At 75.6% G+C, this 57,017-nt stretch carries 49 protein-coding genes (2 of these 49 cut by a window edge); 27 read left to right on the top strand and 22 right to left on the bottom strand.

Annotated features, from left to right (window positions below):
- Positions 1-584, top strand: partial view of a geranylgeranyl reductase family protein gene (locus AB0P35_RS20110; RefSeq protein ID WP_363512323.1) — the 3' portion only. Its footprint begins 571 nt before the window's first position; the window shows 584 of its 1,155 coding nt (coding positions 572-1,155); its start codon lies off the left edge, out of view; the stop codon is at positions 582-584.
- A gap of 47 nt (positions 585-631) precedes the next feature.
- Here the strand turns inward: AB0P35_RS20110 and AB0P35_RS20105 are convergent, their stop codons facing one another.
- Together AB0P35_RS20105 and AB0P35_RS20100 are read right to left on the bottom strand one after the other, a co-directional pair.
- The gene (locus AB0P35_RS20105) at positions 632-2,917 is read right to left on the bottom strand and encodes a glycosyl hydrolase family 18 protein (RefSeq protein WP_363512297.1); all 2,286 of its coding nucleotides are present in this window, start codon (positions 2,915-2,917) and stop codon (positions 632-634) included.
- Positions 2,918-3,034: 117 nt separating this feature from the next.
- A complete protein-coding gene (locus AB0P35_RS20100; protein WP_218835801.1) occupies positions 3,035-4,018 on the bottom strand; it encodes a DUF5937 family protein in 984 nt (327 codons plus the stop codon).
- Between the two features lie 71 nt (positions 4,019-4,089).
- Here AB0P35_RS20100 and AB0P35_RS20095 point away from each other — a divergent pair, with 71 nt between their 5' ends.
- Positions 4,090-5,346 (top strand): MFS transporter, encoded by a 1,257-nt coding sequence (locus AB0P35_RS20095; protein ID WP_179419648.1) that lies wholly within the window; start codon positions 4,090-4,092, stop codon positions 5,344-5,346.
- Positions 5,347-5,400: 54 nt separating this feature from the next.
- Here AB0P35_RS20095 and AB0P35_RS20090 read toward each other — a convergent pair whose 3' ends face one another.
- Both AB0P35_RS20090 and AB0P35_RS20085 read right to left on the bottom strand, forming a co-directional pair.
- Complete coding sequence (locus AB0P35_RS20090; RefSeq protein WP_363512295.1) at positions 5,401-6,390, bottom strand: alpha/beta hydrolase; 990 nt, start codon at positions 6,388-6,390, stop codon at positions 5,401-5,403.
- 171 nt (positions 6,391-6,561) lie between these two features.
- A complete protein-coding gene (locus tag AB0P35_RS20085; RefSeq protein WP_363512293.1) occupies positions 6,562-7,335 on the bottom strand; it encodes an ATP-grasp domain-containing protein in 774 nt (257 codons plus the stop codon).
- 138 nt (positions 7,336-7,473) lie between these two features.
- On the opposite strand from AB0P35_RS20085, the gene AB0P35_RS20080 reads away from it, so the two are divergent.
- Complete coding sequence (locus AB0P35_RS20080; protein WP_363512291.1) at positions 7,474-8,238, top strand: enoyl-CoA hydratase family protein; 765 nt, start codon at positions 7,474-7,476, stop codon at positions 8,236-8,238.
- Positions 8,239-8,258: 20 nt separating this feature from the next.
- Here AB0P35_RS20080 and AB0P35_RS20075 read toward each other — a convergent pair whose 3' ends face one another.
- Complete coding sequence (locus tag AB0P35_RS20075; RefSeq protein WP_363512289.1) at positions 8,259-9,014, bottom strand: maleylpyruvate isomerase family mycothiol-dependent enzyme; 756 nt, start codon at positions 9,012-9,014, stop codon at positions 8,259-8,261.
- 79 nt (positions 9,015-9,093) lie between these two features.
- Between AB0P35_RS20075 and AB0P35_RS20070 the strand changes: the two genes are divergently transcribed.
- Positions 9,094-9,882, top strand: a complete 789-nt coding sequence (locus tag AB0P35_RS20070) for a DapH/DapD/GlmU-related protein (RefSeq protein WP_363512287.1) — start codon at positions 9,094-9,096, stop codon at positions 9,880-9,882.
- 54 nt (positions 9,883-9,936) lie between these two features.
- Here AB0P35_RS20070 and AB0P35_RS20065 read toward each other — a convergent pair whose 3' ends face one another.
- Positions 9,937-11,037 carry an ionic transporter y4hA gene (locus tag AB0P35_RS20065; protein WP_363512285.1) on the bottom strand — a complete coding sequence of 367 codons (1,101 nt, stop codon included), beginning with the start codon at positions 11,035-11,037 and terminating at the stop codon, positions 9,937-9,939.
- An 80-nt stretch (positions 11,038-11,117) separates the two neighbouring features.
- Complete coding sequence (locus AB0P35_RS20060) at positions 11,118-12,050, bottom strand: NAD-dependent epimerase/dehydratase family protein (protein WP_363512283.1); 933 nt, start codon at positions 12,048-12,050, stop codon at positions 11,118-11,120.
- A 109-nt stretch (positions 12,051-12,159) separates the two neighbouring features.
- On the opposite strand from AB0P35_RS20060, the gene AB0P35_RS20055 reads away from it, so the two are divergent.
- Positions 12,160-15,351, top strand: a complete 3,192-nt coding sequence (locus AB0P35_RS20055; protein WP_363512281.1) for a hypothetical protein — start codon at positions 12,160-12,162, stop codon at positions 15,349-15,351.
- A gap of 112 nt (positions 15,352-15,463) precedes the next feature.
- Here the strand turns inward: AB0P35_RS20055 and AB0P35_RS20050 are convergent, their stop codons facing one another.
- Positions 15,464-16,711 (bottom strand): MFS transporter, encoded by a 1,248-nt coding sequence (locus AB0P35_RS20050; RefSeq protein ID WP_363512279.1) that lies wholly within the window; start codon positions 16,709-16,711, stop codon positions 15,464-15,466.
- Positions 16,712-16,809: 98 nt separating this feature from the next.
- Here AB0P35_RS20050 and AB0P35_RS20045 point away from each other — a divergent pair, with 98 nt between their 5' ends.
- Positions 16,810-18,045 carry an ROK family protein gene (locus tag AB0P35_RS20045; RefSeq protein ID WP_363512321.1) on the top strand — a complete coding sequence of 412 codons (1,236 nt, stop codon included), beginning with the start codon at positions 16,810-16,812 and terminating at the stop codon, positions 18,043-18,045.
- 153 nt (positions 18,046-18,198) lie between these two features.
- Positions 18,199-18,618, top strand: coding sequence for a VOC family protein (locus AB0P35_RS20040; protein ID WP_363512277.1), 420 nt, complete (start codon positions 18,199-18,201; stop codon positions 18,616-18,618).
- Here the strand turns inward: AB0P35_RS20040 and AB0P35_RS20035 are convergent.
- Entirely contained in the window at positions 18,609-19,541 is a 933-nt protein-coding gene (locus AB0P35_RS20035; protein WP_363512275.1) for a LysR family transcriptional regulator, read from the bottom strand. The genes AB0P35_RS20040 and AB0P35_RS20035 overlap by 10 nt on opposite strands.
- A gap of 73 nt (positions 19,542-19,614) precedes the next feature.
- On the opposite strand from AB0P35_RS20035, the gene AB0P35_RS20030 reads away from it, so the two are divergent.
- Positions 19,615-20,007, top strand: a complete 393-nt coding sequence (locus AB0P35_RS20030; RefSeq protein ID WP_363512273.1) for a RidA family protein — start codon at positions 19,615-19,617, stop codon at positions 20,005-20,007.
- 70 nt (positions 20,008-20,077) lie between these two features.
- Here the strand turns inward: AB0P35_RS20030 and AB0P35_RS20025 are convergent, their stop codons facing one another.
- Positions 20,078-20,290 carry a hypothetical protein gene (locus tag AB0P35_RS20025; RefSeq protein ID WP_363512271.1) on the bottom strand — a complete coding sequence of 71 codons (213 nt, stop codon included), beginning with the start codon at positions 20,288-20,290 and terminating at the stop codon, positions 20,078-20,080.
- A 239-nt stretch (positions 20,291-20,529) separates the two neighbouring features.
- Between AB0P35_RS20025 and AB0P35_RS20020 the strand changes: the two genes are divergently transcribed.
- The 10 genes from AB0P35_RS20020 (at position 20,530) to AB0P35_RS19975 (ending at position 32,587) form a co-directional block, all read left to right on the top strand.
- Positions 20,530-21,393 (top strand): PhzF family phenazine biosynthesis isomerase, encoded by an 864-nt coding sequence (locus tag AB0P35_RS20020; RefSeq protein WP_363512269.1) that lies wholly within the window; start codon positions 20,530-20,532, stop codon positions 21,391-21,393.
- 160 nt (positions 21,394-21,553) lie between these two features.
- Positions 21,554-22,768, top strand: a complete 1,215-nt coding sequence (locus tag AB0P35_RS20015; RefSeq protein ID WP_363512267.1) for a sensor histidine kinase — start codon at positions 21,554-21,556, stop codon at positions 22,766-22,768.
- On the top strand, positions 22,765-23,436 hold the full coding sequence (locus AB0P35_RS20010; protein ID WP_363512265.1) for a response regulator transcription factor: 672 nt from the start codon (positions 22,765-22,767) through the stop codon (positions 23,434-23,436). Before AB0P35_RS20015 ends, AB0P35_RS20010 begins: the two co-directional genes overlap by 4 nt.
- A gap of 390 nt (positions 23,437-23,826) precedes the next feature.
- Complete coding sequence (locus AB0P35_RS20005) at positions 23,827-24,099, top strand: SHOCT domain-containing protein (RefSeq protein WP_363512319.1); 273 nt, start codon at positions 23,827-23,829, stop codon at positions 24,097-24,099.
- A complete protein-coding gene (locus AB0P35_RS20000) occupies positions 24,096-24,875 on the top strand; it encodes an ABC transporter ATP-binding protein (RefSeq protein WP_363512263.1) in 780 nt (259 codons plus the stop codon). Before AB0P35_RS20005 ends, AB0P35_RS20000 begins: the two co-directional genes overlap by 4 nt.
- Positions 24,872-27,436 (top strand): FtsX-like permease family protein, encoded by a 2,565-nt coding sequence (locus AB0P35_RS19995; RefSeq protein ID WP_363512261.1) that lies wholly within the window; start codon positions 24,872-24,874, stop codon positions 27,434-27,436. The genes AB0P35_RS20000 and AB0P35_RS19995 overlap by 4 nt, the downstream gene beginning before the upstream one ends.
- 207 nt (positions 27,437-27,643) lie before the next feature.
- Positions 27,644-28,750: a PLP-dependent cysteine synthase family protein gene (locus tag AB0P35_RS19990; RefSeq protein WP_363512259.1), complete on the top strand. Its 1,107-nt coding sequence runs from the start codon at positions 27,644-27,646 to the stop codon at positions 28,748-28,750.
- 559 nt (positions 28,751-29,309) lie between these two features.
- On the top strand, positions 29,310-30,296 hold the full coding sequence (locus tag AB0P35_RS19985) for an endo-1,4-beta-xylanase (RefSeq protein WP_363512317.1): 987 nt from the start codon (positions 29,310-29,312) through the stop codon (positions 30,294-30,296).
- 96 nt (positions 30,297-30,392) lie between these two features.
- Positions 30,393-31,316, top strand: a complete 924-nt coding sequence (locus tag AB0P35_RS19980) for a 5-dehydro-4-deoxyglucarate dehydratase (RefSeq protein ID WP_095876427.1) — start codon at positions 30,393-30,395, stop codon at positions 31,314-31,316.
- The gene (locus AB0P35_RS19975) at positions 31,313-32,587 is read left to right on the top strand and encodes a glucarate dehydratase family protein (RefSeq protein WP_363512257.1); all 1,275 of its coding nucleotides are present in this window, start codon (positions 31,313-31,315) and stop codon (positions 32,585-32,587) included. The genes AB0P35_RS19980 and AB0P35_RS19975 overlap by 4 nt, the downstream gene beginning before the upstream one ends.
- Positions 32,588-32,648: 61 nt before the next feature.
- On the opposite strand, the gene AB0P35_RS19970 is transcribed toward AB0P35_RS19975, so the two are convergent.
- From AB0P35_RS19970 to AB0P35_RS19920, 11 genes are all read right to left on the bottom strand, one after another.
- Positions 32,649-33,443, bottom strand: coding sequence for a DeoR/GlpR family DNA-binding transcription regulator (locus AB0P35_RS19970; RefSeq protein ID WP_363512315.1), 795 nt, complete (start codon positions 33,441-33,443; stop codon positions 32,649-32,651).
- An 85-nt stretch (positions 33,444-33,528) separates the two neighbouring features.
- The gene (locus AB0P35_RS19965; protein WP_363512255.1) at positions 33,529-35,976 is read right to left on the bottom strand and encodes a right-handed parallel beta-helix repeat-containing protein; all 2,448 of its coding nucleotides are present in this window, start codon (positions 35,974-35,976) and stop codon (positions 33,529-33,531) included.
- A gap of 121 nt (positions 35,977-36,097) precedes the next feature.
- Positions 36,098-36,991, bottom strand: a complete 894-nt coding sequence (locus tag AB0P35_RS19960; protein ID WP_363512253.1) for an MOSC N-terminal beta barrel domain-containing protein — start codon at positions 36,989-36,991, stop codon at positions 36,098-36,100.
- Between the two features lie 164 nt (positions 36,992-37,155).
- Complete coding sequence (locus AB0P35_RS19955; protein ID WP_363512251.1) at positions 37,156-37,788, bottom strand: DUF6643 family protein; 633 nt, start codon at positions 37,786-37,788, stop codon at positions 37,156-37,158.
- A 295-nt stretch (positions 37,789-38,083) separates the two neighbouring features.
- Positions 38,084-38,527, bottom strand: a complete 444-nt coding sequence (mscL, locus tag AB0P35_RS19950) for a large conductance mechanosensitive channel protein MscL (RefSeq protein WP_363512249.1) — start codon at positions 38,525-38,527, stop codon at positions 38,084-38,086.
- A 174-nt stretch (positions 38,528-38,701) separates the two neighbouring features.
- Positions 38,702-39,901: an aminotransferase class I/II-fold pyridoxal phosphate-dependent enzyme gene (locus AB0P35_RS19945; protein ID WP_363512247.1), complete on the bottom strand. Its 1,200-nt coding sequence runs from the start codon at positions 39,899-39,901 to the stop codon at positions 38,702-38,704.
- A complete protein-coding gene (locus tag AB0P35_RS19940; RefSeq protein WP_363512245.1) occupies positions 39,898-41,544 on the bottom strand; it encodes a hypothetical protein in 1,647 nt (548 codons plus the stop codon). The genes AB0P35_RS19945 and AB0P35_RS19940 overlap by 4 nt, the downstream gene beginning before the upstream one ends.
- Positions 41,544-42,587 (bottom strand): GNAT family N-acetyltransferase, encoded by a 1,044-nt coding sequence (locus AB0P35_RS19935; RefSeq protein WP_363512243.1) that lies wholly within the window; start codon positions 42,585-42,587, stop codon positions 41,544-41,546. Before AB0P35_RS19935 ends, AB0P35_RS19940 begins: the two co-directional genes overlap by 1 nt.
- 55 nt (positions 42,588-42,642) lie before the next feature.
- Positions 42,643-43,737, bottom strand: a complete 1,095-nt coding sequence (locus AB0P35_RS19930) for a glycosyltransferase (protein ID WP_363512241.1) — start codon at positions 43,735-43,737, stop codon at positions 42,643-42,645.
- Positions 43,734-45,527: an AAA family ATPase gene (locus tag AB0P35_RS19925; RefSeq protein WP_363512239.1), complete on the bottom strand. Its 1,794-nt coding sequence runs from the start codon at positions 45,525-45,527 to the stop codon at positions 43,734-43,736. The genes AB0P35_RS19930 and AB0P35_RS19925 overlap by 4 nt, the downstream gene beginning before the upstream one ends.
- A 470-nt stretch (positions 45,528-45,997) precedes the next feature.
- A complete protein-coding gene (locus AB0P35_RS19920; protein WP_363512237.1) occupies positions 45,998-47,134 on the bottom strand; it encodes a glycosyltransferase family 4 protein in 1,137 nt (378 codons plus the stop codon).
- A 224-nt stretch (positions 47,135-47,358) separates the two neighbouring features.
- On the opposite strand from AB0P35_RS19920, the gene AB0P35_RS19915 reads away from it, so the two are divergent.
- The 7 genes from AB0P35_RS19915 (at position 47,359) to AB0P35_RS19885 (ending at position 54,465) form a co-directional block, all read left to right on the top strand.
- Positions 47,359-48,456, top strand: a complete 1,098-nt coding sequence (locus AB0P35_RS19915) for a glycosyltransferase family 4 protein (RefSeq protein WP_363512235.1) — start codon at positions 47,359-47,361, stop codon at positions 48,454-48,456.
- A gap of 133 nt (positions 48,457-48,589) precedes the next feature.
- On the top strand, positions 48,590-49,501 hold the full coding sequence (locus AB0P35_RS19910; RefSeq protein ID WP_363512233.1) for a slipin family protein: 912 nt from the start codon (positions 48,590-48,592) through the stop codon (positions 49,499-49,501).
- A 118-nt stretch (positions 49,502-49,619) separates the two neighbouring features.
- Complete coding sequence (locus AB0P35_RS19905) at positions 49,620-50,261, top strand: thiol:disulfide interchange protein DsbA/DsbL (RefSeq protein ID WP_363512231.1); 642 nt, start codon at positions 49,620-49,622, stop codon at positions 50,259-50,261.
- Between the two features lie 159 nt (positions 50,262-50,420).
- A complete protein-coding gene (locus AB0P35_RS19900) occupies positions 50,421-51,317 on the top strand; it encodes an ABC transporter permease (RefSeq protein WP_363512229.1) in 897 nt (298 codons plus the stop codon).
- Positions 51,307-52,500, top strand: coding sequence for an ABC transporter ATP-binding protein (locus AB0P35_RS19895; RefSeq protein ID WP_095876413.1), 1,194 nt, complete (start codon positions 51,307-51,309; stop codon positions 52,498-52,500). Before AB0P35_RS19900 ends, AB0P35_RS19895 begins: the two co-directional genes overlap by 11 nt.
- 5 nt (positions 52,501-52,505) lie before the next feature.
- A complete protein-coding gene (locus AB0P35_RS19890; protein WP_363512227.1) occupies positions 52,506-53,705 on the top strand; it encodes a glycosyltransferase family 4 protein in 1,200 nt (399 codons plus the stop codon).
- Positions 53,706-53,889: 184 nt separating this feature from the next.
- Positions 53,890-54,465, top strand: a complete 576-nt coding sequence (locus AB0P35_RS19885) for a flavodoxin family protein (RefSeq protein WP_095876411.1) — start codon at positions 53,890-53,892, stop codon at positions 54,463-54,465.
- 89 nt (positions 54,466-54,554) lie between these two features.
- On the opposite strand, the gene AB0P35_RS19880 is transcribed toward AB0P35_RS19885, so the two are convergent.
- Positions 54,555-55,694, bottom strand: a complete 1,140-nt coding sequence (locus tag AB0P35_RS19880; RefSeq protein ID WP_363512225.1) for a glycosyltransferase — start codon at positions 55,692-55,694, stop codon at positions 54,555-54,557.
- Between the two features lie 72 nt (positions 55,695-55,766).
- Between AB0P35_RS19880 and AB0P35_RS19875 the strand changes: the two genes are divergently transcribed.
- Both AB0P35_RS19875 and AB0P35_RS19870 read left to right on the top strand, forming a co-directional pair.
- Positions 55,767-56,546 (top strand): aspartate/glutamate racemase family protein, encoded by a 780-nt coding sequence (locus AB0P35_RS19875; RefSeq protein WP_363512223.1) that lies wholly within the window; start codon positions 55,767-55,769, stop codon positions 56,544-56,546.
- Positions 56,547-56,602: 56 nt separating this feature from the next.
- Positions 56,603-57,017, top strand: the 5' portion of a protein-coding gene (locus AB0P35_RS19870; RefSeq protein ID WP_363512221.1) for a tyrosine-protein phosphatase. Its footprint extends 314 nt past the window's final position; 415 of the gene's 729 nt are visible here — the first part of the coding sequence; the start codon lies at positions 56,603-56,605; its stop codon lies off the right edge, out of view.

Below are 57,017 nucleotides of genomic sequence, written 5' to 3'. Positions count from 1 at the left end.
TGCCCGGCTCGTACGGCTGGGTCTTCCCCAAGACCGACTCGGGCACCCTGACGGTCGGCGTCATCTCCGCGCGCGGCGACGGCGAGCGCACCAAGCAGTACCTGGCCGACTACATCCGGCAGTTGGGCCTCTCCGGCTTCAAGCCGAGCATCGAGTCCGGCCATCTGACGCGCTGCCGCGCCGAGGACTCGCCGCTCTCCCGCGGGCGGGTGCTGGTGGCCGGCGACGCGGCCGGCCTGCTGGAGCCGTGGACCCGCGAGGGCATCTCGTACGCCCTGCGGTCGGGCCGGCTGGCCGGCGAGTGGGCGGTGAAGGTCGCCGAGGCCGACGGCTCGGCGGACGTGCGGCGGCAGGCGCTCAACTACGCCTTCGCGATCAAGGCCGGGCTGGGCGTGGAGATGCGGGCCGGCAAGGTCATGCTCGGGGCCTTCGAGCGCCGTCCGCACCTGTTCCACGCCGCGGTCTGCCTGGTCACCCCCGCGTGGCGGGCCTTCGCCCGGACCACGCAGGGGCACACGACCTTCGCACAGGTCATGCGGGAGCACCGGGCCGCGCGGAAGCTGGCGTCGGTCGCGGGGCGGTAGTCCCCGGCGGGAGACGCGCCCCTATCGGATTCCCACGAATCGAAGGCTCACTGCTTGAGGCCGGTGTCGAGGGCGGTGATCAGGGTGCCGGACGGGGTGTCGCCGGACATTTCCCAGATCATCGCTCCGAGCAGGCCCTTGGACTTCAGCCAGGCGGTCTTCTTCCCGATCGACCAGGGGTCGTCGAAGGTCCACCACTGGCCGCCGGGGCCGGTGTAGCCGTAGGTGGAGACCGACTGTTCGTCGTGCCGGACGGTCAGGTTGGGCACACCGGTGAGCAGGTTGTCGTACCCGCGGGTGCCGGCCTCCTCGGCGAACTGGCCGGGGGCCGCACCGCCCGCGGCCTGCCATTCGCCGTTGACCCCGCCGTCGGTGACGTTCTGCCAGCCGCGGCCGTAGAACGGCAGGCCGATGGTCAGCTTGCGCGGGTTGACGCCGGCGTCCAGGTAGGTCTGCACGGCCGACTCCACCGAGAAGTGGAAGCCGTACGGGTCCTGGGCGTCGGTGGAGAGGTTTGCCTGGTGGCCGGTGCGGGCGGGCTCCCAGGAGTTGTCGCTGCCGGCGCCGTGGAAGTCGTAGCCCTGCACGTTGGCGATGTCGAGGTACCGGAAGATCTTCGACAGGTCCCAGCCCTGGGCGATCTTGGCGGGGTCGGCCGGGGTGAAGGCGGTGAGCAGCCGGTGCGGGCCGCCGAGGGCGTCCAGCTGGGTGCGGAACTCGGCGAGCAGCGCTGTCAGGTTCGCCCTGTCGTTCGCCGACCAGTGGTTGCCGGGGTGGCCGTCGGGGGAGCCGGGCCACTCCCAGTCGAGGTCGATGCCGTCGAAGATGCCGGCCGCGGTGCCGGGGCCGCCGGCGCCGTTGTAGAGCGGCAGGTTGCCCTTGATCCAGACGTCGATGCAGGAGGAGACGAGCTTCTTGCGGGAGGCGTCGGTGGCGGCCGCGTCGGAGAAGTACTTGGAGTAGGTCCAGCCGCCGAGCGAGACCACGATCTTCAGGTCGGGGTACTTGGCCTTGAGCTTCTTCAGCTGGTTGAGGTTGCCGCGCAGCGGGGCCCAGCCGTCGTCGGCGACCCCGTCGACGGACTGCGCGGCGCTGAACGGCCGGGAGTAGTCGGCGTCGGCGTCGCCCGCGCCGGTGCCCTGGTCGGGGTCCTGCGGGTTCGCGGTGGTGCCCTTGGTGACCCCGGCCAGGCAGGTCAGGTTGACCGGGTCGATGTTCTCGAAGGCGTAGTTGATCACGTCGAGCTTGGCGGCGCTGCCCGAGGTGTCGAGGTTCCTCACGAAGTACTGCCGGCCGTAGATGCCCCACTGGGTGAAGTAGCCGACCCGGGCGTACTTTCCGGGGCCGACCAGGTCGGCGGTGGTGACGGTGAGCGCGGGGGTGGCCGGTGAGGCGTTGTCGGCGGCGTCCCGGGCGCGGACGGTGAAGGCGTAGGCGGTGGCGGGGGAGAGGCCGGCGACGGTGGCGGTGGTGCCGGTGACGGTCTGCGCGAGGGCGCCGTCGCGGTAGACGTCGTAGGCGGCGACCCGCTGGTTGTCGGTGGCGGCCGTCCAGGCGAGCGTGACGCTTGCGGCGGTGACGGCGGTGCTGTGCAGGGCGGTCGGGGCGGCGGGCGGCACGGTGTCGCTCGCCGGGTCGACCGTCCGGGCGGTCACCGCGGGGCTGAGCGGGCCGGTGTTGCCGCGGCTGTCCTTGGCGCGCACCGTCAGGGTGTACGCGGTCGCCGGGGTGAGCCCGGTCAGGGTGGCCGCGGTGGTGGTCGCGGTGCCGAGGACGGTCGAGCCGTTCAGCACTTCGTAGGAGGCGACCGGGAAGTCACCCGCGGCGGCCGCGGGCCAGCTCAGCGCGACGGTGTGCGCGGTGGTGTCGGTGACCTGCGGGGTGCCGGGTGCGCCGGGCGGCACGTCGGCGGTGCCGTCGCACTTGTCGCCGTTGATCCGGCAGCCGGTCGGGGTGTCGATCGGGCCGTTGGCGACGAACCAGAAGCTGTACGGCTCGGTGCTGGCGTGCGGCTGCACGGTGGCGTTGTAGTAGGCGTTGACGGCGGTGACGTGCCGGCCGGTGACGGTGGCCTGGCCGTTGTAGCTGCTGGCGATCGTCACCCCGGCGGGCAGGTCGAACTCGAGGGTCCAGCCGGTGACGGCGGTGGCGTTGTCGTTGCGGACGACGAAGGTGCCCTTCCACCAGGAGCCGTTGTCGGCGCTGGTGAAGGCGGCGGTGAGGCGGCCGGCGGCGTGCGCCGGCGCGGCGGCGAGCAGGGCGAGCGGCAGTGCGAGCACGGCGAGCAGGGCGGTGATCCTGGCCCTGGCGCGCCGTGGCGGCCGGACGTGCATGGTGGTCTCCCTGTCTGGTGTGGGGGTGCCGTACAGGGGTGCCGGGAAGCCGTCGACGACTGTAGGTGGTATGGACCAATCGGGTCAACAGGGCGGTGCCGCATCGGAGTTGACGATCTATCGGAGCAGCTCGTCGGCGAGCGGGCTGCGCGCGTACAGCACCACCCGGCCGTGCCGTGCCCGGCTCACCAGGCGGGTCTCGGCGAGCACCGCCAGGTGCTGGCTCACCGCGCCCGGGGTGACGCCCAGGCGCCGGGCCAGTTCGGTGGTGCTGGTCGGCTCGTCCAGCATCGTCAGCAGCCGTGCCTTGGGCGCCCCGACCAGCTGCTCCAGTGCCCGCCGGGTGGGCGGCGGCGTGGCCGGGCCGGCCATGGTGCCCTGGCCGCGCGCCGGGTAGTTGATCACCGGCGGGTGCTCGTCACTGATGTTCGTGATGGCGCCGCGGGCGAAGAAGGTCGGGGTGAAGACCAGGCCGCGGCCGCCCACCGTGATGTCGGCGTCGCCGTCGCCCCAGTCCCGGCGGATCGTCAGGACGCCGTCCCGCCACAGGACCCGCGGGTCCAGATCCTCGAAGAGCGCCGCCGCGCCGCGCTCCGCGAGCACCCGCGAGCGGTGCACGATGTCGGCGTGCAGCACCGACCGGGCGCGCGGCCACCACTCCGGGGCCAGGCAGCGCGTCCAGTACGCCTCCAGGGCGTCGGTGATCTCCGCGAGCAGCCCGGCCGGGTCGGCCAGCCCGTCGGCCAGCAGCGGCGGCAGCCGCCGGTCGTGCGGCAGGAAGGTGCGCTCCAGCTCTCCGCGCAGCCGGTGCGGCGCGACCGCGCGGACGACGGCGAGTTCGGCCGACAGTTCGGGGAAGGGCGTGCTCGGACGCGGGGTCAGGAAGTCCGGCACGTAGCGGTTGGTGGCGACCAGTGAGCGGAGCAGCGGTGCGCAGGGCAGCCGCTCGAACTCCGGCCGGATCCGCTCGAAGACCGGCGTCTGGTGGACGTACTTCCCGGGGTGGGTCCACATCCGCAGGCTCAGGACCGTCTCCTGCAGCGGTGAACAGGCGAAGGACGCCGCGGCGAGGTCCTCCAGGCCGAGCCGGAAACGGTGCACGTGATCCCCCATTCGTCAGCCCCGGCCTAAATCAGTTCCGGGGACTGATCCGCATGCGGTGCGATGATGCCATGACCACCACCTCCACGGGGGCGCCGACGGCGGCCCGTCCTTCGTCACGCCTGCTGCACCCCGATCAGACGGTCCGCAGACTCGCCGCCATCACCCTGGTGAACACCCTCGGCAACGGCCTCTTCATGACCCTCGGCGCGCTGTACTTCACCCGCGTCCTCGGCCTCGCCGCCGCCCAGGTCGGCATCGGCCTCACCGCCGCCGGACTGTGCGGCGTGCTCATCGGCGTCCCGGCCGGGCGCGCCGCCGACCGCTGGGGCACGAAGCCCGTCCTGCTCGCCCTGGTCGGCGCGGAGGCCGTCGGCACCGCCTGCTACCCGCTGGTCTCCGGCTTCCTGCCCTTCGTCCTGCTGGCCTGCGCCGTCACCGCCGCGGACCGTGGCACCGCGACCGTCCGCAACGCCCTCTACGCGGAGGTGCTGCCCGCCGACCGCCGGGTCGCGGGCCGCGCCTACCTGCGGGTCGTCACCAACGTCGGCATCGGTGTCGGCACCGGCATCGCCTCGCTCGTCCTCGTCGCGGACACCCGTGGCGCCTACACCGCGGCCATCCTCGCCGATGTCGCCACCTTCGCCGTCGTCCTCGCCATGTACGCCCTGCTGCCGACCCCGCAGACCGCGCCGAACGGCCCCGCGGCGGAGTCCGGACCGCGGACCGGCTCGGCCCTGCGCAACGTCCCCTACCTGGTGGTCGCCGGGCTCAGCGGCGTACTCGGCCTGCAGTTCGCCATGATCGAGGTCGGCGTGCCGCTGTGGATCGTCAACCACACCGAGGCCCCCCGGGTGCTGGTCGCCTGCACCCTCGTCGTCAACACGATCCTGGTCGTCGCCCTGCAGGTGCGGGCCACCCGCGGTACCGAGGAACCGACCGCCGCCGCCCGGATCTTCCGCCGCGGCGGACTGTTCGTCGCCCTCTCCTGCGCCGCCTTCGCCCTCGCCGGCGGGCTGCCCGCCTGGGCGGCCGTCCTCGTCCTGCTCGCCGGCGCCGCCCTTCAGGCCCTCGGCGAGGTGCTCGGCCAGGCCGCCGGCTGGGCGCTCGGCTACGACCTCGCCGAGGAGGGCGCCCACGGCGAGTACCAGGGCGTCTTCAACACCGGTTTCTCCGCGGCGATGATGCTCGGACCGGTGCTCATCACCACCGCCGTGATCGGCCACGGCACCCTCGGCTGGGCCGCGCTCGCCGTGCTGTTCGCGGTGGCCGCCGCCGCGATGGTCCCGGCCGTGCGCTGGGCCCTCGGCCGCCGGGCGACCGGCTGAGGCCGGCCGCCGGGAACGCGGCACCGAACGCGGCCGGTACGCCGGCCGGGTGCGTCAACGGGGCGCTGCGGCCGGCGGGTTCGGGACGGGCCCGTCGGCGGGCCGCCCGAGGATCCGCCGGAGCCAGCGGGTGCGGGCCTCGCGCGCGTCCTGGCTGAGGGCCGCCCGCGGGGCGAGGGTGTCGAAGCCGTGGAAGGCGCCGGACCACACGTGCAGCTCGGCCTCGCCGCCCGCCCGCCAGATCGCGTCGGCGTAGGCCACGGCCTCGTCCCGGAAGGTTTCGGCCGACCCGACCTCGACGTAGGCCGGCGGCAGCCCGGACAGGTCGGCGGCGCGGGCCGGGGCCGCGTAGGGCGGCAGGTCGGCGGCGCCGTACCGGTCACCCAGCAGGGCCTGCCACGCGGTCGCGTTGGACGTCCGGTCCCAGGTGTCCCGGCCGGCCATCTGGTGGCCGGAGAAGGTGTCGTTGCGGTCGTCGAGCATCGGGCTCAGCAGCAGCTGACCGATCGGCGCAGGCCCGCCCCGGTCCCGGGTCAGCAGGGCGAGCGCCGCGGCCAGCCCGCCGCCGGCGCTCTTCCCGCCGACGACGATCCGCTCCGGGTCGGCGCCCAGCGCGGCCGCCCGCTCGGCCGCCCCGACGAGCCCGGCCCAGCAGTCCTCGACGGGCCCGGGGTAGCGCGCGTGCGGCGCCAGCCGGTACTCCACCGCGACGACGGCGAGCCCCAGCGGCAGGGCCCACTCACGCAGCAGCCGCGGCAGGACGGACCAGGCGCTGCCCATCACCATTCCCCCGCCGTGCAGGTAGTACAGCAGCGGCAGCGGGCCGGCGACGTCGGCGGGCCGGGCGCCGACCAGCGTGACCTCCCCGCCGTCCCGGCCCGCCGGAACCCGCAGCTCCTCGACCTCGAACCGGCCGTCCGCCCGGAGTTCCCGGAGCGTCGGCCCGGTCCTGGTCGCGGCGTCCCGCGCCTGCCGGTCCGCGAGGTTCTCCGGGGTGAGCGGCTCCCGCCACCCGTCGCCCGCGGCCGCCAAGGCGGCTGCCAACTCCCGGTCGAACGGTGGAGCATGACGATCCGTCGACACCGGACCGCGCTCCGGCGGCGTGCCACCGACACCCACCACGGGACCTCCCCCCGACCGCGGCGCCCGGCGGCACCCGACCGGGGACAGCCTGCCACCCCACCCTGCCGAGCCGGACCGGGGAGCCCCGGCCCGCTAGCGGACGACCTCGGGGACGGCGCGGCTGAAGCGGCGGTCGGTGGGGGAGAGGGCGTCGGCCGGGCCGGCGGCGCGGAGGACGACGTCGAGGACGTGGTCGGGGTCGCAGGCGTAACCGCCGCTGGCCCAGGCCGGGTTGGCCTCGACCACCGCCCAGGTGCCGTCGGTGAGGCGGCCGACGTCGACCACGGCGGCGCTCGGCAGGCCGCCGACGGCGAGGACGTCGGCGGCGAAGGCGAGCACCTCGGGGCCGGCCTCCGGGGAGACCGCGAGGTCGCCGTCCACCGCGTACCGGCTCGCCGTCCGCACCACGCCGTCCAGGACGAAGAGCCGGTACTCGGAGGCGAACGCCACCACGTCGCTGACCTGCACCACGGTGTCGTCGTCGAGGGCGTCCGGGCCGGGCAGCCCGCTGCCGTCCGGGTAGACCCGGGCCGGGAAGAGCTTGTCGGTCGGCGGTTTCAGGAACGCCGGGCGGCGCAGCCGGCGGGCCTGCGCCAGCGTGGTGCACTCCACCCGGCGGCCCAGCAGCTCCGCGGGCAGTGTGGCGAGCCAGTCGGCGGGCGGCTCCAGGGCGGCGACGCCCAGCGCCCCGGCGGCCGCGTCGGCGAACAGCGGCCCGCCGTACAGGTGGGCCGGACGCAGGCCGGCGAGCTCCGCCGGGACCTCCCAGCGGGTGGCGGTGTGCGCCCGCAGCCCGCGCCGCCGGGCGCAGGTGAGCAGTTGCAGACCGGTCTCGTTGATCCGGGGTGCGAGCAGGAGGAGCGTCATGGGGCCTCATGCTGACCCAGCCGCACCCGCCCCGGCCAGCGGATTTCCCGGGTCGTACTGGCCGACCGGACGGTCGGCGTGCCAGAGTCCTCCCGAGCGCGTCCGACCCACCCTCAGCCGGAAAGCAGGCCATCCGCGATGACCAGCGAGAGCCCTCTCGTCCGCATCACCACCGCCGATGCGGTCACGACCCTCGAACTCGACTCCCCGCACAACCGCAACGCCCTGTCCACCCGCCTGATGGCGGAGCTGGCCAAGGGCCTGACCGAGGCCGCGGCCGACCCGGCGGTGCGGGCGGTGGTGCTCGGCCACACCGGCAAGGTGTTCTGCGCGGGTGCGGACCTCTCGGAGGCCACCGGCAGCGACCCGACGGTCGGGCCGCGCGGACTGGTGGACATCCAGCGTGCGATCGTCGACTGCCCGAAGCCGGTGATCGCCGCGATCGACGGCCACGCCCGGGCGGGCGGTCTCGGTCTGCTCGGTGCCGCCGACATCGCGATCGCCGGGCCGGCGTCGACCTTCGCCTTCACCGAGGTCCGCCTGGGTCTCGCGCCGGCGGTGATCTCGCTGCCGCTGCGTCCCAAGCTGGAGCCGCGGGCGGCGTCCCGCTACTACCTGACGGGCGAGACCTTCGGCCCGGCGGAGGCCGCCCGGATCGGCCTGATCACCGAGGCCGCCGAGGACGTCGCGACCGCGCTGAAGGTCCTGCTGGACGCCGTCCGGCAGGGCTCGCCGCAGGGCCTCGCCGAGTCCAAGCGGCTGGCGACCGCCGGGGTGGTGGACTCCTTCGAGCGGGACGCCGACGAGCGGGTCGCCCAGTCGGCCCGGCTGTTCGGCTCGGAGGAGGCGCAGCAGGGCATGCGGGCCTTCCTGGAGCGCCGCCCGGCCCCCTGGGCGGAGTAGCGCAGGGGGCCGGGTGCCCGTCAGCTCCAGGTGATGCCGGCGGTCGTCCGCCAGAGCTCCAGCAGGGAGCGGTCGCCGTCGACGGCGACCGCGTCCGCGCCGAGGCGGTTCCACAGCAGCAGGTAGAGGTCGTGCGCGGGGCCGCTGACGGTGCAGTCGGCCGGTCCGGCGCCCGGGCGCACCTGCGGCTGTTCCCGGCCCACCGTCACCAGCCAGCTCTCCGCGCGGTCGGTGGGCCGGACGGCGAGGGTGCGCGGGGTGTCGCTGCGCAGCCTGGTCCTCGGTCGGGGCACGAAACCGGTCAGCAGTTCCGCGAGGCCGTCGGCGGCGACGGCCGGGGCGACCGGGGTCGGTGCGGTGCCGGCCGCGGCCTCGGCGTCCACCCGGTGCACGGTGGTCTCGTGGAGCTGGCGGCGGGCCCAGAAGGCGAGCGGGGACGGCGCCGGCAGGAAGCTCCAGCAGGCCAGGTCGGCCGGTGCGGCCGCCAGCACGGCGACCAGGTCGGCGTGACCGGTGCGGAACCACTCCACCAGGTCGGCGTCGGCGGGCGCCGGGCCCCAGGCGGCCTCCTGGCCGGCCTCGTCCAGCGGCCGGGCCAGGCCGCCCTTGACGTGGGCCGCGGCCCAGCGGTGCACCTGCCCGGTGTGCAGCAGCAGGTCGCGCAGCCGCCAGTCCGGGCAGGTCGGCACGGGGGCGTCCAGCGGCGTCCCGGCGGCGGTGTCGGCCAGCAGCGCGCCCTCGTGGCGCAGAACGTCGACGAGCTCGGGAATCTCCATGCGGCGAGTCTGCCAGCCGTCGGTGTGATGTTGATCGCCCGGTACCTCGCCGACGGCGCCCGGCCGATACGGTGAGCGCATGCCGACCGCCCGTTCGATCCTCGCCGCCGCCCGCCTCCGGGGCCGGCGCGCCGCCGGCCACGTCGTGCACCGGGCGTGGAAGTGGGTGCAGGAGTCCGGGGCGGTCACCAACCGCACCCCCGGTCCGTACCGGTTCGGCGAGCTCGGCGACGGCACCAAGCTGGCCTTCCCGCTCGGCGCGGTCTTCAACGAGCAGTGGATCACCATCGGCCCGTTCTCGATCATCGGCGAGCGGGTCACCATCTCGGCCGGCTTCCTGCCGGGCCTGGACCTCGGCCCGGAGCCGATCGTGCGGATCGGCGGCGGCTGCGTCATCGGCCGCGGCAGCCACATCGTCGGCCACCAGTCGATCGTCCTCGGCGACGACGTGTGGACCGGCCCCAACGTCTACATCACCGACCAGGCCCACGAGTACCGCGACACCGACCTGCCGATCGGCAAGCAGTGGCCGCGCAACGAGCCCGTCGAGATCGGCGCCGGCTCGTGGATCGGCACCGGCGCGGTGATCCTCCCGGGCGCCCGGATCGGCCGCAACGTGGTGGTCGCCGCCGGCGCGGTGGTCCGCGGCGACATCCCCGACCACAGCGTGGTCGCCGGCGCGCCCGCCAAGGTCGTCCGCAGCTGGAACGCGGACGAGGGCTGGCAGCCGCCGCTGCGCCACGACGCCCCGCAGCCGATCCCGGACGGCGTCACCGCCGAGCAGCTGCGCGCCCTGGTCGGCTGGGACCTCCGGATACCGGGCCAGGCCGGCCGGGCCGACAGCGACACCGCCGACCTGACGGACTGACGGACCGGCGGACCCGCGCGCACCGGGTGACCGGCAGCCACGGCCGGCAGGTGGTCACGGGCTGACGGCGAGGACGAGGTACGCCGCCAGCACCGCCAGGTGCACCGCCCCCTGCAGCGGCGTCGCCCGGCGCGGGATCACGGTGAGCGTGCCGATCGCGACGGTCAGCGCCAGCAGCACCATGTGCGAGGCGCCGAGACCCAGCACCAGCGGCCCGCTGAGCCAGATCGAGGCGATCGCCACCGCGGGCACCGTCAGCCCGATGCTGGCCAGCGAGGAGCCCAGCGCCAGGTTGAGGCTGGTCTGCACCCGGTTGCCCGCCGCGGCGCGCAGTGCGGCGATCGTCTCCGGCAGCAGCACCAGCAGCGCGATCACCACACCCACCACCGAGGCCGGCAGTCCCGCATCGGCGACCGCCGACTCGATGGTGGGGGAGACGCCCTTGGCCAGCCCGACCACCGCGATCAGTGCCACGGCGAGCAGCGCCAGGCTGGTGAGGGCGGCGCGGGTGCTGGGCAGCTCGTCGTGCTCGTCCTCGTCCAGCGGCTCGCCCTCCGGGCCGACCGGAAGGAAGTACTCGCGGTGGCGCAGCGTCTGGGTGGTGACGAACAGCCCGTACAGGCCCAGCGAGGCGATCCCGGCGAAGGTCAGCTGCGCGGTGTTGAACTGCGGGCCGGGCGTGCTGGTGGTGAAGGTCGGCAGCACCAGGCTCAGGGTGGCGAGCGTCGCGATGGTGGCGAAGGCGGCGCCGGTGCCCTCCGCGTTGAACACCGCGACCCGGTGCTTCAGCGCCGTCATCAGGATCGACAGGCCGAGCACCCCGTTGCAGGTGATCATCACGGCGGCGAACACGGTGTCCCGCGCAAGGGTGGTGTTCTTGACCGGGGCGTCGACCATCAGCGTCACGATCAGCGCCACCTCGATGACGGTCACCGCGACCGCCAGCACCAGCGACCCGAACGGCTCGCCGACCCGGTGCGCGATCACCTCCGCGTGGTGGACGGCGGCCAGCACCGCCCCGGCCAGGAACAGCGCGACCACGCCGACCACCGGTCCGGGCAGCGACCGCCCCCAGGTCAGGATCAGCGCCACCAGCGCCAGCACCGGCACCATGACGGTCCATCGGGTGAGGACCCTGCGGATGCGGTCGATCATCCGTCGAGCTTCCCATCCCGGCCGCGCCCCGCCCGGGCAGCGCCGCCGGGGTGTCGGGAGTTCGCGTCGACGGCGCAGACTCAGCCCCGCGGCCCGGCCGCCGCCCAGGCGTCCAGCACCAGCCGGTCCAGCGCGGAGCGCTCCGGCCGCCAGCCGAGCTCCAGCCGGATCCGGGTGCAGTCCGCCACCAGCCGCGGCGCCTCCGGCAGCGCCGGCCGCCGCACCACCGGCACCGGACGGCCCGTCAGCCGCTCCACCGCCGCGACGATCTCCCGCATGCTCGCCGGCGTCGCCCCCACGTTGTAGACCCGGAACCCGCCGTGCGCCGCGAGGACCTCCTCCGCGCCGAGCGCCCGCAGGTACGCCTCGGCGACGTCGTCCACGTGCACGAAGTCCCGCACCACACCGCCGTCCCCGTTCAGCTCCAGGGACGGGTGCCGGCCGGCGGCCACCGCCAGCGCCCGCGGCAGGATCCGCGCCTCGTCCACGTCGCCCGCGCCGGCCGCGTTGAAGCAGCGCAGCACCACCGCCGAGATCTCGCCCGCCGCCGCCCGCTCGGCCAGCTCCCGCTCCGCCGCCAGCTTCGACTCGCCGTACGGATTGCCCGGCGCCGGCACGGCCGACTCGTCGATCGGCTGCCGCTCCGGCGCGCCGTACACCGCCGCCGTCGACCCGAACACCACCAGCGGACGGCCGCCCTCGGGCCGTGCGCGCAGCGCGTCCAGCAGCGCCGCCGTGCCGCCCAGGTTCACCTCGCGGTGGGCCTGCGGGCGCACCACCGACTCCCGGCCGCGGGTGAGCGCCGCCAGGTGGCAGACCGCGTCCACCCCGGCGACCGCGGGCGCCAGCGCCGCCGCGTCCCGCACGTCCGCCCGGAACACCCCGGCCACCGGCAGCCCGCCGGCCCCGGTACGGCTGCTGCTCAGCGCCCGCACCTCGTGCCCGGCCGCCGCGAGCCGCCGCACCACCGCCTGCCCGACGAAGCCGAACGCCCCCGTCACCAGGACTCGCACACACGCCTCCCGGAGCGGACGAAAACCGATTGCACCCTCGCCGCCATGCTGTCACGCTCACCGCCATGATCATTCGAAAGGCCGGCATCGCGCAGTCCCGGTGACCGCGATGACCGAACTCCTCCCCCCGCAGCTCGACCGCCTGCCCAGCCCCGCACGCGAAGCCGCACTGGCACGCCACGGCCGGGCCCTGACCGCCGACCGCTACCTGCGGCTGCACACCGAACTGGACGCCGGCGACACCCACGACCGGCACGACGCGCTCTTCCTCGCCGTCGTCCGCCGCGACCTCGACCGGGTCACCGCGGCCCTGACCGACCCGGAGCTCGCCCGCCGCGCCCTCGCCGCCGCCGGACGCCTGCCCGTCCCCGACGAGGCCCTCGCCGAACTCGCCCGCACCGCACCCCGCGACCTCCGGTACGACCTGTACCGGCTGCTGCGCCGCACCCGCCGGCACGCCCTCGCCGAGCGGCTGCTCCCGGAGGTCCGCGACCGCTACGACGCCCGCGAGGCCGCCCGGCTGCTGCCCGCCTGCACCCCCTCCGGCGCCGACCACTGGCTGCCACGACTCCCGGCGTCCGACGCCGTGCTGCAGTCCCTCGCCCGCACCGCACCGCGGGCGGTCGCCCGGCTGCTCGGCGCCATGGCCGGCCAACCCGACGCCCGGCTCCCGCACCGGCTGCGCGCACGCCTCGCCGGGGTCGCCGCCCGCGACCGGGCCGCCGCCGAACACCTGCTCACCACCACGCCCGACACGCTGCCGCCCGAGGCCGCCGTCCGGCTGCTCCACCGGCCCGCGACGGTGCTCGCCGCCGTCCGCTCCGGAGCCGTCACCCGGCTCCGGGTGCCCGCCGGCCCGCTCCCCGCGGCCGCCGAACGGGCCGCCCGCGCCCTGCCGCCCGAGGACCTGCGCACCCTCGCCGAGGTCTGCCGCCCCCGGCCCGCCCGGATGCTGTTCCACCGGGACGCCTGGGGCCCCGAGCCCTACCTGCGGCTGCTCGACCCCGACACCCGCTCCCGCCTCGTCCGCGAACGCCTCGCCGCCCGGCCGAACACCCGCCGCCCCGACGTCACCGGCCTGCTCAGCCTCGACCCGCCCGAGCGGGCCGGGCTGCTCGCGCCCTACCTGGCCCGCACCGCCGACGAGCCGTACCTGCAGTCCAGCCTGCTCGCGCTGCTGCCGCTCGGCGAAGCCGAGGACGGGCTCACCGCCCTGGCCGGCCACCACAGGCACACCACCCGGATGATGGGCCGCGTCGGCCTGCTGCGCGCCGCCGCGGGCGAGGACGCGCAGACCTGGGCCCACGTCCTGCTCGCCGCCGAACGCGCCTGGCACGACCACCCCGAGGCCCGCCAACAGGTGCTCGCCGAGGCCGCCCGCACCCCGGACCACCTGCTCTCCGCAACCCCGGAACAGGTGCTGCGGGACGCCGTCCTCACCACCGCCCAGGCCCGCGACACCACCGCCGGCTGCCTGAGCGCCGCCGACACCTGGCTGCGGCGCACCGTGCGCCGGGCCGACGCCGACGGCGACACCGACCGGGTCACCGCACTCACCGCACTCGCCGTCCACCTGCGCGAACACCCCCGCTGGACGGCACCCGCCCGGCCGCTCGGCCTCTCCCGGCCACAGGCCGGCGCCGTCTGGGCCCGGCTGCGCCGCACCCCCGGCTTCGAACGGCCCGAACGCCGGCTCGCCGTCGCCGAACTCCTCCCGCCGCTGCCCGTCGTCGACGCCTGGCTGGAACACTTCCTGACCGGCGGTCACCCGCCCGACCTGCTCGCCCGCGCCGCCCGCCGCTGGCTGCAGGACCCAGGCGCCCGTGAGCAGCGGTGCGCCACCCTGGTGGCGGCCGACCCCGGCCTGGCCCGGGTGCCCGAGGTCTTCGCCGTCCTCGCCCGGCGCCGCACCGACCTGCTGCCCGCCCTCCTCGCCGCCGGCACCGCATCCGCGGGCACCCCCTGGCTGCCCGCCCTGCCCGCCGGCGCCGACCGGCGGACCACGGCCGCACACACCGCCCTGGTCGGACCGGTCGCCGCCGACGAGGGCGAACCGCTCGCCGTCCGGGCCGCCGCGGCCGCCGTCCTCACCGACCCCGCCCGGCTCGCCGACCTCGCCGCCGAGGCCCCGCCGCCGGTCGCGGCCGCCGCGCTGCTGCGCCTCGCCGCCTGCGGCGAGCCCCCGGCCGTGCTGCCCGTCCTGCTCGGTCACCTCGGCGCCGGCAGCCGCGGCCGGGCGGCCGTCCAAGGCGTGCGGCGCCTCCTCGGCAGGCTCCCCGAGGCCGAGGCCGCCCGGCTGCTCGCCGACCGGCTCACCCGGCCCGGGCTCGCCGTCGGCGTCGGCAAGGAACTCGCCCGCGCCGCCGCCGAACTCCCCGACCGGCACGCCGCCGGCCTCGCCCTGCACGTCTGGGACGACCCGGCCCTGCACCGCGACGTCCGGGCCGTCCTGGCCGCCGGCCTGACCCGCCACCTGGACCGTCCCGGCGTCGCGCCGCGGCTCGCCGCCCACCTCGACGAGGACGCGGTACGCGAAGCCGTCCTCGGGGTGCGCCACCTGCGGCTGCCGCCGGCCTGCCAGGCGCCGTTCGACTCACTGCTGCTCACCCTGATGCGGGACGGCGGCCCGGCCGCGGCCGCGCACGCCTTCACCCTCCGCGGGACCCGCGGGCCGCTGGACGAGGACACCGCCCGGGCCGTCGTCGAGCGACTGTCCTGCCCGGACGAGCCGGAATCCGTCCGCCGCTGCGCGCTCGCCCTGTTCGTGGAACGGCCGGCCGACCCGGCCGTCGCCACCTGGTGGCCCCACCTGGTCCGACGGCTCGCCGCCGACGCCCGCACCGACCCCTGGGTGCGCCACCGGCTGGCCGACCTGGTCGGCCACCGCTCCGGCATCGGAGTACCCCCGGACCTGCTCGACCCGCTGGTGCCCGCCCTGCTGGCCGCCGGCCTGCCCGCCCGGGCCGCGGCCGCCGCCCTAGGAGCCGCCCTCGGCGCCCTCGTCGCCGGCGACCCCGCACCGCACCGCTGGGACACCGTCCTCGACCTCACCCGCGACCGCCCCACCCGGCTGCCGACACCGGCCTTCCCCGGCTCCCGCCGACCGGACGCGGCACTGCTGCACGGCGTCACCGAACGGCTGCGGGCCGACGGCGGCACCGCGGCCGGACTGCTCGGCGTGCGACTGCTGACCGCCTACCACCACTGGACGAACGCCGGCGGCCTGCAGGCCGACCTCGCCCCCTGGCACGACCACCCCGATCCGGACGTCGCCGAGGAGGCCCTGCTCGCCGCCGACTGACGCCGGGCGTGGGCCGGCTCGCGGTACGGCCCCCGCCGGGTGTGCGGTGGTGCGCGAAGGGCCGGCCGTCCCGGGTGGGAGGGCCGGCCCTGCGGGGTGCCGTGCGGGTGGGTCAGGCGGTGCGGGCGGGGCGGCCGACGACGAGGGCGAGGGCGCCGGCCAGGGCGGCCGCGGCGGCGACGCTGGTCAGGGCCAGCGGCAGGCCGACCGCGTCCGCGAGGAAGCCGATGACCGGCGGGCCGATCAGCATGCCCGCGTAGCCGAGGGCGGAGGCGGTGGCCACGCCCTGCGGGCCGCCGGTGGCGCCGGCCCGGCCGATCGCCAGCGGGAAGATGTTCGCCAGGCCGAGGCCGACCAGGACGAAGCCGCCGAGCGCGGCCGGCACGGAGGGGGCGAGCGCCGCGAGCAGCATGCCCGTGGCCGCGGTGAGGCCGCCGAACACCATCACCCGGGTGGGGCCGAGCCGGATGGACAGCCAGGTGCCGCTGACCCGCCCGGCGGTCATCGCGAAGGCGAAGGCGGCGTAACCGGCGGCGGCCAGCCCGGCGCTCGCGTGCACGTCGTCGGTGAGGTGCAGGGTGGCCCAGTCCGCGAGCGCGCCCTCGCCGTAGGCGGTGAACAGGGCGGTCAGGCCGAGCAGGACGACCAGCAGGCGCGCGTGCCGGGGCGCCGCGGCGGCCGTCCGGGTGGCGGTACCCGCCGGGGACGCGGCGGGAGCGGGCCCGTCGCCGTCCGGGTCGCGCAGCAGGACCGCACCGGCCGCCGCGGTGACCAGCAGGCCGAGCACCCCGCCGAGGGCGAGCGCCCAGGCGGCGCTGAGCGTGCCCGCGAGCAGGCCGCCGACCGCCGCGCCGAGCAGGCCGCCGAGGCTGTACCCGGCGTGGAAGCTCGGCATGACGGGGCGTCGCAGCCGGGCGACCAGGTCGACGGCGGCGCTGTTCATGCTGACGTTGGCCGCGCCGTAGCCGGCGCCGAAGAGCAGCAGGACGGCGCCGAGCGCGGCCACCGAGTGGGTGTGGGCCGGCAGCGGCACGGCCAGGCTGAGCAGGGCGAGCGAGCCGACCGTCACCCGGCGGCTGCCGTACCGCAGGCAGAGCCGGCCGACGAGGGCCATGGTGGCGACCGCGCCCGCGGAGATGCAGAGCAGGGCGAGGCCGAGCGCGCTGTGCGAGGCGTGCACCTGGGCGCGCACGTCGGGGATGCGCACCACCCAGGCGGCGAACAGGAAGCCGTCGATCGCGAAGAAGGCGGTGAGGGCGAGACGGGCGGCGGACCAGGCGCGCGGGGCGCGGACCGCGGCGGCAGAGTCGGCGGAGTCGGTGGCGGAGGATCGGGCTTCTGTTTTGTTCAGTAGCGGCACAAAGTCAGAATAGAGGAGTGCCGACCTCATCTACAAGTGCCCAGCCGCCGGCGGAGCCGCAGCGGCGCCCCGCCGCGGACGCCGTCGGCGGAGCCCGCATCCCGGCCGCCGCCGAGCACCGCCGCCCGGCGCCGGACCGCGGCCGCAGCCTGCTGGGCCCGGCCCTCGAACTCGTCCACACCGGCCGGGCGCCGACCCGCTCCGCGCTGACCACCGCCCTCGACGTCACCCGGGCCACCGCCGGCGCCGTCACCGGCGAACTGGAGGCGCTCGGGCTGATCACCGTCGACTCCCGGCCCGCCGGCGGCGGCCGCGGCCGCCCCTCGCACCGGCTCGCCGTCAACCCGGCCGGCCCGGTCGTCGTCGCCGCGCAGATCCACGCGGACAGCCTGAGCGTCGCCCTCGCCGGCCTCGGCGGCCGGCTGGAGGAGGCCCGCTACCTGCCGCTGCCCGGGGCGACCGACCCGGTGCGGATGCTGCGGGCCATCACGGAGGCCGGCGCCGACCTCGCCCGCGCCACCACCCGCCGCTGCCTGGGCGTCGGCCTCGCCCTGCCGAACCCGGTCACCGAACCGGACGGCACCGCCCTCGCCGCCCTGCACTTCGCCTGGCCCAGCGGCACCCCGGTGGCCGACCTGTTCGCCCAGGAGGTGCGGCGCGCCGACTTCGGCCCGCGCGCCCGCACCCCGCTGCCGAGCGCCGTCGCCAACGACGCCAACCTGGCCGCGCTCGCCGAGCACCGCCACGGTGCCGGCCGGGACGCCCGCCACCTGCTGCTGGTCACCTCCGGCCACCGCGGCGTCGGCGGCGCCCTGGTGATCGACGGACGGCTGCACACCGGCAGCGCCGGACTCGCCCTGGAGGTCGGCCACCTGACGGTCGACCCGCAGGGGCGCCGCTGCGTCTGCGGCAACCGTGGCTGCCTCAACGCCGAGACCGACCCCGAGGCGCTGTTCGTCGCCGCCGACCGCACACCCGACCCCGGCACGCCACTGCTCGACCAGGCCCGCCGGCTGGCCCGCTCCGCGGCCGACGACCCCGGCGCCGCCGCGGCCGTCGCCCACGTGGTCGACCGGCTGGGCCTCGGCCTCGCGGGCCTGGTCAACATCCTCAACCCGGACCGGATCGTGCTCAGCGGCCTCCACCTCGACCTGCTCGCCGCCGCCCCCGAACGGCTCGCCGCCGTGGTCGCCGACCGCTGCCTCTGGGGCCGCAGCGGACGCGTCCCGATCGTGCCCGCCCAGGTCGACCACGCCGGCCTCGCCGGCGCCGCCGAACTCGCCTGGCAGCCCTACCTCCAGGACCCGCAGGCGGTCTACGCGGGCCGCGGCTGACGGGCCGCCGGCCCCGGGCGCGGCACGGCGGACGAGAGCGGGAGCCCGTCACCCGCCGCGGCCGAACGGCGGCCGAACGGCCGCCGGACCGCGGCGGGCGGTGCCACCATGGGGGCGAACCGGACGGGCCGGGGAGCGAAGGGGTGACGGCCGATGCCGTACGAACTGGACCATGTGGTGCTGTGGGTGGCCGATCCGGTGCGCTCGGCCGCGTTCTACCGCGACGTGGTGGGGCTGGAGCCGGTCCGGCTGGCCGAGTTCGAGGCGGGCGAGGCGCCGTTCGTCAGCATGCGGGTCACCGAGCGGACGCTGATCGACCTGGTGCCGCTGACCGTCGCTCCGCAGCTCAACGCCGCGCCCGGCGCCGAGGGCAGCGCGGGCAACCGGCTCAACCACGTCTGCCTGACCACCTCGGCGGAGGAGTTCGCGGCACTGCGGGCCCGGCTGGAAGCGGGCGGTCACCCGGTGACCCCGTACGCGCAGAACTCCTTCGGCGCGCGCGGCACCGCCCCGCGGACGTACTACTTCGCCGACCCGGACGGGAACGTCCTGGAGGCGCGGTACTACGCCTGACCCGCACCCCCCGGCGGCCCGCCGGCCCGTGCGGCGAGGGCGCGGGCCTCGGCGGCGAAGCGGGCGACCAGCGGGCTGCGGTCCTCCCGCCGCCGCACGAGGCCCACGCCGGTGCGCGCGGTGTCGGGCGTGATCGTCCGGTAGGCCACCCCGCGCATCCGCAGCCGGCGCACGCCCGCCGGAGCGAGGGACACCCCCAGCCCCGCCCCGACCAGCGCCGCGACCGTCTGCCACTCCACCGCCCGCTGCGCCACCCGCGGCTCGAACCCGGCCTCCCGGCACACCCCGACGATCCGGTCGTGCACCGTCGGCCCGCACGCGCGCGGCAGCAGCACGAACGACTCGCCCGCCAGCTCCGCCACCGGGACGGCCCGCCGCCCCGCCAGCCGGTGCCCGACCGGCAGCACCGCGACGAAGCCCTCCGACCAGAGCGCCTCCACCACCAACTCCGGGTCCTGCGGCGGCTCGCGCATCAGCCCCACGTCGATCGCGTGCTCGCGCAGCGCCGCCACCTGCGGCGCGGTGGTCAGCTCGCGGAGCTCCAGCTCCACCCCCGGACGGCCCGCGCGGAATGACCGCAGCAGCTCCGGCAGCACCGTCGGCGCCAACGAGGCGGCGAAGCCGATCCGCAGCCGGCCCGCCTCGCCCGCCGCGACCCGGCGGGCCGCCGCCAACCCCGCCGCGACCTCGTCCAGCGCCCGACGGGCCGCCGGCAGCAGCTCCTCGCCCGCCGCCGTCAGCGCCACCCGCCCCGGCCCGCGGACGAACAGCCGGTGGCCGACCCGCTCCTCCAACCGGCGGATCTGCTGGCTCAACGGCGGCTGCGCCACACCCAGCCGCTCCGCGGCCCGGCCGAAGTGCAGCTCCTCGGCGAGCACGGCGAAGGCGTGCAACTGGTTCAGGGCCAGCTCGGGGCGATCCATATCCCCTGGGATATCACAGCGGCAGGTCAGGAGTATTGGACGTATCGGCGCACCGCCGCCTACCGTCCTGGTCATGGGACAGCGCCGCACGATCCTCAGCGGATCGCTCTTCGAGGAACAGATCGGCTACGCCCGGGCGGTGGTGGACGGCGACCGGGTGCACGTCTCCGGCACCACCGGCTTCGACTACACCGCCATGACCATCGCCGAGGACGTCGTCGCCCAGGCCGAGCAGTGCCTGCGGAACATCACCGCCGTGCTCGCCGAGGCCGGCTGCACCCTCGCCGACGTGGTCCGGGTGCGCTACCTGCTGCCCGACCGGGAGGACTTCGAACCCTGCTGGCCGGTGCTGCGCCGCGCGTTCGGCGAGGTCCGGCCGGCCGCCACCATGATGGTCTGCGGCCTCGCCGACCCGCGGATGCGGATCGAGATCGAGGTGGACGCACGGCGGCCCGCCACCGGATGACCGGTGACGGGCCGCCGGGAGATCCTGCGGCGTCCGCGCGGGGCGCCCCGCCGCCGAACGGGCCGCCCGCTCACACCGAGTAGCCGAGGCGGCCGGCGGTGCGGCGGCGCAGCAGCCGCAGCAGCGGGGCCGGCCGATCGGCGGGCGGTTCACCGCCGCCCCGGGCCATGCTGGCGAGCCGGTCGGCCTCGTGGCCGCGCAGCGCGACGGGCGCGCCGATCCCGCGGTCGCGCTCGCCGGAGAGCTCGACGAGTGCTGCAACGAGTACGGAGTAGTCGCTCATTCTGAGTTCCTTTCGGCTGATTACCTCTGACCTCAAGGATGACGTCCCGTCATGACGGCAGGTTTGCAGGATGGTCTCGCTCTGATGGCGGATCGGGGAGCGGAGGTTACGTCGCGGTGACCGTCAACCGGGGGGTGTGACGGCGGGCCGAACGCCCTTGGCCGGTCCGGTGCGCGGCCGCCGCGGGCGGGTGCCCGCGCGGCGGGAATCACCGGAGCCCCCGGCATGTTCTGCCCGGCATGACGCTTCCATTCGGTACCGAGGTCCTGCGCTACGCCGCCTTCACCGCCGACCCGGCCGGGGGCAACCCCGCCGGTGTCGTGCTCGACGCCGCGGGGCTCGACGACGACACCCAGCTCGCCGTCGCCGCCGCCCTCGGATACTCGGAGACGGCCTTCCTCACCGCCCGCGGCGCACGCACCTTCGCCGTCCGGTACTTCAGCCCGCTCGCCGAGGTCCCGTTCTGCGGCCACGCCACCGTCGCCGCGGCGGCCGCCCTCGCCGAGCGCATCGGCCCCGGACAGCTGCTGTTCGAGACCAAGGCCGGACCGGTTCCGGTCGAGGCGGCCCTCGACGCCGAGGGGAGGCCGGTCGCCACCCTGACCAGCGTCGAGCCCGCCGTCGAGCCGGTCTCCGAGGCGGACGTGGCCGAGGCACTGGCCGCCCTCGACTGGAGCGCCGACGACCTGGACGAGACCCTGCCGCCGCGGATCGCCTACGCCGGCGCCCGCCACCTGGTGCTGGCCGCCGCCACCCGCAAGCGGCTCTCCGAACTCGCCTACGACTTCGACCGGCTCGCCCGGCTGATGACCCGGCTCGACCTGACCACCCTGCAGCTGGTCCACCGGGTCTCCGACACCGTCTTCCACGTCCGGGACCCCTTCCCGGTCGGCGGCGTCGTCGAGGACCCGGCCACCGGCGCCGCCGCGGCCGCCTTCGGCGCCTACCTGAGCGAGCTGGAGGGCCTCGGCCAGGCCGTCCTCACCCTGCACCAGGGCGAGGACATGGGCCGTCCGGGCGTGCTCCGGGTGGAACTGCGGGAGGGCGACCGGCGGGTGCGGGTGAGCGGCGCCGCCGTCCGCATCCCCGACCCGGCGGTGTGACCCGGCCAGGGTGTGCCGTCGTCCGCATCCCCGACCCGGCGGTGTGACCGGCCCGGGTGTGCGGTGGCCCGGAGCAGGGCGGCGTACTCCCGGGGGAGTAGGCGCGGCCACGCCGGTGGGCTGACGACCCGGCGCCCGGCCGGCGGCTAGCCTTCCCGGCATGACCGACGAACCGCCGCCCTGGCAGCCGCCGTGGGTCCGCGCCGCGAAGGCCGGCTGGCCGGTCGCGTCCTCGGTGCTGGTCGCGGTCGCACAGCTGGCCGGGACGGGCGCGGCCGCCCGGCACCAGGGCGGCCGCCTGCCGCTGGACGCCCTCGGCTACCTGCTGCTCCTGCTCGGCCCCGCGATCCTGCTGTTCCGGCGGCGCAGGCCGGTCGCCGCGGTGGTCGGCACGACCGCCGTCACGGTGGCGTACCTGGTGGCCGGGTACCCGTACGGGCCGGTCTTCCTCAGCCTGGTGGTGGCCTTCTGCACCGCGGTGCAGCTGGGCCACCGCCGGGCCGCCTGGGCGTGCGCGGGCGCCTTCTACGCCGCCCACCTGCTGATCTCCTTCGCGGTGCCGCAGGACTGGCTGCGCGGCCCGGCCGCGCAACCCAACGGCTGGCAGGAACTCGGCATCGCCGCCTGGCTGCTGCTGGTGATGGCCGTCGCCGAGATCCTGCGCTTCCGCAGCGAGCGGATGGAGGCCGTCCGGGCCGCCGCCCGGCAGGCCCAACAGCGCAGGGTCGACGAGGAGCGACTGCGGATGGCCCGCGAACTGCACGACATCCTCGCCCACAGCATCTCGCTGATCCACGTACAGGCAGGTGTCGCCCTGGAACTCCTCGACACCCGGCCCGAACAGGCCAGGACGGCCCTGACCACCATCAAGGCCGCCAGCAAGGAGGCGCTCGGCGAGGTCCGGCAGGTCCTCGGCACGCTGCGCGGACCGGACGCCGCCGCCCCGCGCAGCCCCGCCCCCGGCCTCGACCGGCTGGACGAACTCGCCGAGCAGGCCCGCCAGGCCGGCCTCGACGTCGCCGTGCGGCACCGCGGCCCGGCCCCGGCCCTGCCGCCCGGGCTGGACCTCACCGCCTTCCGGATCGTCCAGGAGGCGCTGACCAACGTCATCCGCCACTCGGCGGCGCGCAGCGCCGAGGTCCTGCTCGACCGGTCCGCGGACGGACTGGCGGTGCAGATCGACGACCCGGGGCCGGCCGGGGCGGGCGAGCCGGCCGGCTCCGGCAGCGGCCTGCTCGGGATGCGGGAGCGGGTCGCCGCGGCCGGCGGCACCCTGGAGGCCGGGCCGCGGGCCGACGGCGGATTCCGGGTCCGGGCCTGGCTGCCGACCGGCGGCAGCGGGCCGCAGGACCCGACGGGAGGCGGTCCGAGGTGATCAGGGTGCTGCTCGCGGACGACCAGGTGCTCGTCCGCGCGGGCTTCCGCGCACTGCTCGACGCCCAGGCCGACATCGAGGTGGTCGGCGAGGCCGACGACGGCGAGCAGGCCGTCGCCCTCGCCGCCGAACTCCGGCCCGACGTGGTGCTGATGGACATCCGGATGCCCCGGCTGGACGGCCTCGCCGCCACCCGCAGGATCGGCGAGGACGCGACGCTCGACGGCGTCCGCGTGGTCGTCCTGACCACCTTCGAACTCGACGAGTACGTCTTCGAGGCGCTGCGGGCCGGTGCCGCGGGCTTCCTGGTCAAGGACACCGAACCGGCCGAACTGCTGCGCGCCGTCCGGGTCGCGGCCGCGGGCGACGCCCTGCTCTCGCCCGGGGTGACCCGCCGGCTGATCGGCGAGTTCGCCGCCCGGTCCAAGGCCCCTGCGACGGGCGGCTCCGCGGTCCTCGCGGCACTCACCGACCGCGAGCGGGAGGTGCTCGCCCTGGTCGGCCTGGGCCTCTCCAACGAGGACATCGCCCGCCGGCTGGTCGTCAGCCCGCTCACCGCCAAGACCCACGTCAGCCGGGCGATGGTCAAGCTCGGCGCCCGCGACCGCGCCCAACTGGTCGTCCTCGCCTACGAGTCGGGCCTCGTCCGGCCCGGCTGGCTGGGGTAGCCGCGGCGCGGGAGCCCGCCCCGGCCCCGCCCCGCCCACTGCTTCGGGTGGTGCTGGGTCCACCACCGGTGCTGGTGCACGGTCGAGTTCGAAGAGTGGTGCCTGCGGGATGGTGGCCGGGTCGACGGCCGACAAGACTTCACCGCATGCGAACCCTCCCGCCCGAAGCCCTCGCCGTGACCGCCCTCGCTTTCGCTGCCGCCGGCCTGCCGCTCCGCTCCCTGGCCCGCTCCCAGGCCCGTCCTGCGGGTCCTGCGGGCTCCCCGCCCGGCCGCGCTACTACGCAGGGAGTACCGCAGCTGCCGCTCGCCGGACGACGCGCGGCAGGGTGCCCGGGGGAGAGGCTCGGTGCAGTCCCGGCAACAGCCCTGCACCGAGGAGATGGACACCATGGACACCCTGCTCGCCCACGCGGACGGCCACTGGCCCGGCCCGTGGATCCTGCTGATCCCCTTCTTCTGGGCAGCCGTGATCCTCCTCGTCGTGTGGATCCTGCGGCGCACCGCCTGGCGGCACGGCCACGGCCCCGGTGGCCGGCACCACGGCGGCCCGCTGGCCACGCTCGGCGACCGCTACGCCCGCGGCGAGATCGACGAGGACGAGTACCGCGCCAAGCGCGCCGTGCTCACCGAGCGGACCGACCGGCCCGGCGGTGCGAAATGACCGTCGTCCAGCTGCACCCCGCCGCCGCGGTCACGGACGCGGTCAAGGTGTACGGCGTCGGCGCGACCCGGGTCCGGGCGCTCGACCACGTCACGGTCGAGTTCCCGGCCGGGCGGTTCACCGCGATCATGGGCCCGTCCGGCTCGGGCAAGTCGACGCTGATGCACTGCGCCGCCGGCCTGGACACCCTCACCGCCGGCAGCGCCCACATCGGCGGCACCGAGCTCGGCACGCTGAACGACCGCCGGCTCACCGAACTCCGCCGCGAACGCATCGGATTCGTCTTCCAGTCCTTCAACCTGGTGCCCACCCTCACCGTCCGGGAGAACATCACCCTCCCGCTCGACCTCGCCGGGCAGGCACCCGACCGTGGCTGGGTGGACGCCCTCGTCGACGTGGTCGGCCTCGGTGACCGGCTGCACCACCGGCCCGCCGAGCTGTCCGGCGGCCAGCAGCAGCGGGTGGCCGTGGCCCGCGCCCTCGCCGGCCGTCCGCAGGTCGTCTTCGCCGACGAGCCCACCGGCAACCTGGACTCCCGCTCCGGCGCCGAGGTCCTCGGCCTGCTCCGGCAGGCGGTCGACACCATGGGCCAGGCGGTGGTGATGGTCACCCACGACCCCACCGCCGCCGGCTACGCCGACCGGGCCCTGTTCCTGGCCGACGGCCGGCTGGTGGACAGCATGGACGCGCCCACCGCCGACCTCGTCCTCGACCGGATGAAGGCCTTCGACGCCCCGGCCGCGGCCACCGGCGCACGGGAGGGTGACCGACGATGAACGCCGCCCTGCGGATCGGCCTCCGATCCGCCCGCGCGCACCGCCGCCGACTGGCCGGCACCGTCCTCGCGGTCCTGCTCGGCGTGGCGTTCCTGACCGGCACGATGGTGCTCGGCGACACCCTGCGGGCCAACTTCGACACCCTGTTCGCCGACGCGAACGCGGGCACCGGCGCCGTCGTCCGCAGCGCCGACGTCCTGCCCGCCCAGAACGTCCCGGGCGGGGTCCGGGCACCGGTCGACGCCGCGCTCGCCGACCGGCTGCGCACCGTTCCCGGGGTCAGCGCGGCCGAGCCGTCGGTCCAGGGCGCCGGCCAGCTGGTCGGCCGGAACGGCGAGCCGGTCGGCGGCAAGGGCCCGCCCACCCTCGCCGGCAACTGGCTCACCGACAGCACCCTCAACCCCTACCGGCTGGCCGAGGGCCGGGCACCCGCCGCCCCCGGCGAGGCGGTCGTCAACCGCGGCGCCGCCAAGGCCGGCGACCTGCACATCGGCGACACCACCGTGCTGCGAACCCCGGACCCGGTGCGGATCACCGTCGTCGGCATCGCCACCTTCGGCGCCGACGCCGACGGCATGGGTCCCTCCACCTTCACCGGCCTGACCCTCGGCGACGCCGAGCGCCACCTCACCCCCAAGGGCGAGGGCCAGGCGAGCGCGATCCGGCTGCGCTCCGACACCCTGACGCAGCAGCAGCTCGTGGACCGGGTCGAGCCGCTGCTGCCGTCCGGTGTGGAGGCACTCACCGGGCAGGCCGCGACAGCCGAGTCCACCGCGGACGTCTCCGGCCGCTTCCTGACGATGTTCACCACGCTGCTGCTGGTCTTCGCCGGGATCGCCCTGCTCGTCGCGACCTTCACCATCCACAACACCTTCGCCATCGTGGTCGCCCAGCGCACCCGGGAGAACGCGCTGCTGCGCGCGCTCGGCGCGCACCGCCGACAGGTCCTCGGCGCCACCCTCGCGGAGGCCGCCGCGGTGGCCGTGCTGGCCTCGGCGGCCGGTCTGGCCGGCGGCATCGGGGTGGCGGCCGGGCTGAGCGCGCTCTTCGCCGCGCTGGGCTTCTCGCTGCCCACCGGCGGGATGGTCGTCGCGACGGCCTCGGTCGTCCTGCCGCTCGCCGTGGGCATCCTGGTCACCCTGGGCTCCGCACTGCTGCCCGCCGTCCGGGCCGGCCGCACCGCCCCGCTCGCGGCGCTGCGCGACAGCGCGGTGGACGACGCTGCGAGCGGGCGCACCGGCCGGGTCCGGGCCGTGCTCGGCGCCGCCCTGCTGGCCGGCGGCGTGCCCCTGACGGTGCTCGGTGCGACGAGCGGGCCCTCGGTGGCCCTCACCACCGCCGGCGCGCTGGCGGCGCTGGCCGGCACCGTGGTCCTCGGCCCGGTCGCCGCGGCACTGGCCGTCCGCGTGCTCGGCGCCCCGCTGCCGCGGCTGCGCGGTGTCAGCGGCGCGCTGGCCCGCCGCAACGCGGCCCGCAACCCGTCCCGGACGGCGGCGACCGCCACCGCCCTGATGGTCGGCGTCGCGGTGGTGACGCTGTTCACCGTGTTCGCCGCCTCGATCCGGGCCACCCTGGACGACACCGTCGACCGCTCCTTCGCCGGTGACCTGGCCGTCACCGCGCCCGCGTTCGGCGCCGGCGGCAGCGGGGTCAGTCCGGAACTCGCCGAGGCCGTGCGCCGGTTGCCCGAGGTGGAGCAGGTGGTCGGGCTCGGCCGCGGGGCCGCCCGGATCGACGGCCACGGCCGGGAGCTGGACATCACCGACCCGGCCCGGCTGCCCGGCGTGGTCGACCTGGGCCGGGTGGACGGCAGCCTCGCCGCCCTCGGCACCGACGGCCTCGCCGTCTCCCGCAGCGAGGCCGCCGAGCGCGGCTGGCAGCTGGGCTCCACGGTCTCCGTCGCGTTCACCGACGGCACCGCGCGGTTCACCGTCCGGGCGCTGTACGAGGGCGGTGGCGTGGCGGGCGACTACCTGATGACCCGCCAGGCGTGGGCGCCGCACCGGGTCCAGGACAGCGACACCATGGTCGCGGTCGCCCTGCGGCCCGGCGTGTCGCTCGCCGAGGGCAAAGCCGCCGTCCAGCACGTCGCGGACGGCTACGGCAACCCGCAGGTGCAGGACCGCGACGAGTACGCGGCCAGTGCCGCCGGCGGCGTGGACACCATGCTGTCCGTGGTCTACGCCCTGCTGGCGCTGGCCGTGCTGATCGCCCTGCTCGGCATCGCCAACACGCTGACGCTGGCCGTGCACGAGCGCACCCGTGAGCTCGGCCTGCTGCGGGCGGTCGGGCAGACCAGGGGGCAGCTGCGGTCGATGGTCCGCTGGGAGTCGGTGCTGGTCGCCGCGTTCGGCACGGTCGGCGGCCTGGGGCTCGGCGCCTTCCTCGGGTGGGCGCTGGTCCGGGCCTCCGACAGCGCCGGCACCGGCTCCTTCGCCCTGCCGGCCGGACGCCTCGCCGTGGTGCTGCTCGCGGGTCTGGTCGCGGGCGCCGTCGCCGGGCTCCGGCCGGCCGGGCGGGCCGCGCGGCTGGACGTCCTCCGGGCGATCGCCGCGGACTGAGCGCCCGCCCGGGACGGGCGGCGGGGCCCGGCGCCCCGCCGCCCTCCGCCACGGCCCTTCACCGCCGCCGTCGGCCGCCGCCCTGTGCCGCCGTTCTCACCGCTGTGCCGCCCGATAAGGGTTCGCTGGAGATCCCGTAACAGTCACTTATCGTAGTTGCCTGTTACGCTTGGTGGAGGTGATGTCGTCAGGACAAGGAGGCCCGCGATGGCTCTGCACACGGTGGACGTGGATCGCTCCGACCTGGAGTACCGGGCCTGGCTGAAGGAGGCGGTGCGGAAGGTCCAGGCGGACGCCAACCGGTCCGCAGACACGCACCTGCTGCGCTTCCCGCTCCCCGAGGAGTGGGGCATCGACCTCTACCTGAAGGACGAGTCCACCCACCCGACCGGCAGCCTCAAGCACCGGCTCGCCCGCTCGCTCTTCCTCTACGGCCTCTGCAACGGCTGGATCAGACCCGGCAAGCCGGTCATCGAGGCGTCCAGCGGCTCCACGGCCGTCTCGGAGGCGTACTTCGCCAAGCTGATCGGCGTCCCGTTCATCGCGGTGATGGCCCGGACGACCAGCCGGGCCAAGATCGAGCTCATCGAGTTCCACGGCGGCCGATGTCACCTCGTCGACAACCCCTGCGAGGTCTACGACGCCTCCACCCGGCTCGCCGAGGAGACCGGCGGCCACTACATGGACCAGTTCACCTACGCCGAGCGCGCCACCGACTGGCGGGGCAACAACAACATCGCCGAGTCCGTGTTCGCCCAGCTCCGGCTGGAGCCGCACCCCGAACCGGCCTGGATCGTCGCCACCGCCGGCACCGGCGGCACCTCCGCGACCATCGCCCGCTACGTGCACTACATGCAGTTCGACACCCGGATCTGCGTCGCGGACCCGGAGAACTCCTGCTTCTTCGAGGGCTGGGTCAACCACGACCCCGAGGCCACCTGCCCCACCGGCTCCCGGATCGAGGGCATCGGCCGCCCCCGGATGGAACCCAGCTTCGTGCCCGGCGCCGTCGACCGGATGATGAAGGTCCCCGACGCCGCGTCGATAGCGGCCGTCCGGGTCCTCGAGGACGCGCTCGGCAAGAAGGCCGGCGCCTCCACCGGCACCGGGCTGTGGAGCGCCCTGCGGATCGTCGCCGAGATGCGCGCCGCCGGGCAGGTCGGCAGCGTCGTCACGCTCATCTGCGACCCGGGCGACCGCTACCTCGACAAGTACTACTCCGACGCCTGGCTCGCCGAGCAGGGCATCGACATCACCGCCTACGTCGCCGAGCTGGAGGACTTCCTCGCCGGGACGTCCATCGGCCTGGGCTGAGCCACCGTCGCCGGACGGCCTCCGCCCGGCGACGCGACCACCACGACAGCCCGGGGAGTGCGCCACGTACTCCCCGGGCCGTCGTGTGCGGTGACCCTCGTCCCGCAATCGCGCCACGGCCACTCCCACACCGGACCGCGGCACCCACCGGCCGGAGCTCTCTCGCGACCCGCCGGGCGGCAGAATCGTAAGGCAGAGCGAGATTTTCGGCCAGTCCCTCGCGTGAATCCGACCGCCAGGGATGACCGGCCGGTCCCGGCATGGCCCTGAGTCGACGTCAATCCAGCCGAAAAGCTTGGTGCACGGGGATTGACCACGCAAAAATCGGGCCGTTAGCGTTCCTGAAACTTGCGTAGCCAATTGCGAAAAGTTTCGAAGAGCTCAAGGCCACCCAGCCCTACGATCCCGCCGAGAGGGACCTCCCGTGATCAGAGCGACCCGCACCGCACTCGTGGCGGCCACCGCCGCAGCCCTGGCCGTCTCCGCGCTCGTCCTCCCCACCGCCACCGCCACCGCATCCCCGTCCGCCGGCAACACGGCCGACACCGCCTCTGCGGCCGTGCACCCGCAGGCCCCGGCCGCCCGCACCCTGGGCGAGCTCGGCCGCCGCGCCGGCGTGCGCATCGGAACGGCGGTGGACATGTCCGCCCTGGCCGCCGACACCCCGTACCGGGAGAAGACCGCCACCGAGTTCAGCTCCGTCACCCCGGAGAACGCGATGAAGTGGGAGTCGGTCGAGGCCGTCCGCGGCAGCTACAGCTGGGGCCCCGCCGACGACCTCGTCGACTTCGCCCACGACAACCACCAGCTCGTCCGCGGCCACACCCTCGTCTGGCACAGCCAGCTGCCCGGCTGGCTCACTTCCGGCAGCTTCACCCCGGACCAGCTGCGCGACATCCTGCACCGTCACATCACCGACGAGGTCACCCACTTCAAGGGCCGGATCTGGCAGTGGGACGTCGTCAACGAGGCCTTCAACGAGGACGGCACCCTGCGCGACTCCGTCTGGCTGCACAACCTCGGCCCGGGCTACATCGCCGACGCCTTCCGCTGGGCCCACGAGGCCGACCCCAGGGCCGCGCTGTACATCAACGACTACAACATCGAGGGCGTCAACCCCAAGAGCACCGCCCTGCTCGCCCTGGTCACCGAGCTGAGGAAGCAGCACGTGCCGATCGACGGCGTCGGCGTCCAGGGCCACCTCGCCGTCCAGTACCCGGCCCCGCACGACATCGCCGACAACCTGAAGCGCTTCGACGACCTCGGACTGGACACCGCGATCACCGAGGCCGACGTCCGGATGGTGCTGCCCGCCGACGCCACCAAGACCGAGGCCCAGGCCGAGGGCTACAGCGTGCTGCTGCAGGGCTGCCTGCTCACCGAACACTGCACCGACTTCACCGTCTGGGGCTTCACCGACAGGTACTCCTGGGTCCCCACCACCTTCGCCGGCCAGGGCTCGGCCAACATCCTCACCGAGGACTACCGCGCCAAGCCCGCCTACACCGCGCTCCGCCAGGACCTCGCGCTCGCCGGCGGCCACTGAGCAACCGGCGGCGCGGCGCGCCGCCCGGCACCGGACCCCCGCGGGGGCGAGGCTGGCTGCACGGCCCGAGCCAGCCCGCCCCCGGAGGAGCCACCGATGCCCGACGGCCCGCTGTTCTTCCCGGTGACCCCCTTCGGCCCGGACGGCGAGATCGCCACCGGCGTGTACACCGAACACCTGGAGACCGGGATCGCCGCAGGCCCCGGAGCGGTCTTCGCGGCCTGCGGCACCGGCGAGTTCCACGCACTGGACCCGGACGAGCACCTCCGGCTGGTCCGCACCGCCGTCCGGGCCGCCGCCGGCCGGCTGCCGGTGTACGCCGGGACCGGCGGCCCGCTGCCCACCGCCCGCGCCCTCGCCCGGGCCGCCGCCGAGGCCGGCGCCGACGGCCTGCTGCTGATGCCGCCCCCGCTCGTACAACCGCCACAGGCCGGCCTGGTGGCCTATACCCGGCAGGTCGCCGAGGCGGGCGGCCTGCCGCTGATCGCCTACCACCGCGGCACCGGACGGCTCGACGTCGGCACCGCCGTCGAACTCGCCCTGCTGCCCCACGTCGCCGGCATCAAGGACGGCTGCGGCGACCTCGAACTGCTCGCCCGCATGATCACGGCCGTCGACGAGGCCCTGCGCCCCTCCGGCAAGCCGTTCCGGTTCTTCAACGGCCTGCCCACCGCCGAGGCGACCGCGCCCGCCTACCGCGGCCTCGGCGTACGGCACTACTCCTCCGCCTCGTTCGCCTTCGTCCCCGAGATCGCCCTCGCCTTCCACCGCGCCCTGGCAGCCGGGGACGAGACCCGGATCGGCCGCCTGCTGGCCGCCTTCTACCTCCCGCTCGCCGAACTGCGCACCGAAGTGCCCGGCTACGCCGTCTCCCTGGTCAAGGCCGGGGTCCGGCAGCGCGGCCTCGCGGTGGGCGGCGTCCGGCCCCCGCTCACCGACCCCACGCCCGAACACCTCGACCGGCTGCGGGCGATCACCGCGGCCGGCCTGGCCGCCCTCGCGGAAGGCCCCGACCGGTGAGTGCCGCGGCGCCCCTGCCGATCACCGCGGTCACCGTCACACCGGTCGCCTTCCGCGAACCGCCGCTGCTCAACGCCGTGGGCGTGCACGAGCCGTACGCGCTGCGGGCGGTCGTCGAGATCGCCACCGGCGACGGCCCGACCGGCCTCGGCGAGACCTTCGGCGACGAAGGCCACCTGCGCCTGCTGCGGCTGGCCGCCGACGCGGTGACCGGCCTGCCGGTGCACGCGCTCGGCCCGATGCGCGCCCGGATCGCCGCCGCCCTCGGCGGGCGGTCCGGCTCCGACCGGCACGGCCTGACCGGGCCGATCACCGCCGCCTCCACCGTCGACCGCGTCCTCGCACCCCTCGAAGTGGCCTGCCTGGACGTCCAGGGCCGTGCCGCCGGACGGCCCGTCAGCGACCTGCTCGGCGGCCGGGTCCGCGACACCGTCCCCTACAGCGCCTACCTCTTCCACAAGTGGGCCGGCCACCCCGGGCAGCCGCCCGACGACTGGGGCGAGGCCCTGGACACGGCGGGCATCGTCGCCCAGGCCCGCCGCCTGGTCGACACCCACGGCTTCACCGTGCTCAAGCTCAAGGGCGGGGTCCGCCCGCCCGAGGAGGAGATCGACGCCGTCCTCGCCCTGCGCGAGGCCTTCCCCGGACTGCCGCTGCGACTGGACCCCAACGCCGCCTGGACGGTGGAGACCTCGCTCGCGGTCGCCCGCCGGCTGGAGGGCGTCCTCGAGTACCTGGAGGACCCGACCCCCGGCCTGGACGGCATGGCCCGGGTGGCCGCGCGCACGGAGATCCCGCTCGCCACCAACATGTGCGTCACCGCCTTCGAGCACCTGCCGGCCGCCGTCGCCCGGCACTCCGTGCGGATCGTGCTCGCCGACCACCACTACTGGGGCGGCCTGCACCGCTCCCGGCTGCTCGCCGGCATCTGCGACACCTTCGGCCTCGGGCTGTCCATGCACTCCAACACCCACCTGGGCATCAGCCTCGCCGCCATGACCCACCTGGCCGCCGCCTCGCCCGAACTCACCCACGCCTGCGACACCCACTGGCCCTGGCGGACCGAGGACGTGGTCGAACCCGGCGTGCTCGCCGTCGCGGACGGCGCCGTCCGGGTGCCCACCGGGCCCGGCCTGGGCGTCGAACTCGACCGTGACGCCCTGGCCCGGCTGCACGAGCAGTACCTCGCCTGCGGCCTGCGCACCCGCGACGACACCGGCTACCTGCGCCGCACCGACCCCGCCCACCGGCGACGCATCCCGCGCTGGTGAGCCCGTCAGCAGATGGTCCGCCAGCAGATAGTCCGTCAGCAGAGGTTCGGGCAGCAGAGGTTCAGGCGAGGACGATCTCGTCGATCCATTCGCGGGCCGCCTCGACGGCCTCGGCCGGCAGCCCCGCGTCCGTGACCCAGGTGTCGACGTCGCCCAGCTCCGCGAAGGTGGACAGCCCCACCGTGCCCCACTTGGTGTGGTCGGCCACCAGGACCGTCCGCCGGGCCGAGGCCACCAGCGCCCGGTTGGTCTCCGCCTCCGCCAGGTTCGGCGTGGAGAGCCCGGCCTCCGGTGAGACCCCGTGGGTGCCGAGGAAGAGCAGGTCGTAGCGGAGCGAGCGGATCGCCCGGTCCGCCACCGGCCCGACCAGGGCGTCCGAGGGCGTCCGCACCCCGCCGGTCAGCACCACCGTCGTCGCCGGACCGCCCGCCCGGTGCGCCTGCTCGAAGACGTCCGAGACCCGCACCGAGTTGGTCACCACCGTCAGCCGCTCGATCCCGGTCAGCTCGCGGGCCAGCGCGAAGGTCGTGGTGCCGCCGGAGAGCGCGATCGCCGCGCCGGGGGCGACCAGCCGGGCCGCCGCCCGGGCGATCTGCTCCTTGGCGGACAGCTCCAGCGCGGACTTCGCCTCGAACCCCGGCTCGTGGGTGCGGGCCGACCCGGCCGGCACCGCCCCGCCGTGCACCTTCTCCACCGCACCCGCGCGGGCCAGCGCGTCGAGGTCCCGACGGATCGTCATGTCGGAGACGTTCAACTGGCGGGTCAGCTCGTTGACCCGGACGCCGCCGCGCCGCCGCACCTCGTCCAGGATCAGCGCGCGGCGCTGTTCGGCGAGCAGCTGGGCGTTGTCCATCACGGTTCCCTCCAACGGTCGGCTCCGGCCCCATCCTCACACGTCCCCGGCCCCCCGCGGCCCCCGCTGCGGGCGCGGGCCAGGGGAGTCAGCCGGGCAGGTCGGCGGGCACGAGCAGCTGCAGCTCCTCGGTGGACGGGTCGTCGAGCTGGGCGACCCGCATCGCGTGCCGCTCCACCATCGTCTCGAACACCTGCCGGGCCGCCCGCCCGTTGCCGAAGGCGGGCCCGCGCTCCAGACCGGCGAAGTGCTCCCGCAGCGCCTTCTCGGTCGCCTCGGCGAGCGCGTACTCGTGCTCGGCGCACTGGGCCCGGGCGATCTGCAGCAGCTCCTCGGCGTCGTAGTCGGGGAAGGTCACCGTCCGGGAGAAGCGCGAGGAGATCCCGGGGTTCGCGGCGAGGAAGCGCTCCATCTCGGCGGTGTACCCGGCCACGATCACCACCACCTCGTCCCGGTGGTCCTCCATCAGCTTCACCAGGGTGTCGATCGCCTCCCGGCCGAAGTCCCGGCCGCCGTCCTCCGGCGCCAGCGCGTACGCCTCGTCGATGAACAGCACCCCGCCGCGGGCCCGGTCGAAGGCGGCCGCGGTGCGGATCGCGGTCGAGCCGATGTGCTCGCCGACCAGGTCGACCCGGGCCACCTCGACCAGGTGGCCGCGCTGCAGCACGCCGAGCGCGGCCAGGATCTCGCCGTACAGCCGGGCGACCGTGGTCTTGCCGGTGCCGGGGGCGCCGGTGAAGACCAGGTGGCGGCGGAGCGAGGGCGCCTTCAGCCCGGCCTGCCGGCGCCGCCGGCCCACCGTGATCAGGTCGATCAGGGTGCGCACCTCCTGCTTCACGGTGGCCAGCCCGACCAGGGCGTCGAGGTCGCCCAGCGCCTCGTCGGCCGGGCGGCAGTCCGGGATCGGCGCGATCGCGGATGCCATCGGGGCGGGCCCGGCGCTGGTGAGCCGGGCCGTCGCGGGCAGCAGGGTCGGCCCGCCCGGAGGGGCGAGCGGGCGCGGCGGTGCGGGCAGCAGCAGCGGGGCCGGGGGCAGTGCCGCCCGCGGCGCCGGCAGGGCGGGCGGCGGCGGGGGCACGTCGTCCGACACACAGCCCTCGGTGACCGGGCCGGCCTCGGAGAACTCGAAGCCCGCCCGGCCGTTCTGCTCGGCCCGGCAGCGGGTGAGCACGGTGCGGCAGCCGTCGATGACGTGGAAGCCGAAACCGCGGCCGTGCGAGACCCGGAAGTCCTCGAAGGTGCCGCGGCCCTGCGCCGAGACGTACACCCCGGCGTCGCCCGCGCCGCGCACCGAGCACTCGCGCAGCACCGGGTCGGCGCCCTTGGCGACTATCACCCCGGTGGCGACGTCGGCGATCTCGCAGCCGGTGAGCAGGCCGCCGCTGCCGTGGTCGCGGAACCACAGCCCGGTGCCGGCCTCCTGGATCCGGCAGTCCGCCAGGTCGGCGGTGGCGCCGCCGCTCACCGAGACCGCGGAGGAGCGGATCCGGCTGAACGAGCAGTCGGCGGCGCTCGCCCGGGAGTCGCGGTCCAGCACGAACAGGGCGTCCGGCAGGTCGTGCAGCGAGCAGTCGGTGAGCGACAGGCGGGCGCCGTCGCTGACCCAGAGCGCCGGGTAGTCGCCCTCCGCGGAGTGGATCTCGCTGCCCGCGGCCTCCACCTCGGTGGCGGCGTCCCAGACGGAGAGCGCGCCGCGGCCGAAGCCGTGCAGGGTGCAGCGATCCAGCCGCAGCCGGGCCCCGCCGCGCAGGTCGGCGGCGTTCTCCGGCAGCTCGTGGATGCGGCAGCCGGTCAGCAGCAGCTCGGCCCCGGTGTCCAGGGTGAGCCCGTTGCCGGTGACCCGGTGCACGGTGCAGTCGGTGAGCCGGCCGACCGCGCCGTCCTCGGCCTGCACCCCGCTGCCGCGGATCTCGTAGATCTCGCAGCCGGTCAGTTCGGCGCCGCTGCCGGCGCCGGTGAGCAGCAGCCCGGCGCCGCCGGTGTGGTGCACCCGGCAGCGGTCCAGCACCGCGACGGCCCCGCCGAGCACCGCGATCCCGGCCTGCCCGGCCGCGGAGATCTCGCACTCCTGCAGCCCGGCCCGGGCGCCGGGGCGCAGCCGCACCCCGAGCCCGGCGGGGTTGGCGACGGTGCAGGAGCGGAGCACCGCCGAGGCGCCGTCGGCGAGTTCGACGCCGGCGGCGGCCTGGGTGTCGATCCGGCAGTCGGTGAGCCGGGCGCCGTCCGCGGTGACCAGGACGGCGGGCAGCGAGCGGTCGGAGCCCTCGATCACGAGACCCTGCACCGAGGCGGCGGCCGCGAGTGTCAGCGGCACCCCGGCGGGCGGGCTGATCCGGACGCTGCCGGGGCCTCCGGCGGCGAGGACGGTGACCGGTTTGTCGAGCAGCACCGCCTCGCGGAAGGTGCCGGGCCGCACGGTCACGGTGTCGCCCGGCTCGGCGGCCGCCAGGGCCTCGTGGAGCGTGTCGTACTCGCCGGCGCGGCGCCGCCAGCGGGACCCGCTGTCCTGCGTGACCCGGACCCTCTGCTCTGCCATGCGGTCTGTCATCCCCACCTTCGTCGAAGCCCTGCGATGGTCGGCCGCCCGAGGGGGCGCCCCCGCCGCGGTACGGGGGCCGTCCGCGCACTACAACGAGTGGGCGGCGGCGCGGTGCCGGTCAGCCGCGGGCGTCCGGCCGGGGGCGCGGGGCCTCCTCCAGGACGGTGACCTCGTCGCCGACCCGCAGGGTGCCCAGCAGGTCGCCGGTGACGCCCTCGGGGCGCTCCGGCACGAGGTTCTGACCGAAGACCAGCTGCTTGCCGAACCGGCGGTGCCGGCCGAGCGCGCGTAGCGGCTCGGGGCCGCGGCGCTCGCCGGTCTCCTGGTCGGTGGTGGTCACCACGCAGCGCCCGCAGGGCTTGGCGACCCGGAAGACCACCCCGCCGACCCGGATCCGGCGCCAGCCGTCCTCGGCCCACGGCTCGGTGCCGGAGACCACCAGGTTGGGACGGAAGCGCTCCATCGGCAGCGGCTCGGCCCGCCGGTCGCCCGCCGGGTGGTCCTCGGCGAGGTGCCGGTTGAGCGCGGCCAGCGAGGCGGTGGTGGCGACCAGCAGCGGGTAGCCGTCGGCCATGCTGGTGGTCTCGCCGGGGCTGCTGTGGTCGAGGTCGATCTGCCGGCTGGTCGCCGGGGTGTCGAGGTGCAGCAGCCGGACGTCGCCGAGACGTTCGGCGAACCAGATCTGCACCTCCTTGGCGGCCTCCACGGCGGGGAAGAACGTGCCCCAGACGTCGGCCTGCGCGGCCGGGTCGCCGGCCGCGGCGCTCGGCGCCGGGATCTCGATGCTCGCGCCCGCCGGGTCGGTGACGGTCAGTGAGCCGTCGGGGTGCGGCACGGCGCGGTACTGGCCGACCGACGGGATGTCGCGCTGGGTCACGGCCCGGCCCGTCGGGTCGGCGATCATCCAGCGGCGGTCCCCGGCGAGGCCCCACGGCTCCACCCCGGCACTTGCCGGGCTCAGCCGATAGGTCGACTTGACGGGATAGACGTGGAGGGCGGTCAGCTGCGGCATGCCCCCATCCTGCCAGTCGGCGGCGGTGCTCCGGTGCCGCGGCCGGGAATGCGAGGGGGCCGCCCGGTCCGCCTGGTACGGCGGGCCCGGACGGCCCCGGAGGAGGAAGACCTCGTGCCCTGCTCCGCCCGGCGCCCTCGTTCGCCGGGGTGGTGCGGCTTCGGTCAGCCGGCCTGCGGGTAGTACGCGGCGCCGGGGTACTGCTGCTGGACGGGGCGGACCGGGGCGACCGGGGCCGCCGGGCGCAGCTGGTTGCCGCCGAAGCTCTGGTCGGCGAAGCCCTGCTGCTGGCCCTGGCCGAAGCCCTGCGCGCCGAACTGCTGGCCGGTCATGCCGGTCGGCGCCGAGGCGAAGGAGTTCTGGCCGCCGAAGCTCTGGCCGGCCTGGTAGCCCTGGGGAGAGGGCATGGCCGGCGCCTGCGGGCGCTGAGGGGGGAAGTACGGCTGCGGGCTGCCGTACCCGGGGACGGCCGGCTGCGGGGCCGCCGCGTACATCGACGGCGCGCTCTGCGTCGGGATGTACGAGGTGGCGGGGCCGCTGCTGGGGCCGGGGCCCAGGGCGAGGCGGGCCGGCGGGAGCGCGGGCAGGCTGCTCGCCGGGGTGTCGAACCCGGTGCTGTAGCCGTTGCTGTAGCCGTAGCTCGAGCCGTAGGTGGCCGGAGGCAGGGCCGCCGGCACGTTGATGGGCGCGATCTGCGGGACGCCACGCTCTGCGACAAGGCTGTCGTAGATGGGCGTGCCGGAGGAAAAGGACGGAGAGGGGTAGCCGACTCCGTCGTAGGAGCGGGGCGAGGTCATGGGGCATACCGTAAGCCCACAATGTGCCTGCTGAGGAGAGTGGAAGCGGTGGGATTTCGACCGTTCACACAGTCTTCGCTCGATCGAAACGCTCGAAAGTGTGCATATCCGACATATCGTCGGCCAGTTCAAGCCACCCGACCCCGCTGGCCGCAGGTCGAACGCCGGGCGAACCGCCGACGTCGGTCCGTCGGACCCTGCGCCACCCGAACCGGAGGGCGCGCGGTGCGAACCGCGCGCCGGTGAGCCCGGACCGTCGGGCGGCGAACCGGACCCACCCGGGGAAAACCGCCGGTCAGCCCACGTGTACGCTCTGCGCCGGGAAGCCCGGACGGCCGGCCAGCTCCGAGGTGCAGTGCGCGCAGCGGACGGCCGCGGCCGGGACGGTGCTCAGGCAGTCCGGGCACTCGGTCTTCGCCACCGGCACGTTCCTGCGCGGCTCGAACCGCGTTTGCAGGCGCCCGACCGGCACCACCACGGCGAAGTAGATGACCGCGGCGATCAGCACGAAGCTGATCAGCGCGTTCAGGAACGCCCCGTACGGGAAGACCGTGCCCGCGACGGTGAAGGCCTCCTTGCTGAAGTCGCCGACCGCACCGCTGGCGATACCGATCAGCGGGGTCAGGAACGCCGTCACGAACCCCGTCACCACGGCGGTGAAGGCCGCTCCGATGACGATGCCGACCGCCAGGTCGACGACGTTGCCGCGCAGCAGGAAGCTGCGGAATCCCTTGAACACCGGGTGACTCCTCGAACACGCGTCGGGCCGCGCCCGCCCGGCCCGGCCGGGCCCTTCGGGCCCGCCGGCCATCCTGCCGAGGCCGGGACGCCCCGGTCCAACCGCCGTCACCCGTTCTGCCCAGTCGTCGTACCGCAGCGGGCCCACCGGCCCGCCGCGGCATCCGACCGGTCCTCAGATCCCGGCGGCCCGCAGCCGCTCGGCGTGCGGCTGCACCTTGACCACGGCCCCGGCCACCCGGCGCACCGCCGCCGCGTCCATGTGCGACCAGAGCGGCACGGTCAGCACCGAGTCCGCCAGCCGGTCGGTCAGCGGCAGCGCCTCGGCCTGCCCCAGGTGCGCGTAGGCCCGCTGGCGCTGCACCGGCGGGAAGAAGTACCGCCGGGTGTCGACGCCCTCGGCCTTCAGCGCCCGGCCGAGCTCCGCCGCGGAGAGGCCGGACTCCTCCTCGTCCACGATCAGCGTCAGGTCCTTGAAGGTCGAGGTGTCGCCCGGCTCCGGCAGGGCGAGCCGCAGGCCCGGCAGCCCGGCCACCACCGCGGCGAACGCGGCGACCAGCGCGCCGCGGTGCGCCACCCGCTCCGGCAGGCCGGACAGCGAGGCCAGGCCGACCGCCGCGTGCAGCTCGCTCATCCGCGCGTTCAGGCCCGGGAAGAGCGTGTCGTAGTCGCCCGGGTTGCCGTAGTCGCGGGCGGTGCGCAGGGTCGCGGCGAGCGCGGCGTCCCGGGTGGCGACCAGGCCGCCCTCGCCGGCCACCGCGACCTTGGTCGGGCTCATCGAGAACACCTCGGCGAGACCGAACCCGCCGATCGGCACTCCGCCGCGGGCGCTGCCGAAGCCGTGCGCGGCGTCGTACACCAGCGGCACCCCGGCGGCGTCCGCGACCTGCTGCAGCCGCTCCACCTGGCAGGGCGTGCCGTAGACATGGGTGGCCATCAGCGCGGCCGGCCGGTCGGCGGCCTTGAGCCGGGCCTCGGCGTCCTCCGGGTCCAGGGTGATGTCCTGCTCGCGGGCCTCGGCGAACAGCGGGGTGCCGCCGGCCCAGTGCGCGGCGTGCGCGGTGGCGGAGAAGGTGAAGCCGGGCATGAGCACCGGCCGCCCGCCGCCCACCCCGGCCGCCTGCAGCACCAGCATCAGGCCGGCCGTGCAGTTGGAGACCGCCACCACGTGCGGCACCGCGAGCAGGTCGGCGGCGCGCTCCTCGAGTTCGGCGACCGTCCGGCCGTTGGTGAGCTGCCCGCTCTCCAGCACCGCGGCGATCCGGGCGAGCGCCTCCTCGCTCTGCGGCACCCGGACCCGGGTCAGCGGCAGTCCGTCGGGAAAGGCCGGGGTGCCGCCGAGCGCGGCGGGCGTGTCGAGATCGGTGGTCGTCATGGTCGGGTCGATCCCCCCTGGGTCGAGTCGGTGCCGGGTCTGTGCGCGGTGCCGGATCTGTGCGCGGTGCCGGGCACCGCGGCGGTGCGCGGCCCCCGGCGGTCCGCCGGGTCGTTCGCACGGTGGTCCGGTGCGTGGTGCGCCGGGTGGTCCTGTGGCGTGGTTCCGGGCAGCGCCGCGGTGCCGGGCGGCGGTTCGGGCCGGCCGCCCCACTGCCCGGGCTGGACCCGCCACAGCGGCGGGCGCGAGTGCGTCCGCGCCTTCGGCCGGTCACCGTCGGGCCGCGGCACGGCGAGCAGCACCAGCGCCAGCGGCAGCACCTGCACGCGCTCGCGCGACAGGATGCCCATGTTGTTGATGGTCGAGAAGGCCCAGCAGAACAGCAGGGTGTAGACGATCGCGAAGGCGATGTACGAGCGCCGCAGGAACCACCGCGGCACCCGGCTCAGCCGCGGCCAGCTGCGGATGAACACCACCAGCAGCGCGAAGCACTCCACCGACTGCACCAGGTTCTGGACGTTCGACGCCTCGAAGGGGAACGGCCGGAACAGCACGCTGACCACCGCCACCGGCAGCCCCGCCGGATTCAGGCTGAACTGCGGCGACTCGTCGTCCGCCGCCTGGTTGATCACCGACCCGCCCTGCGAGGTGCGCCGCGAGGTCTCCGACAGCACCTGGTTGACGCTGTCCCCGCCGGTGCCGTTCGTGCCGAAGAACGTCGACACCTGTTGCAGCATCAGCATCACCATCACGCCGAGCACCACCACGGTGAGGATGGTTCGCAGCGGCCCCAGCGCGCTGACCTGCTGCGGCCGGCGGCGCAGCACGTACGCCACCGTCAGGCCCGCGCCGGCCAGCACGGTGACGTGCGGGCGGACCATCGCGGTGCCCAGCGAGCCCAGCGCGATGCAGAGGAACGCGCCGAACCGGCGGTCCAGCAGCCGTGCCACCCCGTAGGTGGTCAGGCCCAGGCAGAACATCATCCAGGCGTCCTTGCCGATGCTGGACGGCCAGAACAGCAGCGAGGGCAGGAAGAACACCAGCTTCGCGTACCGCCGCGAGTCCGCCTCCGGGAAGGCGATCTGCAGGGCCCGCCAGAACAGCAGCAGGCCCCAGAAACCGAGCCAGGAGAACACCAGGAACCCGCCGACCAGCGACGGGCCGGTGATCGCGTAGACCACGCCGGTGACGATGATGATGAAGCCGGTGCCCGCGACCTTCATCCCCAGGTCGTAGTGGAAGGTCCCGGAGAGCGGGCTGTGGGTGTCGAGGAACAGCGCCAGCTCGCTGCCCCGCTGGTGGTACATCTTGGCGTCGGCCGCGCCGCCGTACAGCACGAAGGCCATCAGGTACCGGGGGAAGGCGCACAGCAGCTTCAGTGCCATCGCCAGCATCAGCAGCCGGAAGACGTCCTTCTCCGGGTTGGCGGCGGCCACCCGCGCCAGGATCGGCGTGCCGATCGCCATCAGCGCGGGCAGCACCAGCAGCGCCCCCCAGGTGTCGTACCCGGTGTGCACCATGGCCAGCACGAACAGCGTCACGTAGCCGATCACCAGCGCGGCCGCCACAGTGGACGGCCAGGGCACCCGTCGGGCCAGCGCGGCCACCGCCGGGCGGGCCGCCGCGACCGCCGGAGCGGCCATCAGAAGACCTCCAGGTCGCCCAGGTTGAACCGCCACTCGGCCGGGGTGCTCCCCGCCGCGAGCGGCCCGGACGGGCTCCGGGCGGCCAGCACCATGCCGGTGCGCGGCGCCGTCAGGTAGCCGCCGCGGCGGGCGGCCGCGGCGGCCTCGGTACCCGCCGCGAGATGGCCCGCGACATGGTCGCAGCCCGCCCTCGCGGCCTCCTTGAGCAGCCGGGCGGCGCTGCCCCGGTCGCCCGGTCGGACGATCACGTCGGCGAGCGTGAACTCGGCCAGCGGCCCGCGCCGGCGCGGCCGCCCGAAGGCCACCCCGGCGAGGTCGCCGCCGCGCCGGCAGGTGATCACCCGGTAGTCCAGGCCCGGGGCTTCCCCGTACCGCCAGCGCAGGAACTCCGGGGTGCGGCGGACCGCCAGCCGGGTGTCGGTGACGTCCGCGGCGGCCCGCTCGCGCAGCAGCTCCTCCAGGCCGGTGCGCGGCCCGGCGAACCACTCGGCGGCCGTCGGCAGCGTGCAGCGCGGCGGTCCGGCCGCACCGCCCCCGCGCCGGGCGAGCGCCGCCCGCGCACCGCGGGCGAACGCGGCCGGCCGGGCCACCCGGACGGCGATCGGCACCCGGCCCAGCTCCCGCCAGCCCATCTTCAGATAGCCCGGCAGGCTGTTGCCGTTGGGCGTGTTGAAGACCAGCTCGGCGTCGCCGGCGACCTCCTCCAGCAGCCGCAGCGTCAGATCGCGGAAGATCCCCCGGCCCTGGAACTCCGGATGGGTGGCGGTGTCCACCGGGCGGACGGCGGGCACCGCGCGCCCGCCCGCCTGCCACTGCCAGCGCAGGAACAGCCGCACCCCGGCGAGCCGGCCGCCCGCGCTCTCGGCGACCAGCCCCGGGCTCGCACCGAACGGGTTCCGCCGGTGCTTCCACTCGAAGAACTCGGCACTGCGGGTGCCGGTCGGGCCGCCCGCCAGCGAGGCGGTCAGCAGGTCCAGCACGGCGGGCGTGTCGGCGTCCGTCAGCGGACGGTACGTCAGCCCGGCGCTTGACTCGGTCATCTGGGTCTTCGGCTCCATGTCGTCTCGCTCGCCCGGTCTCCGCCGGCCGCGCCGGTCAGCGGGCCAGCACCCGGGCGTACACCTGCTCGATCGCGCGCTGCGCCCCGGCCGTGTCGAAGCTCCGGGACCGCTCCCGGGCGGCCTTGCCGAGGCGCTCGCGCAGCCCCTCGTCCGCGGTCAGCCGGCCGAGCGCGGCCGCCAGCGCGGCCGGGTCACCGGGCGGCACCAGCAGGCCCTGTTCGCCGTCGTCCAGCACCTCCGGCATGCCGCCGACCCGGGTCACCACCGAGGGCAGTCCGCCGGTCATCGCCTCCATCAGGGCGACCGGCAGGCCCTCCTGGCGGGAGCTCAGGGTGAACACGTCCAGCGCGGGCAGCAGCGCGGGCACGTCCGGCCGGGAACCCGCGAAGACCACGCCCTCGCCCGCCCGGGCGCGCAGCTCGGCCTCCAGCGGCCCGGCGCCGATCAGCACCAGCGCCGCCGACGGGTGCTCGCGGCGCAGCAGGGCGAACGCGTCGAGCAGGGTGGCCTGGTCCTTCTTGGCCGTCAGGTTGCCGACCGTGCCGATGACCGGCGCGTCCTGCGGCAGGCCGAGTTCGGCGCGGGCGGCGGCCCGGGCGGCCGGCCCCTCGGGCGCGCCCGCGAGGTCCGGCCCGTGGTGCACCACGGTGAGCCAGCCCTCCTCCGGACGGCGCCGGGCGACGGTGGCCGCCACCGCGTGCGAGACCGCCACCACCGCGTCGTTGCGCCGGTAGGTCAGCGCGTTCGCCCAGCGGGTGGGCGTCCGGTACCGCTCCCAGACGTTGTGCTCGGTGTGCACCAGCCGCGGCGCCCGCCGGCCGAACGCGACCAGCCGGGCCGCCACCGCGGGGATCGGCATGTGCGAGTGCACCAGGTCGTAGCGGCGCTCGGCGAGCAGCCGGCGCAGCCGCAGCGGCCACAGCACGCCCGGTGCACCGCCCAGGCAGTGCACCCGCACGCCGGCCGCCTCCAGCGCCGGGACGAGCGCGTCCTTGTACGGCAGCACGTACGCGACCTCGATCTCGTACCGCCCGGCGTCGGCGTGCCGGGCGCAGTTCAGCAGCAACTGCTCGGCGCCGCCCCGGCCGAGGCCCTTGGCGAGCCAGAGAACCCGCCGGCGGCCGCTCACCGCTCCTCGATTTCGCGCAGCTGCAGGGTGGTCTCGACGACCGACTCGGAGCCCGGGCGGCGGGCCCAGCTCGGCGCCGCCCGGTGGTGCTCCTCGGCCACCGCGGCCGGCGCCGAGCCGTGCTCCGCGGGCTCCGGCCGGGCGGCCTTCTCGCGGGCCGGCGCGGGGGAGGGCCGGCCCTCCTCGGGCCGCGCGGCGGAGGAGGTGCGGCCGACCAGCAGCGCGCCGGTGCGCAGTCCGTCCCGCTTAAGCCGGCGGCCGGACGGGCCGATCGTGCCGAGCAGCGCGACACCGGCCACCGGGACGCCGGTGCGTGCCAGCAGCTCGGAGACCCGGTCGGCCTGCTCCGGCGTCACATTGCCGGCCAGCGCCGTCACCAGCACCGCGTCGGCGTGCTGCACCAGGTCGTAGGCGTCGTTGGCGTGCAGCAGCGGCGAGGTGTCGATCAGCACCACGTCGGCGTGCTGCCGGGCCCGGCGCAGCACCTCGCCGGCCCGCAGCACCAGCGCCGCCGGGTAGGCGGTGGTGTTGCCGCCGGTGATCAGGCGGACCCCTTCCGTCCCGGTCTCCCGGATCAGGTCGTCCAGCGCGGACAGCCGCTCTCCGCTGAGGAGTTCGGCCATGCCGGGGCCGTCGCCGATGCCGAAGTGCAGGTGGGTCTGCGGGTGCCGGAAGTCGCAGTCGAGTACCAGCACCGTCCGGCCGGTCTCGGCGAGCGCCGCGGCCAGGTTCGCCACCGTGGTGGTGCGGCCGTCGCCGCTGCGCCCGGACATCACCAGGATCACCGGCGCCGGGCCGGTGCGGGCCCGGGCGGCCGGGTCGGTCCGCTCGGGGCCCGTCCGGCCGGAGAGCGACTCGGGACCGGTGAGCAGCAGGGTGGAGCGCAGCGAGCGGAAGGCCTCCGCCGCCGGGTCGGACGGGCGGGCCACCACCAGCGGCTCGCGCAGCCGGCGCAGCCGCCGGCCGAGCTGCGGGATCTCTCCGATCACCGGCAGGTTGAACGCCTCCTCGGTGGTGTTGCGGCTGCGCAGCCGGGTGTCCATCCGGCTGAGCATCACCGCGGCGACGACGCCGAGCGCGAGGCCGAGCGCCACCGCCAGGGTCAGCCGGACACCGCGGCTGGGCGAGCTGAGCAGGCTGCCGCCGGCCTCCTTGGCGTCGATGCTGCCCCACTGCTGGATGGCGTCGGTCTGGCTGTAGTTCTGCAGGGTGCTGATGTCGGTGAGGGTCTTGGTCAGTGCGTTGAGGGCCGCCGTCAGCTGCGGCTGCAGCTTCGGCTGGTCGGCCGCGCCGGCCTTGGTGAAGGCGTGCTGCAGGTTGTTGACCTGCTCCTGCTGGCTGTCGGCCTGCGCCTGGAGGCGCTTGATCGACTCGTCGGCGCTCTTCTTCGACTCCTGGCCGTAGCCGTTGATCGTCGCCTCGGACAGTGCCGCCGCGAGGTCGGTGCAGGACTGCTGGGTGGGGCCGGTGGTGGTGAAGACCAGCATCTGGGTGGAGGCGGCCGCGACGGTGCGCCGGGCGGCGAGCGCGGCCACGTCCGTGACGCGGAGCTTCTTCGCGGCGGTCGTCGTCACGTCGGAGCCCTGCGCGTAGCTGAGCACCTGGTCGGCCCGGACGGACTCGCCGGCGCCGGCCACCGGGGTGATCGCCACCTTGCACTGCCACTTGCCGTCGTCCACGGCGTCGCCCGCCGGCGTCAGCAGGAAGCCGATGATCAGCGCGGCGAGGGTGCAGCCGACGAGCAGCCGCCAGTAACGCCGCAGGACGGTGAAGTGGTTTGCCGGTTCCACCGGTTGGTTCCCCTCGCGATCGTGGTGCGGGCACCGGGCGAACCGGGACGGCCCGCCCACTCGGCGGGACCCGGTGCCGTCGGGTGCGGCAGGGCTGGGTCTGGCGGCCCCGGCTGTGGGCCGGGAGCGGACGCGGTCAGGTGGCGGCCGGTAACGCGGCCGGACGGCGGGCGCCGCCCGGCAGGACGGCGCATCGTGGCACTCGCTGTGACATCAGGCCCCCAGACGGCGTCGCCCACCCGGCCGCCCCGGCCCGGATGCCTCGCACGGATCGCCGTACCCCCCGGCTGCCCGCTTCCCCCTGCGATGCTTGCCCTCCCGGACCTGCGGCGCAAGCGCTTTGGCGATTCTCGGCAGGCGCTTTTCGGCCCTCCCGCGCGGCCTGCACCGGTTCCGGAGGCTTTGTCCGCTTTCCGTGGCATGTCAACTCCGAGGCGCGGCAGGCGGGTTCGCCCAGGACGCGCCCTGACTCACCGGCCGGCCGGCACCCGGCGCAGCGAGCGCTCGTAGAAGCCGACCATCTGCCCGCAGACCTGCACCAGCGTGAAGGACGTCAGGAACCGCGCCCGCGCGGCCTTCACCCGCACCCGGGCCGCCGCCCGGTCGTCCAGCGCCGAGACCAGCGCCGCCGCCAGCTCGGCCGGCCGCTCCGGCGGCACCAGCAGCGCGTAGTCCTGCGAGCCGACGGTCTCCCGCAGCGCCGGCACGTCCGCGCACACCAGCGGCACCCCGACGCCCATCGCCTCCATCGCCGCACTGCCCAGCCCCTCCCAGCGGGAGGGCACCGCGAACGCGTCGGAGGCCGCCATCAGGTCGTACACGTCGCCGCGCGGGCCGAGGAAGCGCACCTGCCCCGCCCGGGCCGCCAGCTCCTCCAGCCGCGCCGTCTCGGCGCCCGGGCTTCCCGCCAGCAGCAGCACCGCCTCCGGCAGCTGCCGGCGCACCCCGGCGAACGCCTCCACCAGCACGTCCAGCCCCTTCTGGTACTGCTGCCGGGCCGCCGCCAGCACCACCGGGGTGTCCTGCGACAGCCCCAGCGCGGCCCGCACCGCGGCCCGCCGCTCCGGCGTCACCGAGCCCAGCAGCTGCGGGTCGCGGCCGCGCGGCACCACGTCGATCCGGTCCGGGGAGATCCGCAGCCGTCGCGCCATCGACGAGGCGACGTGCCGGGTCAGCGCGTGGAACCGCCGGGTGCCCTGGGCGGTCGCCGCGTCCACCGCCTGCGCCGCCCGCACCTTCCACGGCGACAGTCCGCGTGCGTGCACGTGCTCCGGCCCGTACGAGGAGTTGACCAGGCTCGACACCACCGGCGTGCCCGCCGCCAGCGCCGCCGCCCGGCCCAGCACGTCCGACTCGTACAGCGTGGTGTGCACCAGGTCCGGCCGGTGCTCGCGGACCAGCCGGCGCAGCGCGGCCGCCCGCCCGGCCCGGCCCGAGCCGTGCACTCCGAACACCCGCGCGCCCGCCGCCACCAGCTCCGGCTGGAAGCCGTCCGGGGACTCCTTGAGGTACGCGACGTCCAGCCGTACCCCCGACCGCACCAGGTGCGGGGCCATCGCCGCCAGCCCCTGCTCGGCACCGCCGATCCGGTGCAGGCTGTCGATCACATAGAGCACATGCACAGCAGCGACCCCCCGGGAACCCCGGCGCGACCGGTCTCCCGTCCGTTCCGCGCCCTGACTGGCGCTCAGCATCCCAGCCCCGGCCCGGCTCCGCCAGGAATTCCGCCAGGAGGGGCCCGCGGGGCCCGGCCGCGCGCACCCCACCGCGGCGCCCGCCCGATCCCGCCAACCGGCTGCGCACGGCCGCGGCGCTGTGCCAGGGTCGGCACATGCCAGCCGCCGAGCCCGCGCACCCCGCCGTCCTGCACCTGGTCACCGACCCGCGGCGGCGCGGAGCCCAGAACCTCGCCCGCGACCTGCACGCCGAACTCCTCCGCCGCGGCCACCGCTCCGAGCTCCGCTCCCTCCAGCCCCACCCCGACGCCCCCGGTACCGAGGACGCCCGCCCGCTCGGCCCGACCCGCTACCACCCGGCCACCCTGCGGGCCCTGCGCGCCGCCGCCCGCCGCGCCGACGTCGTCGTCGCACACGGCTCCTCCACCCTGCCCGCCTGCGCCGCCGCCCTGCTCGGCAGCCGCACCCCCTTCGTCTACGTCAACATCGGCGACCCCCGGCACTGGACGGCCTCCCCGGCCCGCCGGCTGCGCACCGGCCTGCTGCTGCGCCGCGCCGCCGCCGTCGCCGCCATCTCCGACGGCGCCCGCGATGTCCTGCTCGACCACTACCGGCTGCCCGCCCGCACCGTCCGCACCATCCCCAACGGCCGCTCCGCCGACCGCTACCCGCCCGCCGCCGACGAGGCCGACCGGCAGGCCGCCCGCGCCGCCCTCGGCCTGCCCGCCGACGGCCCGCTGCTCGCCTGGGTCGGCGCCCTCGCCGCCGAGAAGCGCCCCGACCTGGCGATCGACGCGCTCGCCCTGCTGCCCGGCGTCCACCTCGCACTCGCCGGCGACGGCCCGCTGCGCGCCGCCACCGCCGCCCGCGACACCACCGGCCGGGCCCGCTTCCTCGGCACCCTCGCCGACCCCGCCCCGCTCTACCGGGCCGCCGACGCCCTGCTGCTCACCAGCGACAGCGAGGGCGTGCCCGGCGTCCTGGTCGAGGCCGCCCTCGCCGGCCTGCCCGCCGTCGCCACCGACGTCGGCTGGGTCCGCGACATCGTCCTCGACGGCATCACCGGCACCCTCGTCCCGCCCGGCGACGCCACCGCCCTCGCCGGCGCCGTCGACAGACTGCTCGCCGACGCCCACGGCGCACTCGGCGCCGCCGCCCGCCGGCACGCCCTCGACCGGTTCGACCTCGCCGTCGTCACCGACGCCTGGCAGCAACTCCTCGCCGGGACCGCCCGGCGCCGCCTCCGGAACTGACGCACCGCCGGATCCGCCCCCCGGCCTGCGAACCGCCCACCCGTGCGCGCATACTGGCCTGCGCGGCTCGCACCCGCGCGACAGGGCCACCCCGGACCCGGCCCGGCTGCGCCGCGACGGGGGAAGGTGCGCGATGGCAGTACTCGCGATCATCGTCGGACTCGGCCTGCTCTGGCTGCTCACCGGGGTCCGCATCGTCCAGCAGTACGAGCGCGGCGTGGTGTTCCGGCTCGGCCAGGTCCGCGGGCAGGTCCGCGGCCCCGGCCCGACCCTGCTGATCCCGCTGGTCGACCGGATGCGCAAGGTCAACGTCCAGGTCATCACCATGCCGGTGCCCGCCCAGGAGGGCATCACCCGGGACAACGTCTCCGTCCGGGTCGACGCCGTCGTCTACTTCCGGGTGATCGAGCCGATCCGGGCCACCGTCGACGTGCAGAACTACATGTTCGCGATGTCCCAGGTCGCCCAGACCTCGCTGCGCTCGATCATCGGCAAGAGCGAGCTCGACGACCTGCTCTCCGGCCGGGAGAACCTCCACCGCGGCCTCGAACTCCTGCTGGAGAGCCCCGCCGTCGGCTGGGGCGTGCACATCGACCGGGTCGAGATCAAGGACGTCGCGCTGCCCGACTCGATGAAGCGCTCGATGGCCCGCCAGGCCGAGGCCGACCGCGAGCGCCGCGCCCGCATCATCACCGCCGACGGCGAGTTCCAGGCCGCCGCCAAGCTCGCCGAGGCCGCGAGCGTCATGGACGCCACCCCGGCCGCCCTGCAACTGCGCCTGCTGCAGACCGTCGTCGAGGTCGCCGCCGAGAAGAACTCCACCCTGGTGCTGCCCTTCCCGGTCGAGCTGCTGCGCTTCTTCGACGCCGGCGCCGCCAAGGCCGCCGCCGCAACCGCCCCGGCCCCCACCGCAACCGCGCCCGCCCCGGCCGCCGCCGTCGAGGCCCCCGCGGAGGAGCCCGCCGACCCGCCCGTGCTGCCCCGGCCGGCCGCCGCACCCGACCGCGCCGCCCTGACCAAGCCCGAGCACGCCCCCGAGGCCTGACCGGCCGCGTCCGATCGGTCGGCCATGCGGCCGACCGATCGGCCGATCGGGCGAATCCACCCGCACCGGCCCGCCGTCCGCTGGCACCTGACACTCCGTCACTGCCAGGCTGGCGTCCGTGAAGCTGCTGCGCACCGCCACCGCCCTGCTCGCCGCCACCGCCGCGATCGCCCCTGGCACCGCCGGGGCCGCCGCCCCGGACACCCCGCGCGAGGGCGCGCACGCCCTGCACCCCGGCCACCCGCAGCGCACCGCCGCCCAGCGCCAGGAGGCCGTCGAGTTCTTCTGGTACGGCTGCAAGCACTGCGCCCAGTTCGAGCAGCCGCTGGAGAGCTGGGCCGCCCGGCACCGCGACGACGTGGTGCTGCGCCGCGTCCCCGCCGTCTGGCGCGGCGGCCCCGACGAGCAGCGCCAGCTCGGCCACGCCCGGCTCTACTACACGCTGGAGCGGCTCGGCGCCGTCGACCGGCTGCAGGCCGAGGTCTTCCGGGCCGTCCGCGAGCGGCACGCCGACCTCACCACCGAGTCCGGCGCCGCCGCCTGGGCGCTCACCCAGGGTCTCGACACCGCGGCCTTCCGGGCCGCCTGGCGCTCCGCGGAGGTCGACCGGCTGGTCGCCGACGCCCCCGAGCAGATGGCCCGCAACCACATCACCGAGGTCCCCACCGTCCTGGTCGGCACCGGCCGTACCTCGCCCACCGGCGCCGGCGGCGTCGAGCGGATGCCGGACGCCATGGACACCCTCGTCGAACACCGCTGAGCCGTCCCCGCCCTCCCCGCCTCCCGCCGCCCTTCGTCCACCGGCCCACCTTCACCGAACCAGCCCCTGGCGTGCACACCTTGTGCCAGAGTGGGACGCCCGGGCCGCACCTCCTGAGCTGCGGCCCACCGGCAGCCACATGCGAGAGGGCGGGGGCCCGTGGGGGGACACAGCGCGCAGGTCGTCGACGGGCGTGGAACGGAGCCGGCGGCCGAAACCTCCGTGCCCGAAGGACCGCCGCCGGAGCTGCTGTTCAAACGGCGGCTGCGCCCGGCGCAGACCGCCCGCGAACTCTGGGCCGCCCGCGAACTCGTCCGCGCCCTCGCCGAACGCGACCTGCGGGCCCGCTACAAGCAGGCCGTCCTCGGCTTCGCCTGGGCCGTGCTCACCCCGCTCGCGCTCTGCGCCATCTTCACCCTGGTCTTCCACCGCGCCGTGAAGATCGACACCGGCGGGGTGTCCTACCCGCTGTTCGCCTATGTCGGCCTGATCGTCTGGCAGTTCTTCAGCAACACCATGAACCAGGGCGCGCTGAGCCTCGCCAACAACCTCAGCCTGCTCAACAAGGTGTACTGCCCGCGCGAGGTCTTCCCGCTCGCCACCATGCTGGTCGCCTCTGTCGACATGCTGATCGGCATCGGCGTCCTCGGTCTGCTCTTCCTCGCCACCTGGACGGCCCCGGCCGCGACCGCCCTGTGGGTGCTGCCGCTGCTGGCGATCCAGTTCGCCTTCACCTACGGCGTGGCGCTGATCCTCTCCGTCGCCGTGGTCTACCTGCGCGACGTCCGCCACCTGCTGCCGATCATCACGCAGATGGGCGTCTTCGCCACCCCGGTCGCCTACCCGCTGGCCAGGATCCCCGTCCGGCTGCAGGAGATCTACTGCGGCATCAACCCGCTCGGCGCCGTCATCGAGGGCTACCGCCGTGCCCTGCTCCACGGCCAGGCCCCCGACGCCGGCCTCACCGCCATCGCCGCGGTCTCCTCGCTGGTCTTCCTGGTCGGCGGCTACCTGTTCTTCAAGAAGCTGGAAACGGGGATCGCCGATGTCGCGTGAGCTGGAGCTGGGCACCATCCGCACCGAGCACGTGTGGAAGCGCTTCAAGGCCGACCAGCAGCGGATGCTGCTGCGCGACAAGGTCGAGTCCATGGCCCGCCGGCTGCGCGGCGGCCGTGGCGAGGACTGGCGCTGGGCGCTGCGCGACATCAACCTGCACATCGAACCCGGCGAGTCCGTCGGCCTGATCGGCTCCAACGGCTCCGGCAAGTCCACCCTGCTGAAGATGCTGACCCGGGTGATGTACCCGTACGGCGGGATCATCGACGTCCGCGGCCGGATCGGCGCACTGATCGAGATCCGGGCCGGTATCCACCCCGACCTCACCGGCCGGGAGAACGTCTACCTCTTCGGCGCGCTGCTCGGCCTCAAGCGCCGCGAGGTCGCCGGCCGCTTCGACGACATCGTCGAGTTCGCCCGGCTCGGCGGCGCCATCGACCGGCAGGTCAAGTTCTACTCCTCCGGCATGCAGATGCGGCTCGGCTTCGCCGTCGCCGCCTACCTGGAGCCGCACGTCCTGCTGGTCGACGAGGTGCTCGCCGTCGGCGACGCGGTCTTCCAGCAGCGCTGCCTCGACCGGATGCGCGAGGTCGCCGAACAGGGCACCACCATCGTCTTCGTCTCCCACGACCTGCCCGCCGTGCAGTCCATCTGCCGCCGCGGCGTCTGGCTGGAGCAGGGCACCGTCCGGGTCGACGCCGGGATCAAGGACGCCCTGGCCGGCTACCGCGACTCCATCGAGGCCCAGTCCGAGGCCTCCGCCCGCACCGGCGAACCGCTCCAGCTCCTCAAGTACGAGATGACCGGCGAGGACCGGGAGAACCTCACCACCGACGAGCCGATGACGGTCGAACTCACCCTCGGCGGCGACTACCGGGGCGACGCCACTCTGCACCTCGGCGTCAGCGAGGGCACCTCCAGCCCGATCTTCCAGATCAGCCACGAGATCCGGCTCACCGGCGACGACCACCACGTCGCCTGCGTCATCCCCCGCCTCCCGCTGCCCCGCGGCCGCTACACCCTCTGGGCGGGCGTCTACTCCATCGGCAAGACCGACGGCGGCACCCTGATGAGCTGGCACTCCGTCGGACAGTTCGACGTGTTCGGCCCCGTGCTGGACACCCCGCCGCGCGCCGTGGTGCTGGCCGCGCCGGTCTTCGTGCCGCACCACTGGGAGGAGTGACCGCGGTGAGACCCGTCCGGGTGCTCGTGCACCTCAACAACCTGGCCCTCGGCGGGGCACAGCTGAACGCCGTCGACATCGCCCGCACCCTGCGCGACCGCGGCCACGACCCGGTGCTCTTCGCCCAGGGCGTGGCCGGCGACGCACCACTGGTCGACGTCGCCGCCGGCCACGGCCTGGACATCACGGTGGCCGGCGACCCGGACACCCCGCACGGCGAAGTCCGCCGCCGGATGCAGAGACTGGCCCTCGACCACGGCAGCGAACTGATCCACGCCTGGGAGGTCCGGGCCGCCCGCAACGCCTACTTCGGCCCCGGCCGGCTCGGCCGCCTCCCCGTCGTCACCACCTTCTACGGCATCCGGATGCTGCGCGGCCTGCCCCGCCACCAGCCGCTGGTGCTCGGCCTCGGCGCCCTGATGGGCGACGGCCGGGCCTTCGGCCACCGCGACGTCCGGCTCGTCGAACCGCCCGTCAACACCGGGACGGACGCCCCCGGCACGGCCGACGGCACCGCCTGGCGCCGCGGACTCGGCATCGACGACGAGGAACTGCTGCTCGCCATCGTCACCCGCCTGGTCCCCGACCTGGAGAAGGACGCCGGCGCCGAACTCACCGTCGACGCCGTCCGTGCCCTCGACGACCCCCGGATCCGCCTCGCGATCGTCGGCACCGGCCCCAGCCACGAAAGGCTGCGCGCCCGCGCCGCCGAGGCGAACGCCGCCCTCGGCCGCGAAGCCGTCCTCGTCCCCGGCCAGATGGCCGACCCCCGGCCCGCCTACGACGCCGCCGACGTCGTCCTCGGCATGGGCGGCTCCGCCCTGCGCGGCCTCGCCTTCGCCAAGCCCGTCGTCGTCCACGGCGCGGCCGGCTACACCGCCGTCCACGAACCCGGCCCGCTCGTCGAACCGCACGCCTCCCGCTGCATGTACGGCTTCGGCGACGGCAGCCGCGACCCGGGCCCGCTCGCCGAACAGCTCCGCGGCCTGCTGAACGACCCCGGCCGCCGCACCGAACTCGGCCGCTGGGGACGGGACTGGGTGGTCGGCCGGTTCTCCCTGGAGAGCGTCGCCGGCGCCTTCGAGCAGCTCTACCTCGAGGTGCTCGCCGCCCCGCCCGGCCCCGCCCGCTGGCTCCGCGACCTCGAACAGATGACCAGGTACGAGTTCGCCAAGCCCGCCGCCCTGCGCCTGCTCGGGCGCTGAGGGCCGGCCCCGCCCGGTCCGCACGGCAACACTCGGCGGCCGTCCGGTCATTCCCAGTGATCGAACCCGTCGATCGGCGTTGTCGCGGTGTCGCCGCAGCTGCGAGCATCACATCGTCGGGTCGTTCGCGGGCGCAGCGCGCGACGACCGCTCTGCACTCCGTCTATCCAAGGGATCTGACAGCATGTCACGCGAGATCAGCGTCGCCATCGCCTACCACAGCGGCTACGGCCACACCGCCCGGCAGGCCGAGTTCGTCCGCCAGGGCGCGGAGGAGGTCGCCGGCACCACCGTCCACCTGATCGCCGTCGACCAGATCACCGACGAGCAGTGGGCCCAGCTGGACGCCGCCGACGCCATCATCTTCGGCTCGCCGACCTACCTGGGCGACGTCTCCGCCGCCTTCCGCACCTTCGTCGAGAAGACGAGCGGCCGCTGGATGCAGCAGCAGTGGAAGGACAAGCTGGCCGCCGGCTTCGTCAACTCCGGTGCCAAGAGCGGCGACAAGCTGCACGCCCTGCAGTCGCTCTCCATCTTCGCCGCCCAGCACAGCATGATGTGGGTCAACCTCGGCCTGCTGCCCGGCTGGAACAAGTCCACCGCCTCCGAGTTCGACCTCAACCGCCTCGGCGTCTGGCTGGGCGCCGCCGCCCAGTCCAACGGCGACCAGGGCGCCGACGCCATGCACAAGTCCGACCTGGCCACCGCCGAGCACCTCGGCCGCCGCGTCGCCGAGCAGGCCCAGCGCCTCTCCGCCTGACGCACGGGTCACCCCAGGGGCGCGTGGGGCACCTCCCCACGCGCCCCTGTTGGTGCCCCGAATCCCGTCGCTCCTGTTCGTCGTGGCCCCTAGCCGTACGTGCGGCCCTTCCAGGCCGCTCCTCGGCCGCGCCAGTGCTGGACCGCCGAGTCCACCGTCATCAGCAGGTAGAGGCCCGCGGTGAACGGCAGCAGCAGTGCCTCCGGCCACGGCCGCCCGTAGTACCGCTCCATCGGCACGAAGGTCCCCGCCATGACCGCCCAGGCGGCCCCGCCGAGCGCCGTGACCGCCGCCGACCCGCCGGCCAGCCCCGCGGCCACCGCCACCACCGGCACCAGGTAGACCAGGGCCAGCCCCAGGACCGTCCCCGCCAGCAGAACCGGCGAGTACCGCAGCTGCGCGTAGGCGCTGCGCGACACCATCCGCCACAGTTCCGCCAGCCGCGGGTAGGGCCGCACGCTGTCGACCTGCTCAGCGAGCCCGAGCCAGGTGCGCCCGCCGGTCCGTTTGACCGCCCGTGCGAGGTTGACGTCGTCGATGACGGCCCCGCGGATCGCGGCGACGCCGCCGGCCCGTTCCAGTGCCTCCCGCCGCACCAGCGTGCAGCCGCCCGCCGCCGCCGCGGTGCGGGACCCGGGCCGGTTGCTCCACCGGAAGGGGTACAGCTGGGCGAAGAAGTACACGAAGGCCGGGACGATCAGCCGCTCCCAGCGGGTCTCCACCCGCAGCCGGGCCATCTGCGACACCAGGTCCAGGCCGCCCGCCTCGGCGGCCGCGACGAGATCGGCGAGCAGCGTGGGCCCGTGCGCGATGTCGGCGTCGGTGAGCAGCAGGAAGTCGGTGTCCCCGGCGAGTTCGACGCCGTGCCGCAGCGCCCACAGCTTGCCCGTCCAGCCGGCCGGCAGCGGGGGAGGGGAGGTCACCTCCAGCGGCAGCCCGCCGTCCTCGCCGAGGCAGGCGGCGAGCGCCCCGGTGCCGTCCGTGCTGTGGTCGTCGACGAGGATCACCCGGGCGGCGCCGGGGTACTTCTGGGCGAGCAGGCCGGGCAGCGAGTGCGGCAGCACGGCGGCCTCGTCCCGGGCGGGCACGACGACCGCCACCGACGGCCACCGGCGGGGTGCGGGCCGCGGCGGCAGCCGCTGGTCGGTCCGCCAGAACAGGCCGTGGCAGCAGGCCAGCCACACCCAGGTCGCCAGGGACACCGCGGACACCCACAGCAGCACGGTCACCCCGGCAGTCTGCCGCACCGCCGCCCGTCCGCAGCGGTTCCCGTGCGGAGCGGTTCGGTAGAGTCGTGCCCCGTGAAGATCGCACTGGTGGACTCCGGACTCGGACTGCTCGCGGCCGCCGCCGCCCTGCGTACGCTGCGCCCCGACGCGGACCTGGTGCTGTCCTCCGACCCCGACGGCATGCCGTGGGGGCCGCGCACCCCGGAGGACATCGCCGAGCACGCCCTGGCCTGTGCCCGAGCCGCGGCGGCGCTCGAACCGCACGCCCTGATCGTCGCCTGCAACACCGCCTCCGTGCACGGTCTCGCCCGGCTGCGGGCGGAGCTGGAGCCCGGGCTGCCGGTGATCGGCACCGTCCCGGCGATCAAGCCGGCCGCGGCGGCCCGCGGCCGGGTCGCGATCTGGGCCACCCCGGCCACCACCGGCAGCGCCTACCAGCGCGGGCTGATCGCCGAGTTCGGCGGCGGCGCCGACATCACGGAGGTCGCCTGCCCGGGCCTCGCCGACGCCGTGGAGCGCGGCGACCGGGCCGCCGTCGGGGCCGCCGTCGCGGACGCCGCGGGCCGTACCCCGGCGGGCACCACCGAGGTCGTCCTCGGCTGCACCCACTACGAACTGGTCAGGGACGAGATCACGGCGGCCCTCGCCGGCACCGCCGCCCCGGGCCTTCGGCTGTACGGCTCCGCGGACGCGGTGGCCGCCCAGGCCCTGCGCCGCCTCGACGGCCGCGGCCTGCCCGCCGGCCGGGGCACCCTGACCGTGCTGCACAGCGGCCGCCCGTCGGCGCTCGCCGAGGCCGCGGCCCGCTACGCCGAGGGCCGTCTGGTCTCGCGCGGCGTGCCCGTCCGCTGACCGGCGGATCCGCCCGTTCCGGCCCGCGGTGACGGGCCGGTTCGTAGGGTGACGGCATGACCGACACGACCGTGTTCGACCGGCTGTGCAACTTCCGCGACCTCGGCGGCCATCGGACGGCCGACGGCCGCGTCCTCCGGCCCGGACTGCTCTTCCGCTCCGATTCGCTCGGCAAGCTGGACGGCCCGGACCTGGCCCGCTTCGAGGCCCTGGGCGTCCGCACGGTGATCGACCTGCGCTACCCGTGGGAGATCGCGCAGACCGCCCGCGTCCCGGAACTCCCCGGGCTGACCTTCCACAACCTGTCGATCGAGCACCGCCCGTACGACCAGGCCGCACTCGGCCCCGAGGTCGACCCGGGCGTCTACCTGGCCGAGCGCTACGCCGAGGTGGCCGAGGACGGTGCGGACGAGCTGGCCCGGGTGCTCCGGGTGATCGCCGAGGCGGACGCGCCGCTGGTCTTCCACTGCT

The organism is Kitasatospora sp. NPDC085879 (genome assembly GCF_040686255.1).
GTDB lineage: Bacteria > Actinomycetota > Actinomycetes > Streptomycetales > Streptomycetaceae > Kitasatospora.
This window is presented reverse-complemented; position numbering and strand designations above follow the sequence as displayed.

What these genes read in the sequence shown, in the direction of transcription:
- AB0P35_RS20105 (WP_363512297.1), bottom strand. Translation starts at nt 2,917, where the DNA reads ATGCACGTCCGGCCGCCACGGCGCGCCAGGGCCAGGATCACCGCCCTG.
- AB0P35_RS20095 (WP_179419648.1), top strand. Translation starts at nt 4,090, where the DNA reads ATGACCACCACCTCCACGGGGGCGCCGACGGCGGCCCGTCCTTCGTCA.
- AB0P35_RS20085 (WP_363512293.1), bottom strand. Translation starts at nt 7,335, where the DNA reads ATGACGCTCCTCCTGCTCGCACCCCGGATCAACGAGACCGGTCTGCAA.
- AB0P35_RS20080 (WP_363512291.1), top strand. Translation starts at nt 7,474, where the DNA reads ATGACCAGCGAGAGCCCTCTCGTCCGCATCACCACCGCCGATGCGGTC.
- AB0P35_RS20075 (WP_363512289.1), bottom strand. Translation starts at nt 9,014, where the DNA reads ATGGAGATTCCCGAGCTCGTCGACGTTCTGCGCCACGAGGGCGCGCTG.
- AB0P35_RS20070 (WP_363512287.1), top strand. Translation starts at nt 9,094, where the DNA reads ATGCCGACCGCCCGTTCGATCCTCGCCGCCGCCCGCCTCCGGGGCCGG.
- AB0P35_RS20065 (WP_363512285.1), bottom strand. Translation starts at nt 11,037, where the DNA reads ATGATCGACCGCATCCGCAGGGTCCTCACCCGATGGACCGTCATGGTG.
- AB0P35_RS20055 (WP_363512281.1), top strand. Translation starts at nt 12,160, where the DNA reads ATGACCGAACTCCTCCCCCCGCAGCTCGACCGCCTGCCCAGCCCCGCA.
- AB0P35_RS20040 (WP_363512277.1), top strand. Translation starts at nt 18,199, where the DNA reads ATGCCGTACGAACTGGACCATGTGGTGCTGTGGGTGGCCGATCCGGTG.
- AB0P35_RS20035 (WP_363512275.1), bottom strand. Translation starts at nt 19,541, where the DNA reads ATGGATCGCCCCGAGCTGGCCCTGAACCAGTTGCACGCCTTCGCCGTG.
- AB0P35_RS20030 (WP_363512273.1), top strand. Translation starts at nt 19,615, where the DNA reads ATGGGACAGCGCCGCACGATCCTCAGCGGATCGCTCTTCGAGGAACAG.
- AB0P35_RS20025 (WP_363512271.1), bottom strand. Translation starts at nt 20,290, where the DNA reads ATGAGCGACTACTCCGTACTCGTTGCAGCACTCGTCGAGCTCTCCGGC.
- AB0P35_RS20020 (WP_363512269.1), top strand. Translation starts at nt 20,530, where the DNA reads ATGACGCTTCCATTCGGTACCGAGGTCCTGCGCTACGCCGCCTTCACC.
- AB0P35_RS20015 (WP_363512267.1), top strand. Translation starts at nt 21,554, where the DNA reads ATGACCGACGAACCGCCGCCCTGGCAGCCGCCGTGGGTCCGCGCCGCG.
- AB0P35_RS20005 (WP_363512319.1), top strand. Translation starts at nt 23,827, where the DNA reads ATGGACACCCTGCTCGCCCACGCGGACGGCCACTGGCCCGGCCCGTGG.
- AB0P35_RS20000 (WP_363512263.1), top strand. Translation starts at nt 24,096, where the DNA reads ATGACCGTCGTCCAGCTGCACCCCGCCGCCGCGGTCACGGACGCGGTC.
- AB0P35_RS19995 (WP_363512261.1), top strand. Translation starts at nt 24,872, where the DNA reads ATGAACGCCGCCCTGCGGATCGGCCTCCGATCCGCCCGCGCGCACCGC.
- AB0P35_RS19990 (WP_363512259.1), top strand. Translation starts at nt 27,644, where the DNA reads ATGGCTCTGCACACGGTGGACGTGGATCGCTCCGACCTGGAGTACCGG.
- AB0P35_RS19980 (WP_095876427.1), top strand. Translation starts at nt 30,393, where the DNA reads ATGCCCGACGGCCCGCTGTTCTTCCCGGTGACCCCCTTCGGCCCGGAC.
- AB0P35_RS19965 (WP_363512255.1), bottom strand. Translation starts at nt 35,976, where the DNA reads ATGGCAGAGCAGAGGGTCCGGGTCACGCAGGACAGCGGGTCCCGCTGG.
- AB0P35_RS19960 (WP_363512253.1), bottom strand. Translation starts at nt 36,991, where the DNA reads ATGCCGCAGCTGACCGCCCTCCACGTCTATCCCGTCAAGTCGACCTAT.
- AB0P35_RS19955 (WP_363512251.1), bottom strand. Translation starts at nt 37,788, where the DNA reads ATGACCTCGCCCCGCTCCTACGACGGAGTCGGCTACCCCTCTCCGTCC.
- AB0P35_RS19945 (WP_363512247.1), bottom strand. Translation starts at nt 39,901, where the DNA reads ATGACGACCACCGATCTCGACACGCCCGCCGCGCTCGGCGGCACCCCG.
- AB0P35_RS19940 (WP_363512245.1), bottom strand. Translation starts at nt 41,544, where the DNA reads ATGGCCGCTCCGGCGGTCGCGGCGGCCCGCCCGGCGGTGGCCGCGCTG.
- AB0P35_RS19935 (WP_363512243.1), bottom strand. Translation starts at nt 42,587, where the DNA reads ATGACCGAGTCAAGCGCCGGGCTGACGTACCGTCCGCTGACGGACGCC.
- AB0P35_RS19915 (WP_363512235.1), top strand. Translation starts at nt 47,359, where the DNA reads ATGCCAGCCGCCGAGCCCGCGCACCCCGCCGTCCTGCACCTGGTCACC.
- AB0P35_RS19910 (WP_363512233.1), top strand. Translation starts at nt 48,590, where the DNA reads ATGGCAGTACTCGCGATCATCGTCGGACTCGGCCTGCTCTGGCTGCTC.
- AB0P35_RS19895 (WP_095876413.1), top strand. Translation starts at nt 51,307, where the DNA reads ATGTCGCGTGAGCTGGAGCTGGGCACCATCCGCACCGAGCACGTGTGG.
- AB0P35_RS19885 (WP_095876411.1), top strand. Translation starts at nt 53,890, where the DNA reads ATGTCACGCGAGATCAGCGTCGCCATCGCCTACCACAGCGGCTACGGC.